Genomic DNA, 44,143 nt, shown 5'->3' on the forward strand with positions numbered 1-44,143 from the left:
GGAGGCGAAGCACGATGGGTACAGCCTGCGTATGGAACAGGGAATGTACGGCTATCGGCCGGGCACCATTGAAGAACTGGTAGACGCGTATTTGAACTCGACCTATCTGTTCAATGCAACGCCGTATTTCAGCCAGTGGGCATATCAATATCTGCGCACGCAGACTGCCTCGAAGAAGAAAAAGCCGAAAAACGAGGAGTAAGTCCGAGAGCCGCAGCGAATAACGAAGATGACAAGAACCCGATACGGTGTAAAGCACGGTATCGGGTTCTTGTTCTGTTTCACAAATAGGACATGGGGCTACGTCCAAGCAGGTATTTTCCTCGTTATTCTTCTTCATCCGCACGTTCCGGCAGGATGAGCACCACGCGGAATATGCTTTCCTGCGGCTCGAACTCCACCGTTCCGCCAAGACGGCGAGTCAGCTCGCGCACCGAGGCGGTTCCGATTCCGCTGCCCGTATGCTTGCGCGAAAGGAACGCACTGCCGCGCCGGTTCACCTCGCCGTCATAGCTGTTTTCGAGCACCACATACAGCCGCCGAAACTGCTGCTTCATGTGCAGGCAGATGGACTTTTCCGTGCTTTCGGGCAGTCTCCAGCACGCCTCCAGTGCATTTTCCAGCAGATTCCCCAGTATGGTGCAGAACTGCACGCTGAACGCAGCGGTATCCTCGGACAGCTCGGCGCGAATCGACACCCGAATTCCTGTGCGCCGCGCAGAGCTGACATAATAGTACAGCATCGCATCCACCGCCGGATCGTGGCAGTAGCTTTCCGGTCGGGTCGCTTCGGACAGCGCAGTAATGCGGCTGATATACGCGAGCTGCGCCTCCGGATCGCCCGCCATACCCGCAATCGTGCGCAGATGCTGTCGGAAATCGTGCCGCTGGCGGCGGCTTTCCTCCATCTTCTCCGAAATCTGCGCAAAATGCGCCTTCTGCATGGCAAGCTGCCGCGCCATCTGCCGCTGCTCCTCCGTAAAGGTCAGGCTGCGTCGGTAGCCCTGTGTGATATCCTGCCAGAACACCGCGCCCAGCACGCACACCAACAGCAGACAACCCCATTCATAAAACCATTTGCCGAGAATCGGCTCGTAGGCAGGCAGCAGGCAGTCCCACAAAAACAGCGTGCCGTAGAAAATATCCGCGCAGAACAGCGCTCCGGCGTGCCATTCCCGTCGGCGCGCCGCATAGAGGGCCGAGCCGAGCAGATAGACTGTCACCGCCAGCCGAAACAGCACCGTCAGATCGGAAAATGCGCGGATACTCCATTCGGACAGGTGCGCGGCACACGCACCGCACAGCAGCGCCGCACCACATATGCCGGCGCAGACCAGAACCGCCGCCTTGCGCACGGCATTCGGCAGCGCACAAATACGTCCATGCAGCAGAACGATCAGCAGCGTGGTCAGGTAGCCGCTGACCAGCTCGATGGTGTACCAAGGCTGCACCGGCAGCGCCTTCAGCGCATGAACGACCGGACCGGACAGCAGCACTGCCGCGCTCAGACTCAGCAGCAGAAACAGCCGTGAATTGGGCGGGCACCGCATGGAGCCGAGACACAGCCACAGCGCAAAGGACGCAAACAGCAGCATAAGTGTCAGCATAGCGGCGGAGATGCACACGCGCACCGCACGCTGGGTATTCACGCCCAGCGCTGTACCGAACGCCGGCGGATAGGTCATACCGCTGTATATCCAGCTTTCATCTCGCACCGCCAGCAGCAGGCGCACCGTGCCGCTGCCCTCAAAGCTGACCGCACGGTTTTGCAGCCGCGAGCGGTACTGCTCGTCGTTCGTCTCGCCCGCGGAGAGCACCAGTTCGTCATCAATATACAACCGGTAAGCGGAAAAGATCTCGGGCAGCTCGATCAAATACTGCCGCGGCGTTTCGGGCAGCAGCAGCGTCAGCATATAGGTGCCGCAGCCATGCGGCGCCCGTTCCGTGCTGCCGAAAGCAAAATTGCTGTATGCGCCAATCTGCACGGAACGAACAGTGCTTTTATCGCGGTTTTCGCAGGTTTTCGGGGAGAGCAGCACATCGGGATAGAAATTCCAGCCGTTCCACAGGCTGCGCACCGGATACGCCTCCAAATCGTCCTCAGAAACGAACAGCGTTCCGGCGATTGCCTGCGGCGCAGACTGCGTATATTTGTTGTCATAGTGGTACAACAGCAGGCAGAACGCAGATGCCGCCGTAAATACCAGCAAAGCCGTCAGCAAACGGCGAAAGAACCGGCTCACAGGTGTTTCCTCCACCACATCAGACCGAAAACTGCCGCCAGCACGGCCGCGCCTGCAGCTGCAAACGGCAGCTTCTGTTCCGGTTCGGCAGGTGCTTCTGCCTCATCGGTCGTCAGCGTCATACCGTCCGGCAGGTCGATCTTCTCTCCGTTCAGCCGCAGTTCCACCTGTGCTCTGCCCTCTGCCGATCGAGTGAGCGTAACCGCAAGAGTATCTGCATCGGTCAGCTCCAGCGCCCGCAGCGTATCGACCGGAAGCGAAAAGGCAATACCGTTTTTATTCAGCGTCAACGGCTCGTCCAGCTCGATCAGCGCCAGCAGGCGCGTACCGGAAAGCACCGCACCGTCTGCGGTGTCCTGCTCAAGGACAGGCGCAGACGGCTCCGCCGCAACCGGCTGCTTGACTTCGCCGGACGGCGCGCCAGCGGGCTGCCGCTGCACCGGCTGTCGGCTCTCAGTCTGACCGCGCAGCACCGGCGGCGTCGGTATCGTTGCCTCGTCCTCAAGCCTTGACGGCGCAGCAATGAAAGGAACGGTGGGGACTGCCGTTTCCGGCTTCTCCGGTGCTGCGGGCGTCTCCGATTCATCGTCTGCGGGCAGGTCAGGCTCGGGTGCTTGAGCGGCATCTTCGGACGGCGTTTCCGGCTCGCCTGCTGCCGGTTCGGAGGTACTCGGTCGATGGTGCGAGCCGCCCGAATGTGAGCCGCCGGGCGATGGCTGAATAATATCCGGCAGATAGGTATCCTCACCGCCGCCGTCGCGGCTGCCCGCACTGTAGCCGTGCTTGAGCGGAGCGACGTCGTATGTAAAGGTCAGAATGCCGGTCTGCCCTCCGGGATATTCCACCTGCAATGCACAGGTCGTTCCCGATGTCAGTCCGCAGGTCTGCGGATAGAGTTTCAGCGCGTCCGTCCCGACCAAAATCCCGCGCGTCAGCGCCTCCCATGCACCGTTTTCCTGCTTAAGCCATACCGTGAACCGGTCGCGCTGCGCCTTTTGCTCCTCGGTCAGCACCCACGGAAAAATCATCTGACCGCGTGCCGTGATGAACTCACCGATCTCCGGCTTTCCGGTCTGCTGTACGCTCACGCGACAGCGAATCATCGGCGCTTCCACGCCCTCGGCAAGCGAAAAGCACGCTCTGTCCTCCCCATCGACCAAAAGCAGCGGCGCCACAGCATCATACACGCCGGGCGTATTCCAATCGACCGCCGACAGCTCCCACGCTCCGGTGAAAAAGTCATAGGGTGTGCCATCCGCATCATAGCCGCACAAGCCGTCTCTCGCATCACGGAAAAAGGCGTGCAGCGCGTCCGCATCTCCGCAGGCAATCGCGGCTACGTCAACATTCACCTGTGTGTCGAAGCGCGTCAGCACGATGGTTTCCGGTTCCGGTTCGGGCGTGGATTCGGGCGGTTCGGGTTCCGGTTCGGGCTCGATCCAAAAGCCGCTGTCCATATCGGGTTCTGCCGGCTGAATCGCGCCGTTTTCCTCATTTTCATCCGATACTTCCGGCGTTTCCTCGATGGTTTCCGTATCGGCAGGCTGATTTTCCGCAATGGCAGGCGGCTGCTCCGCGCCGTGCTCCGGCAGATCCGGCAGTTCGCCCGCCAATGCCGCGCCGGTACACGCTGCCGCGCACAGCAGCGGCAAAATCAGCTTCGCATATGCTCTCATAATCCCCTCTCCATTTCCCGCAGGGCAAACGCCTGAAAGCTGCGCAGCACCTCGCTGCGGCAGCGCCGCGCAATCGGCAGACGAAGTCCGTTATCCATAATAAAATCACTGCCCTCCTGCGCGGCTACATGCCCGAGTTGGATTAAAATACCGCGCCCGATGCCGAGAAAACGGTTGTCCGTCTCCAGCGGCGCGGTCAGTTCGGCAAAGGTCGCTGCACTCTCAATACTGTACTCACACAGGCGCACCACGCCATGCCGTGCGATCGACTCGATGCACACAATCTCCCGCCGGGAAAGCATCTGCACGCCGCTTTTGGTGGGTACAGTCAAAAGATCAGACGGATCGGGCGCAGGAAAGCAGAAATCCAACGCCTGCCGCAGGCGCTCCTCGGCAAAGGGCTTAACCAAATAGTAGGTGGCGCGCACCGCATAGCTTTCCAACATAAATTCCTGGCTGGTGGTAAGGAAAATAATCCGGCAAGCCGGGTCGCGGTGATACAGCAGCCGCGCGACCTCCATGCCGCTGACCTCGCCCATGTAAATATCAATAAATGCGGCGTCATACCGTCTGGGCACGAACGCGGCGGTAAATTCCTCGCCGGAGGCAAACTCCTCGATGGTGAACGCAGCGCTGCGCGGTGCAAGCTCCCGCTCGAGCGCCTCCCGCAGAACCGCGCGGTCGGCGGACAGATCATCTATAATTGCGATACGCAGCATACAACGCCTCCTGAATAAACTATTCCAGTTTCATTATAGCACAAAAACAACGCGGTCGAGCAACCGTTTGGTCGCTAAAAGCAGCCGTTCGGTAAAATCGCTTGCCGCGGGCGGGACAGCGTAGTTTACTATAATCAGCCAGACTCGATACGGAGTCCGGCTTTTTATGGCAATCCCGCATAATTGAACAAGAGCGATTTGTGAGTAAATTTTGCGTACTGATGAGGAGGAGAACACATGCATCTGGCACTGCTGGCACGATATCTGGACGGTGACTTGTGGGAGGCGCGGCTGTGCGCTGCTATTCCCGAAGAGCCTTTGCCGGTTGATGAATTCAACGCGCTTTCCGCGCTCTCCGGCTGCACCGCCGCCTACGATGCGGCAGTTGTGGCACTGGATGGTCCGGACGGTCTGACAGCGGTACGCGAGCTGCGGCAGCGGGCGCCGCTGCTGCCTATCCTCTGGATTGCAGATGAGATGGAATACGCGGTGTTCGCATTCCGATATCGCGTGACGGCATTCCTGCTGCGCGATGCTTCAACCGCGGCACTGCGCAGCGCGATCAACACCATGAGGAGGGAATCTGCATGAATATTGCCTGCTGCGGCATCGACCGCGAGCAGTTCCACGCAGCAGAACAGGCGTGTGGCTGTCCGGTGCTGTATTTTGCCGATGCACCCGACCGGCGCGGCGACGTTCGGCTTGCCTATGCCCTGCGGGACGGCGTACCAATCCGGCTGGCGGTAGTCGGTTATCAAGGCGCGGCGGGACTGACCGCGTGCGATTTTCTGTGCAGCCATCTGCCCGGAGAGCGCATACTGTGGCTGTGCCGCCGACCCGAGTTTTCCACAGAAGCGCGGCGACTCGGCGTACACTTCTATCCCGTGGGACCGCCCGATACCGTCCCACCCAATCAAATTACACAGGAACTCATCCGCCTGCTGCGGCAGCAGCCGGAATACAATAAAGGAGGCATAACAGAATGAAATACAAAAGAGGGATCAGCTTGACATTGACAGCGGCGCTGCTGCTGTCAATGCTGCCGCAGATCGTACTGCCAAAGGCAGCGGCAGCCAATATACCGGAGCGCGAGATCGACAGCAGCACCTATGCGGCGCTCGGTCTGTCGCTCAATGCCGAGGACAAGGGCGCGTCTCTGACAGCGCCGTACAGCAAGGAGCACGTTTCGCAGGCGTTCACCGCCAGCGAGGTCTATGTTGCGGCGAGCGGTTCGCAGGCGAACCGCTACCTCATCCGGGACGGCTTCGACCGCATGGAGACCAACAACCGCGATTCCGCTGTATGGGACGGCGACAACAAGAGCAATGTGCAGGGCAATCTGGACGGCGCATATATCCGCTATGCCGTCAACGGCTACGGGCTCGGCTTGGGCAAATACGGCAACACCTACGCCAGCAAGCTCAGCTCGAACAGCCGCAACCTGACCGATTACAACAATAACGACTTTTCCGGCATTTATGCCACCAGCACCGCGTTCAACAAGGACGACGGCAAGGATAACTACATTGCCGAGCTTCGTGCTTACGGTCGTGATAAGAAAACACCGACCGAAATCGGTGACAAGGAGGGCGGCTTTGCGCTTGCGCTATTTAAGGTAAACGATAACGGCAAGCGTTCCTCTGCCGGTACGCTCTCCCCGACCGTCACCAAGAACATGATCTACGGCGGCGGCATGGCGTACTTCACCCGCCGTTATGTGCAGGAAATGGACGCCATCATGGACGTTGCCGCAGCAGATGTGAACGGCGACGGCAAGGACGAGCTGTTCGTCTACGCCGGACGCTGGAAAGACGAAAACGGCATGCGCTACGCCTATGTGGACGTATTCGACACCGCTTCCATGGAACGCACCGGTCAGCTGAAGATCGACGCCGGCAAAGCCTCCGCGTACCAGCAGGCAACGCAGTGGCAGTGGCAGATCGAGAAAATCCCGGTCGTGACGCTTGCCGGCGGCGACCTCGACCGCGACGGCAAGGAGGAAATTGCCGTTACCGCATCCGCACCGACCGACAACAGCAATGTGGCCTCGGCGGCGCACCTGACCGTATTCACCGAGGAATCCGGCACGCTCACGCCGGTCAGCGGTCTGGATACCGTATCGCTTGCCGACGGCAAGCAGGCGATGGTATCCGCAAACTGCGCGTTCGGCACGTTCTCCCTGCCGGATACCGGCATCACCGGTACGGTGCTCATCGCAGCGGGTTATCAGAGCAATAACGCCTCTTCCGCGCACGATTCCGGCGCGTATACGACCGCTGCGTACCGCTTTGCCTACTACGATCCGCAGTCGAAAAAGTTTAAGCTGTCCGAGTACCGCACACAGGCACTCGGTGACAGCGGCAAGAAAATCGCGCAAAGCTACATTGATGACCCGGATGAGGACTATTACCGTCCGGTCCATGCGCCTATCGCGCTCGGCTGCGCGGATATGGAGGGCATCGGTGCAAACAACAGCAACGATGAGGTACTGCTCGGCGGAGAAATCTACGATTTTGACACCACCGGCGGTATCACGACCCAGCTTTCGTCCGTCAGCGTGTGCACCTCGCAGGTCAACATCAACGGCAAGAACAAGGCCAAGGAACAGGTCTGGATCAGCGATGTGCAGGCGGGCGTAGTGGATAGCAACCCATCCGACAAAAGTGCGGTAGATCAGTACAACAAATGGCGCGAATCCTTCGTTTATGTTGCCGGCGTACACCGCAAGGAGCTAGTCAACGGCAGCGATGATTACTACTGGATGGACCTCGGTGCGGCATATCTGACCGGCGCAAAGAGCGGCGCATCAGACAGCACCAAAAACCACATATTCTACAGCACGCAGGAGGGCGTTATCGCGGAATCCAGCCGCCGCAACGACAATACGGGCACGTTCGTCAGCCTGGCGCTGCCGGATTTCGGCAACGACTCGATCACCATGCGCTACGTTGCCGACTATACGGTATACACCAACCCGGAGGTATACGCCGTGCTTCAGGCCTCCCCGTACTTTGCCGACCTCAACGAAACGTATGACTACATCGGCAACGGCGGCACCGCCTACGGCACAAGCAAATCCACCGGCGACACCAAAACCGCAAGCGTTTCGCAGGCACTCGGCGTATATCACTCGCTCGAGATACAGGCGCTCGCCGGCGGCGAATACGAGGTTGAGCTGTCCGCCAGCTACAGCTATGACTACGCAGAATCGACCGAAATCGAGCACTCCGTCACCTACAACGCACAGGCAGGCGGCGGCGATATGGCCGTTGTGTACACCATACCGTATCAGTACTATATTTATGAGATGTACGACCCGGACAGTAAGCAGTGGAGCACTACCATCCTGCCCGCAGCGCTCGATCCGACCGTTGCGGTGCTCGATGTGGAAAGCTATGACGAGATCGCCGCGGAAACCAAGGGGCTGGAGCCGATTTCCGGCAACCTGCTTTACTCCACGCCCGGCGAACCGGAAACCTACGCCAATCAACCCGCCGGTACGCGCGAGTTTATCTTTGGCGGTGCCTATGCGCACACGGGCGCAAGCAGCACCACTGCCGATACCACGCAGGAGATCACCAAGACGACCGGCAAAGAACACAGCCACGCCTTTAATCTGGAGCTGAACTACAAGGTCGGCGGCGGCGGCGCACTGCTCGGCAATAAGGGCTATGTCGGCGTGACCGGCAGCACCGGCGCAGGCGGCGGCTGGAGCAAGTCCAGCGCGGAAGGAACGGCGTTCTCCGGCACGGTCGATTCCCTGCCTGCTGAGGCAACGCAGTACGGCTTCGAATGGAAGCTGATCGTCAACAATGCACAGCTTGACGGAACACCGGTCTGGATCGTCGGCTACGAGGTCAAAAACGTCACGCAGCCACCCAGAATGCCCCAGAATCTGACCGTTACCGAGGTCAGCACCAGCACGGTGGATTTGGAATGGGAATCCAGCGGCGGCGCGGCATATTACGAGATCAGCATGATCGACCAGCATGGCGAATACAACAAGATCGCAACAGTCCCCTATACGGTAACACAGTATCAGGTGACCGACCTCGATGCCAACACCGATTACCGGTTCAGCGTACGCGCGGTCAGTCCAACCAAGGGCAGCAGTATCGACAGCCCAATCGCCTACGCTACTACGATGAACGGTACGGCGAATTTTGAGATCACCACCCACCCGGAGGACGCCTCGACCGCCGCAGGTAAAACTGCGACCTTCACCGCCGCCGCGACCTACACCGATGACAGCGGCGCCAAGCCGGTCAGCTATCAGTGGCAGGTGAAAACGACCGACAGCAAGGCGCAGTGGCGCGAACTGAAAAACAGCACCGGTGTTTCCGGCGCGGACGGTCCGAAGCTCACCATCACCGCTGCGGAGGAGATGAACGGCTATGCATACCGCTGCCGCGTGTATGTGAAAAACCGTTCGCTGTACACCAAATCCGCAGCACTGGACGTTTCTCGCGTGCCGACCAGCATTCAAATCACACCGAAGGACGACACCGTTTGGCTGTCCGGCGGCACGCTGACGACCAGTGCGGGAACCACTGTCACCGGTCAGAAGGCGGTAACGCTGACGAGCGGTGATAAGACCTATTCCCTGCTCTCTGGCGGCAACCAATTTTTCTGGTTTGACGGTGCGGCGTATTACGCCTATAAAGGTCCCGCGCCGACGCTGACCGGCGGTCTGGTCGGCACGACGCAGACGTTTGACACAAGCAATATCGACAGCACCGCTCTGGACGTTGCGCAGACCTCGCCGCAGGCGGTCATCACCGTAACCGATAACGACGGCAAGACCGATACCCGAACGATTGCGCTCAGCGATTCGACAGATGATGATACGACGCAGATTACCTACAACGGCAAGTCGTACACTGTTCAGCACAAATGGAGCGGCACCATAGGCAGTGATTCCTATTCGTTCTACGAAGCGAAAAACACCAAGGATACCGTTTATCTGTGCACAAAGAGCGGCAAAGCGACCTATTCCGCGTTTACATTGCAGTATGCGGCAACCCTTGTCAACGGAATCAACGCCAACAACCTGACGCCGGTCTATCAGGCGACTGAAACCGCCGGAACGACCACCGGCACCGAAACGGTAAAGAGCGATAAAACGTATAACCTCTCCGCTTTGGTATCGGACAACGACAGCAAGCAGCCGACCGACATGACTGGAACCGTCACCTTTACGATTTCCGGCGCGGGCATTGAGGGTCAGAGCTTTACCGTACCTGTCAGCGAAAGCAAAGCCGCTCTGAGCAGCTTTGCCCCCAAGGGTGAAGGCGCGGCAACCATCACCGCCATGTACTCCGGCGATGACGTCTACGCGCCGAGCACCGCGTCCGTGAATGTCTATTTCGTGCTGAACAAGCAAAACCGCTCGGTGCTGTCGCTGACCGCACCCGCGAACGTCACCTACGGTGAGAGCGCAAATCTCGCCGCAACGCTGACCAGTCAAAATGGCACTTCGCAGAATGCCACAGCGACCTATAAGGTGGAAAAGCTGGTAAGCGGCAAGTACGTTTCGGCAGGATCCGACACAGACTATACCCTCGAAAACGGCGTATTTACGCCCAAACTGGTGACGAACTACCGCATTACCGCAACCTGTCAGAATCTTACCGATTCCAAGGTTATTATCGTAAGCAAGGGCACGCTCACGCTGTCCGCTGCCGATACGAGCAAGGCGCTGAACGACACTAACCGCACGCCTGCCGCCGCAAAGGTTTCCGGTCTGGCGGCATGGGATACGGTATCGCTTGCGGCAGGCACGGACTACACGCTGACCTCCGAAGGCACCACCGCAGCCCTTCCGGGTAAATACCCCATCTATATCGCACTGAAGGATTCCGTTGCCGTAAAGTCGCTGCAGCAGAAGTACAATATCCTGCTGAAAAACGCGGTTTACACGCTTTCCGGCGAAAGCTACACCGTAAACGCCAAGGGCGATACCAACGGCACGGTTTCCATCACCTATCAGGCGGATGCCGCGAGCGCAGTGCTTCCGGTTTCCAGCGGCAGCAGCCTGCCCAAAGGCAGCAAGGTGACGTTCACCGCACAGCCCAAGGCAGGCTACACCGTCAGCCGTTGGAAGGTTGGAGATTCCTACCTTGCAGGTCAGGGCGACTCCTACTACAATGCCATCAGCTACACGATTGACAGTTTGAGCGAAAACGTAGATGTTTCCGTGAATTTCACCGCCGGTACGAGCACGCTGACGTACAAAGCCGACAGCACCGCCATCGGCAGCGTGACCGCGAATTACCTGACGGACGGTGCACTCGGCAGTGCGTTTATCTCGGGCGGAAACGTCAATTACAGTCAGACCATCCGCGTGTCGGCGCAGCCCAAGGACGGCTATGCGGTCGATCGCTGGGAGGTCAACGGCAACACGCTCAAAACCGCAGACGGCACGCACAATTACACCGGCAGCACTTATACATTCGATAAATTCACCGAGAATGTGACAGTAATCGTATATTTTGTCGAAAACAGCCATCCGGTTGTGACCATTAAGCCGGTGGACAATGACGGCAATCCGCTGACCGGCGCAAAAGTCTCGGTCGGCGGTACCGAGCTGACCGGCATGAACGGTGTATTCACCTATACGGCGCACACCGGAGAAAATCCGGTCATCACCGTGACGCCGCCGGACGGTCTGCTGGTGGATTCGTGGACGGCAACACCTGACACAGCAGGCACGCTCAGCACCGATAACCGCGTCATGGCGCTGCATGATCTGCGCGAAAACACCGCCTTTACCGTAAAATGCACCGCACTCAACCGCTATACCGTAGCCTTTCAGGGCAAGATGGCGGACGGCTCCGCAATCACCGATGCGGCAGGTACGGTATCGGCGGTCAAGCTGGGCGCAGGTGCGCTGACGAGCGACGAAAGCCAGCTTCAAGGCTCGACCATTCAGTTCACCGCCAAGGCGAACACCGGCTATGAGATTGCCGGCTGGAAGCTGAACGGCAACGCCGTTACGCCGACCGCAAGCGGTACCTATCAAATCCCCTCGCTGAACGGCAACGCTGCTCTGGTCGTAACCTTCCGTCAGCAGCCGAAAATCACGCTTTCGGCAGGTAAAAACGGCACGCTGACCTGCGACTCTCATACCGGCAGCAGCTTCTATCTGCCCTGCGGCAGCAAGGACGCGCTGACCTTCACCGCGCAGCCGGAGAGCGGCTATCGCGTTGCAGGCTGGACGGTAAACGACAATGATGTTTCCGGTTCGGCGGTTATAAACTCGGATAACCAGACGTACACCTATACACCGAACGCCGACGGAATCACCGAGGATGTGACTGTTTCCGTTGCGTTTGAGAAAATCCCGACCGCGAAAATCACCTTCTCGGTTGTGGATACCACACCGGAGGACGACAATTCCGGCGAAAACGGCACACTTTCCGCTGTAGCGACCCGCAACGGCACGAATACCGCGCTCCGGAGCGGCAATGAAGTTCTCAGCGGCTCGGAGGTTACGTTCACCGCACAGCCCAATCAGGGCTACAAGGTGCAGAGATGGTATCTGGACGGCAAGGAGCAGGCAGGCGCGCCGACGCTCAACATCACGGATAGCGATACCGCGCACGAGGTCAAGGTACAGTTCACCGAGATCAGCAGTGCTGTTACCTTCGGCATTGCCGAAGACAGCGACACCGGTCATGGTGCAAGCCTGTCCGCCGCCTTCCTGCGTGCCGGCATGAGTCAACCCGATGCCATTGCCAACGGCAACAACGTCACCGCCGAGGGCAAGCTGACCGTAACGGTCGAAAATCTGGATGACGGCTACAAAATCGCAGGCTGGACGCTGAACGGCGCCGTTTACGAGCAAAACGGCAAGCCGTATACCGGCAACAGCCTCGCTTGTGACGTTTCGGCAACACAAGGCGCGGATATCCGCGTAAAGCTTGAGCGCAAATCCTACGAAGTGACCTTCTCGGCGCAGACCGGCGGCGGCATTACGAATGATAAATCGCTGACGAGCGGCGATACGGTCAAGGGCGATACCGAAATCACGTTCACCGCGTCCGCACCGGCAAGCGGCTACACCTTCATCGGCTGGAAGGTAAACGGCACGATGCACAAAACCGATGCAACGACCTACACCCTGACCGTCACCGAGGACACCGAAATCATTGCGTGCTACGAAATCGCGGACGCGGAATACACCGTAACCTACGGCGTGATCCCGACCAGCGGCGCGGATAACGGCACGCTGACGGTTTCCGGTCCGGACGCAGACGGCAAGGCAAAATCCGGCACGCGCGTTGCGTTTACGGCAGTGCCCGATACGGGCTATATGGTCGAAAACTGGTACGCAGACGCGGCAGGCATTACTGCCATCGGTACGGTGGAAAGCACAACCTATGTCATTGACCCGCTGACCGGCAACACCTCGGTTTACGTCCGCTTTGTGCCGATTCCGACACACACCGTCACCGTCAATATCAGCGGCAGTGGCGCGGTTTCTGCCAAGGTAAACGGTGCAGACGTTGCTATTACTGGCGGCAAGCTGACCGTTCCGCACCATGCGGCGGTTGTTCTCACCGCACAGCCGAGCAGCGGCGCATATCTGACCGGCTGGATGCTGGACGGCGAGGCAGAGGGCAACGCGCTGACACTCAACCTGAACAACGTGACGAAGGACCACACCATTGATGCAGCATTCGGCATCAGTCAGATGGTAACGCTTACGACCGTCTGCGGTGACGGCGGCAAGCTGACCGTTAAACGCGCGGATGGCACGACCATTGACACCTCCGGCGGCATTCAGGTACCCAAGGGCGCTCCGCTGACGCTGACCGCCGCACCGGATTCCGGTAAGATGGTTCACGCGTGGACGGTAAACGGCACGGCAGCAGACGAGCTCTCCAACACTTTCACGCTCACTCCGACCGAAAACAGCAAGGTGCAAGTGGATTTTGAGAATGTAACGCTGTTTGATCTGCCTGCCGACAACGCAAAGTATACCTTCCGCACGAGTTCCAGAACACCCAATGATTACGGCACGGAACGTCAGATTCGCAAAGGCGGCACGATCGAATTTGCAATGCGCCCCGCAGAGGGATACCTGATCCGCAATCTGGATTTCCAAGGCGCTACGGTAACGCGCTGCGCATTGCAGACAGACGGCAGTTGGAGCATCCGCATGGAAAAGGTTGTCAGCACTATCACATTTAAGGCCGACATCTATTCGATGGTTCCTCTGACCATTACCGCACCGCAAAACGGCACACTGACGGTCAAGCTGGGCGACACCGTTCTGACAGACGGCGCAAAGCTGGCGACAGGCGATATACTCACCATTGCCGCAGATCCGGCAACCGGCTACACGCTCGATAAGCTGACCGTTTCCGGCGCGACCAAGCAGCCGGGCGGCACTTACAAGGTCGATGCGGCGGCGGTTTCCGTCAGCGCAAGCTTTAAGCACACCGGCGGTACCTCCGGCGGCGGCGGTGCAGGTGGCGGCGGCGGAGCCGTTGCACCGACCACCTACGACATCGTTATTCCGTCCGCGCTGGCGAACATCGTCAAGGCAGATAAGACTAAGGCGGCGGCAGATGACACCGTAACGCTTACCGTGTCCGGCGAGGGCACGCTGACCGTTACGGACGCAAACGGCAAGTCCGTTGCGCTGACCGACCTCGGCAGCGGCAAATACACCTTCAAGATGCCGTCCTCCAAGGTCAATGTGGCGTTTGCCGCGTCCGGCGAAACCAAGCCGTGTGACGGTGGCAAGGATTGCCCGTCGGCACCGTTTAAGGACGTTGACACCGGTAAGTGGTATCATGTATCCATCGACTATGTGCTGACGCACAGCATAATGAACGGCGTTTCCGGCACTTCCTTTGCACCGAACAGCAATCTGACACGCGGTATGCTTGTGCAGATTCTGTTCAATCTGGAGGACAAGCCGCAGAGCGCTTCGGCAAGCTTCTCCGACGTTAAGGCGGACGCATGGTACGCCAAGGCGGTCGGCTGGGCAGCGGCAAACAAGGTCGTAACCGGCTACGCAGACGGCACGTTCCGACCGAATGCAGCCGTCACCCGTGAACAAGCAGCAGCAATCCTGTACCGCTACGCACAGAGCAAGGGCATTGACGTAAGCGTAGGCGAGGACACCAACCTTCTCAGCTACGCGGATGCCCTGCAGGCAAGCGAGTACGCAATTCCCGCATTGCAGTGGGCTGTCGGCGCAGGCGTGCTGAATGGCAAGAGCGGCAACCTTCTTGCCCCGACCGGCACCGCAACTCGTGCCGAGATCGCCGCAATCATGCAGCGCTGGTGCGAGAAAATCGTTCAAAAGTAAAACCAAATACGCCGGATGGCATGAAAAAGGAGCAGTCTATGACTGCTCCTTTTCGCATATAAAATCACCCCATCTGTTAGATAGTATATCTTACGGTACATATCCCTTTTGTCAGCAACCCTTGTCCGGCAATTGCCATAGTATTTATTTCTCAAAACCCGCTTTATAGACAGCTACCTCATGGGCAGCTTTTTTATAATAGACTTGTGCCGTCTCTATGCTCCGCGCGAGGCCGCACTTGTACTTTTCCGAAGCCGTATGCTACAATAAAACCACTACATTCGACAGAAAGCAGGAACAGCCATGCGCACCAAACGGGAACAGATTATCTTTCAGGCATTTCATGACCAGATCTGCCGATCAGAGTTCAGCAGCGGTTTGACGCTGTTTTTCGGACTGCACGGAAACAGCTCAATCCGATACCAGTCCGCCGAGTACTCCATGCCCGCAGGCGCGCTGCTGGTTGTCAACCCGTTTGAATTATATCAGGTGAACTGCTCGGAAAATGCCGAGATGATCGCCATGCAGATCCCCGAAAATCTGCTGCAGCTTGCCAGCTGGAGCAGACAGAATGTCTGCTTCTGCTACGCCTCCAGCCAGAATGAAAAGCAGGAGTACCAGACCATCCGCGTATTATTTGCAACAATTTTTCAAGACTTCTTTCAGAATCCGGAGCAGAACGCCTCCGGTATTGTCACCAATGTACTCAAGCTCGTTGATCTGCTGACAGCGCATTTTCTCATTTCCGATGTGCCAAAAAGCAATACCAAGCGAGAGGAAACCATGCGCCGCATGAAGCGCATCATGGATCATATTCATTCCGACTGGAATGAGGATATTTCCCTGCGCGAGCTTGCTGCACGCGAGTTTCTGTCCGAAGGCTATCTGTCCCGATTCCTCAAGCAGAATCTGGATATGACCTACTCCCAGTATGTCATGGGGCTGCGTCTGGAACACGCCGAAAAGCAGCTGCGCAGCACGGATCATTCCATTACTCAGATCGCCTACGACTGCGGATTTCACAACGCCAGTGCTTTCATCGAACATTTTCGTCAGAAACACGGCCAGACACCGCGGCAATACCGCCAGCATGCCACCCAGAAAGCCGCTGCTGACCCATCCGGCGAGGAAACTTTACTGCAGGACGGCGTTGCCTATCTGCTGCAGTTTGCCGTTCCGCCCGATCCGCAGCGCGAGCTGCCGCACGAAACGCGGTACATCACGGTTGATGAGAATGTACAGCCGCGCAGGCTTCGTCATACGTGGAAAACCCTGCTCAACGCCGGATACGCCAAGCATCTGCTGACCGCCGCTGTTCAACAGCAGATTATCAAAATCCAGCAGGAGATCGGCTTCCGCTATCTGCGGTTCCACGGCATGCTCGATCAGGAGCTTCACATCTATCAGGGTATGGAAAACGGGCAAGTGAAGTGCTGCTTCACCTACTTCGATATGGTCATCGACTTCCTGCTCGAGCAGGGGCTGCGCCCGTTCCTGGAATTCAGCTTTATTCCCCGGGAACTGGCGAAAGCACAGACCAGCATCTTCGAGACCGGCTCGATCACCGCTGCATGTGCGGACTGCACAGCATTCGGCGCACTGGTTGAAGCTATTCTGCGGCATGCAATCTGCCGATACGGCTGGGACGAGGTATCCCAGTGGAAGTTCTCTACCTTTCAGATTAACTATGTGTTCTTCGACTGCATGACCATGGATGAATATCTCGAACTGTATGACTGCGTGTACCATGCGGTCAAAGCTGTCGATACACGGCTGCAATTCGGCGGCCCGGGCGCCATGTCCAGTGTGGTATGGGACCCGCGCGGTATGCGTGTCTTTCTGCAGTATGCCACAGCCCACGACTGTTTGCCGGATTTCCTGACCGTGCAAAGCTATCCGCATGAATCTTCGTCCGCCGATGCAAATTTTATGAGCTATACGCTCAGTCAGCAGTCTATCCCATCCGTATTATCCAAGGATACAAATTTCGTTAAAACCTTCCTCTATGACCTGAACGGTATATGCCGCGAATTTGAATTGCCCGACATGGGCATTTTCATCGAGGAATGGAACTCCACGCTATGGCAGCGCGACCTTTCGAGCGACACCTGCTACAAATCCGTCTGGCTGACCAAAAACATCTGCGAAAATATGGATGCCGTATCCGCCTTCGGCTACTGGACAATCTCCGATCTGATGGACGAGCGTGCGAACTTCGATTCCATGTACCACGGCGGCTACGGTCTGTTCACCTATAACGGCGTGCCGAAGAGTGGCTATGAGGCACTGCGCCTGCTCGGACAGCTCGGCAACTGCTGCATTGCTTCCGGTGACGGCTGGTATTTCACCCAAAGTGAACGGGAATGGCAGCTGATTCTATATAATTACACCCATTACGACAACATTTACCGCTATCGCTACCGCCGTCTGGAGCATCCGGAAGACGCCTATTCGGTATTCGAGAGCGGCAAGGTCGTGCGGTTTCAGGTCACATTTCCCGCTCTCAGACGCGGTCTGTACCAGATTGAGCAGCAGGACATCACCCGCACCTCGGGTTCCTCGTTCGACCTGTGGCTTGCCGCTGGTGCACCGCCGTCCCCTGACCGAGCCTTCCTGCAATATCTGGCCGATCACGCTTCCGCACACCGCACACTGACCACCGAACAGGTGGATACCGCTCTGCGGCTCGAGACAACACTGCAGCCGCTTGAGGTACGGCTTTTCCGCATCAGAAAGATGAATTTTACATAAACGTTTTCTAAAATATCTGTTTTTTGATCTTTTTTTATCTGTCATTTCATATTATGCGACAAAAACACGGTTTCTCCTCCGAGTAAATACAAAATATATTGCTATGTCCAAAATGAATATCCCGTATTTTCTTTGTTCTTTTCGTGCTATACTATAGTCAAATCCCAAACAGAAACGCTGCGCAGCCGATTCTGAACGAAACGGTGGTAAGGAAAATGACGAAAAAACAGCTTTCAATGAATGACACCTCATTCAAAACCAGTCTGATGGAAAAAATCGCATACGGCATGGGCGACACCGCCTGCAACGTCGTATTTGCAATCACTTCCAGTCTGATCGTATACTTCTACACGAACGTAATCGGCATGTCTGCGGCACTTGTCGGAACGATTCTGTTAGCATCTCGTGTATTTGACGGTATCAGCGACCTGCTGATCGCCCAGATTGTAGACAAGGTAAATTCCCCGAAGGGCAAGGCTCGTGCGTGGATACTCTGGATGGCAGCACCTTACGGTATTGCCTCCGTGCTGATGTTCTGCGTGCCGCCACATTCAAGCACGATGGTGCAGGCGATCTATGTATTCATCACCTATAACCTGTGCACCACCGGCGTATATACCGCACTCAACCTGCCGTATTCCAACCTGGCGCCGATGATGACCCGCAATGACGATGACCTTGCAAAGCTCAATCTGTTCCGCATGGCCATGTCCCCGATCGGTAACCTGATCGTTACCGCACTTACCCTGCCGTTCATCAACATGCTCGGCGGCGGCCAGAAGGCATGGATCACCGTTTGCGCGATTTACTCCATCGTTGCTTTCTTCATGCTGCTGTTCTGCTATAAGGGCTGTCAGGAGCGTTTCCACACTGATGCAGCCAAGGAAGCCGAGGCGATGCCGTTCGCACAGCGCCTGAAGGCTACCCTGAAGAACAAGTATTTCATCGTTCTTACTCTCACGATGATAGCCGTTGCTCTGTACCAGAACGTAAACGGCACCGTTGCTACTTACTACGCACAGTATATGCTGGGTAACGTCGAAGTCATGGGCGTTATGCAGAGTTTCGAGAACATTCCGAAGATTATTGCTATCATCTGTCTTGCCCCGTTCATCAAGAAGTTCGGCAAGCGCAATCTGGTTCTGTTCGGCGCAGTGCTCTGCGTGCTCGGTCAGGTCGTTGTCCTGTTTGCACCGCAGAATATGACCATGGTTATGGCCGCTGCCGTTATGCGCGGTATCGGCGAAGCCCCGTTCTACGGCTGCATCTTCACCATGCTGGCTGATGTTATCGAGTACGGTCACTGGAAGACCGGTATCCGTGTGCAGGCCCTCATCTTCTCCGCATTCACTGTCGGCCAGAAGTTCGGCGGCGGCGTTGCAGGCTGGCTTGTTGGTCAGCTGATGGAGGTTTCCGGCTTTACCGGTCTGGAAGTGGAGATTCCCTCCGCAATAAGCATGGTCAAGAACCTTTACATTTACGGCAACATGATCGCATGGGCCTTGGTTATCATCCTTATGCTGGTTTACCATCTGGATAAGGAATACGACGGCATTATGAAGGATCTCACCGGCCGTACGGCGTAACAGAAAGCGTGAACAACATGTATACCCATAAAATTTTAGACATATGCGACCCGAAAAATCCCTACGCCCCCAAGTTCTCCGGCACGTTTGAGCTGCCGGTAGAATACGCGGGCAAAAAACGCCGCATGCTGGCCTATGTACCGCATGATATCCGCGAATCCACCGCCGGTATTCTTGTGCTGGGAGAAAACGGCCAGACCGCCGATGATCTGCTCGAGCACAGCGGCTGGTGTGAGATCGCGGACACCGAGGAGTGCAAGGAACGTCTGATCGTGTTCTTCCTTGAGCCGGAAAACGGCGCATGGAACACGAACGAAGCCTACGGCACACCGGATGGCGATGTTGCGTATATCAACGCAGCAGCCCTTGCCGCCGCAGACCGCAAGCTGTTCTGTGTCCACGAATCCAAGTTCTATCTGGTTGGCTGTAAGGAAGGCGGCGTGCTCGCCAATATGGCGGCGGCTTACGATCCGGCGTTCTTCGCAGGTGTGGCTTCGGTCGGCGGCTCGGCAGTTTCCGAGCAGTATCTGACCGACTGCGGACAGGCGTATGCCCTCAATCTGGACGGCTTTGAGGATCCGGAACATCGCAAGGACATTCACAAGCAGGATATCCCGATGCCCGCGTGGATTATCGACGATCCGACCGTATCTACCGGTACCGGCGACGCTATCCTCACCTACTGGCGCAATGCATGTGAAGCCGAAGAAGGCCGTCAGCTGTCTCCCGATCAGTACGAGTATTACCGCGTGAAGGAAACACCTTACGCGCCTAATCAGGAGAAGGAAGCGTACCGTGTCTGCCACAGCAGTATTCCCAGTGCATCCGAGCAGTATGCCAAACGCCTGCAGCGCCGTATCTGGAAGGACTTTCTCTATCGTCAGCGCCGCTGGATGAGCAGTCCCGGCGGTGAACTGCGCGTGACAAAGGATCCGGTCCGCGACCTCGGCATGGAGTACCACTACGAGGAATTTGACGGCTGGATGCGAGAATGGTATGTTTACATTCCGCAGTCGGTACGGCAAAATCCCGAAAAGAAGGTGCCGCTCGTGCTGGCCATGCATGGCTACACCTGTACCGGTGAAATCTACGCCGGCAACAGCGGTTGGTATGATGTGGCGGACAAGCATGGTTTCATCGTTGTGTTCCCGACCGCACTGCACGCCAAGGTTGACATGCCTGAGCAGGGTCTTATGCCAGACTGGGCGCCGCTCAACGCATGGAACGTGTTCCTTGAGGACGACCGCCCGGATGAACTGAAATTCTTCTCGTTCCTGCTGGACAAGATGATTGCCGAGTATCCGGTGGACGAGCACCGCGTGTTCGCAACCGGTCACTCGTGGGGCTCGCTGATGACCGAAATGCTGGCGTTGGGACTGACCGAGCGCTTTGCCGCTGTCGCCCCCTGCTCGGGTGCATTCTTCGGCGATGCGTATGAGAAAATGACTTCCCTGCCGTATGCCGCCGAAAACGGCGTACAGCTTCCAATCTGGATGTTCTGGGGCATGAATGAGGAATGGCTCATTCCGTGTGAACCAACCCACGAGAACGAAACCGGTCTGACCGTCGAGCTGTGGCTCAAACGCAACGGCAAGGCTGATATGATTCCCGCCGATTGGGCACAGTGCGCTAACACGGTCAATGGTCGCTTCAAAGATCATTACTTCGACCGTGAGAGCACGGCTCCCGTGCAGTTCACGCAGGTGGACTACATGCCGCATGCTACTATGCCGGAAATGTCGTTCCGCATTTGGGAAGAATTCTTCAGTAAGTTCTCCCGCAGCTGATAGCTAATCTACTACTTCCTTTACATATGATTGGATAATCCATAGCGAGGGCCTTTTATTTGACTAAATGCGCAACTTCATTTTACAACGCGCGCTTATTTATATCTTCTTTCCGCAATTCTCTAACCATAACGGCGACACTCCCGCAAATCCCGATTTACGCATCCCTCGTCAAATCCACATCCGGACGGTTATTCGTGCCGTACACAATGCGCGGCACGCCGCTGTAATCCTCGGTGATAGTGACATCCTTGTAGCCGTGCCGCTGCATGATGCCGGCCACGTCGTCGGCCTGCTGCCAGCCGCACTCGAACAGCAGCCTGCCGTTCGGCACCAGCAGTTCACCCCAGCTGTCGCAGATGGCGTGATAGAAATCCAGACCGTCCTCGCCGCCGTAAAGCGCCTCATGCGGCTCAAAATCGGCTACACTGCGGTCGAGCATCTGCATTTCGTCCTCGGTAACGTACGGCGGATTGGAAACGATAATATCAAACTGCCCAAGTCCGCGCGGAGGCGCGTGCATAACATCGGCTTTCATGGTCAGCAGACGGCTGCTCACGCCCAGATCACGGGCATTCTCGCGGGTAATGTGCAGCGCACCGTCCGACAGGTCGATCGCGGTCACGCGGGCATCCTCGACCGTGTGCGCCGCCGCAATGCCGATGCAGCCCGAGCCGCAGCACAAATCGAGAATACGAGGTGAAACCCGCTCTTTGGCCTGCTCAATGACCAGCTCGCACAGGCGCTCGGTGTCCGAGCGCGGAATGAGCACCGAACGGTCCACCTTGAAGGTCAGGCCGTAAAAATCCCATTCGCCGATAATGTACGCCAGCGGCTCGCCGTCCAGACAGCGGTCGCACAGCAGACCGGCGTAGTCCACGGTCGTATCCTCAACGTAGAAATGGGACCAGCCGGCCGTCTGCTTTTTGTCCGCTTTGCAGGCGTAGGCGGTAATCTCCCGCGCGGTCAGCTGCGGCATCGGGTCGCCGCCCTCTTTCAAACGGCGGAAAAGCTGCATGTAAACATCGTTGATAGTCTTGGTCACACAGGGTCAACTCCTAAAATTTACGCGGGTTTGAACCACAGCGGCACGGCGTTCGCCCGCACCCTGCAATTACGGAACACGGCTGCGGCCGCCGACTGAAATTCTGCGGCATTTTTGGCTTTTTTAATCGCTTTTCCCGGTTTTTCGCTGTTTTCAAACAGATTCAGATGGTAAAACCAGATTTCCTTCATGCGCAGCATGGCAATCCGGCTGTCGCCGAAGGCTTCGCAGTAGCGCATGAACAATGTATCGTGGAAGGTCTCGAGCGTTTTTGCGTCTGCGGCCTTGCCGCCGGTCAGGCGCGCCACGAGAGACGGATCGGCAATCAGCGCACGGCCGATCATCACCGCCGGTAAATCGGGATAGCGTTCGCTGACGGTGCCCACATCCCGCTCGGTGATGAGATCGCCGTTGTAGCATACGGGCATGCTGCAGCGCGGCAGCGCCGCCGCAAAGTCTGCCTCCCGGACCCTTCCCTTGTAGAAATCCTGCCGTACGCGCGGATGGATGGTCAGCTCGGTGATGGGATAGCGGTTGTAAATCTCGAGCAGCTTGTCAAACTCGCTTGCCTCATGCACGCCGAGACGGGTTTTTACCGAAATCCCCTCGCATTTTGCGAAAACTTCGTCAAAAAACCGGTCCAGCTCGTCCGGATGTGCGAGAAATCCGGCTCCCTTTCCCTTGGCCGTCACCGTGCCGGACGGACAGCCAAGGTTGAGATTGACCTCGGGATACCCGAGGTCATGCAGTGCATTCACCGCCCAGATGCAGTCCGCGGCAGACTTGGTAAGCAACTGCGGAACCGCAGGCACGCCCTCGTTATACTCCGGCAGGACATCGCGCTTTTGCCGCGGCGTCAGCTTTTCATTCGTGGTCGGTGTGATAAACGGCATGAAATACTTGTCCACACCTGAGAAAAATTCGTGGTGCGTCCGGCGATAGACCGCACCGGTCACGCCTTCCATCGGCGCAAAATAATAGTGCATGGCGCTTACCACTCGTCCGAGCCGTCATCCGGAATAACCGCCTTCATCGCGGTGATCGCAACCTCGATCATGGAATCGTCCGGCTCGAATACGGTCAGGTGCTGCACCATCAGTCCCGGCCAGCGCAGCGCACGCGAGAGCAAGCTCTCCGAGCGGCCGGCGTAGCGGTTAAACTCGTAGCTTATGCCGACAACAAGCGGCAGCAGGATCAAATGCGCGAGCATGCGCACGAACGGATTGGTAATGTCGATGATGGAAAAGACGATCGACGAAACGATAGTCGCAATGATAATCAGCACAAACATGAAGCTGGTGCCGCATCTCGGGTGGTATTTGCCCTGTTTGCGAACATTTTCAACGGTCAGTTCTTCGCCTGCTTCGTAGCAGAAAATGGTCTTGTGCTCTGCGCCGTGGTACTCGAACGTGCGGCGGATGTCCTTCATATGCGACACCGACCACATGAACAGCAGGAACAGAATGACGCGCACGCAGCCCTCGAGTACATTACGCGCGAGCACACCCCAGGTTTTCGGCACAAAACCGCCGAGAAAGCTCGGCAGCAGGATGAACAGGCCGATCGGCAGGGCAATGCCGATGACAGTCGAAATGCTCAGGATGATCTTGTTCAGACCCTCCGAGCCGAATTTCTTTTCCAGCCAGAGTTCAAACTTGGACGGCGGCACATCGGCTTCCTCGTCCTCAAAGAAGGACGCGGAGTAGTTGATGGCCTGCATGCCCTCCTTCATAGCGGTGAACAGCGTATACGCGCCGCGGAAAATCGGCTTTTCCCAAATCGGGGCACGGCTCGGCGTCGGTTCGGTCTTGCTGACAAGCTCGCCGTTCGCCTTACGCACGACCGTGCAGGACTTCTTAGGTCCCTTCATTACAATACCCTCGATGATTGCCTGACCACCGATGGTGGTTTTCTTTTGCGTTGTCATGAATGCTCTCCTTCGGTAAACGGGGTTTCAGATGCCTTCGGAATGGCACCGGTAATGCCGAGCGCCTCCTCGGACTTGGCAGACGGCATGGTGACGGTAACCGTCGTTCCCTTGCCGACCTCGGACGCGATATCCAGCGTGCCGCCGTGCATGGAAACGATTTCCTCTGTCACGGCAAGGCCGATGCCGCTGCCGCGCTGCTTGGATGACCCCTTGTAGAATTTCTCCTTGACGAACGGCAGCTCAGCTTCGGGAATACCCTGACCGTAGTCGCGCACAGACGCAACGATGTTGCCGCCGTCACGTTTAAGGTCAATATCAATCTGCTTGCCGTCGCCGCCGTATTTCGCGGCGTTGTCCAGAATATTCAAAAACACCTGCTTCATGCGGTGGCGATCGCCGTTGATGTAGTAGTTTGCATCCACATCTTCGTCGTACAGCAGGCGGATTCCGCTCTTTTTGAGCAGGTTTTCATACATATAAACCGCTTCATACAGCTCGATGGACATATCAAACGTCTCGATCTCCAGCTTCATGCGGCCGGATTCGATGCGCGCAAAGTCCAGCAGCTCCTCGACCATGCGGGTCAGACGGCCCGCCTCCTTCTGGATGATCGTCAGGCCCTGCATAACCTCCTCCGGGTCCTCGCCGCCGCCGGCCAGCAGTGTCTCACTCCAGCCGCCGATGGCAGTCAGCGGTGTACGCAGCTCGTGTGAAACCGAAGAAATGAAATCGTTTTTCATGCGTTCGGCGCGGCTGATCTCGTCCGACATATAATTGATGGTATCGCACAGCTCACCAATCTCGTCATCGTAGGTCTTCTGCAGGCGCACGCCGTAGCGTCCGGCCGCGATCTCCTTGGCGATGGTGTTGATTTTGAGCACCGGATCGACGATCGACCGGATAAAATAACTGTTCGATGCCACAACCAGCATGAGGAACAGCAGGCATGCCAGCAGAGAGCAGCCGACGATTATCCAGATCTGCCGTTCGACGATACGCAGTGAGGTGATATACCGCACGCCGCCGACCAGATCGCCGCGCGCACTCAGCAGCGGCGCTGTGACACTCATCACGCGCTCGCCGGAAAGCGGGTCTCTGCCCGTGAAAACTGCGGTTTTCTGACCGGAAAGCGCCTGCGAGGCATCCTCGGTCGAAGCAACGCCGCCACCGGATAAGCCCGAGGTGGACAGCAGAATACGGCCGTTTGCGTCCAAAAACTGCTGTTCAAACTTGTCCTGATCCTGAAATGTGGTGACGGTTGCCTCCGCCTGCGTGTAAAACTGATCGTAGGTGTCGGTGAAGTATTTGCGGAATGTGTCCGACGTGGTCGCCGCGCGTGACGCGAGGTTGTCGCGCACGGTGGCATAGTAATATCCCGAAACACCGACAGAGATCAAAATGACCACAACAGCCAGAATGACGAGCACGAAGGACAAAGAGTTCACCAGCCAGCGGCCCTTGATGCCGCCCGGCGAGTGCTGTACCTTTGGTACCTCCGGCTTCGGAGGCGGTTCCGGTTTGCGTTTTTGCTTGCGATTTGTCATAGAAAATGACCTTTCTAATGCCGCTTACCAAGCGGCAGAATGTGCGCTGACGCCGCGCGGGAATTCGCCTACCCGGCGGGGCACAAGAAGGAAGCAACCTGCGGTTTCCTCCTTCTTGTGAATCTTCCTCTTTCCCTTAGAGGGCACGGCGATAATTCATAACTGAGACTATAGGGGAACGGGCGTACCGTTCATCTTCCGTAGAGGCATTTCTCTACCTCAGATGCTCAAGCTGTTTTCTAACTGCTATACATACGGTTTACTCCACGCAATTCACCTTGTGTCGCGCCTGCGAAGATAAAACCGCCTGTGTAGCAGTATGCTGTCTGACACTGTGCATCGGTTAGGGCATGGGAGCACACTGTGCTTCCCTACGGTAGAAAAAATCCTCTGCCGTTCCCCTATTTCGGAGCGGTCGCCGGTCTCTGGTCTGCGCCAGACCATGAAACAAAGGGAAACGGGAGTCCCAAGAGGGTAGAAACCGCAGGTGTCTACCCTTTTGGTTTCTGCGGCGAAACCGCCGCCGTTTCTCCCGCCGCGGGTGCGGCGATTGGCTATATCAGCCCTCCCACATATAACCGTAGCCGCGGACCGTTACAATATGGGTCGGATCCGCCGGCGAATCCTCAATTTTAATCCGCAGACGGCGGATATTCACATCCACAATCTTCAGCTCGCCCACATAGTGGTGTCCCCAGACCATTTCGAGCAGCTCATCGCGCGAAAGCGCCTTGCCGATGTTCTGCATAAACGCCTTGAGCAGACCGTATTCGATCTGCGTCAGCTCGATCTTCACACCGTTCTTGAGCACCTCGCGGGCGCGCAGATTCAGCTTGAACGGACCGGATTTGATCACATCGTCCTCAGAGAACGGCGAACCGGACACCCGGCGGTACAGCGCGTCCACACGCGCCGCCAGCTCGATAACCGAAAACGGCTTGGTGACATAATCGTCCGCACCGTTCATCAGGCCGGTTACCTTGTCCGCTTCCTGCGTGCGGGCGGTCAGCATGATAACGCCCGCCTGATAGCCCGCGCCGCGCATGGCGCGGCAGACCTCGTAGCCGTCGATGCCGGGCAGCATAACATCCAACACCGCAACCGCGATATCCTGATTTTCATGGTACTTTTCCAGTGCTATTTCGCCGGTTTCGGCCTCTATTACCTCGTAACCGCTGCGTTTCAGGTTGAGAACCAGAAAGGAGCGGATATTCTCTTCATCTTCCAGAACCAGAATTTTGCGCTTCATTGTAATATCCTCCTGTACTTTTAGCGCTTATTGGTAACTGCCGCGTTTCTGCGGCGTTTGATGATTCTTAATTGTTCCACGCCTGGTTGACCAGCGAGAATCGGGCTTTGATCTCGTCTCCGGTCAGCGCCAGCTCGCTCTGCTCGCCTTCATTTGTCAGCTTGGCGAAGTAGATGGCCTGCGTGGTCTGTCCCAGCTGGATCAGATCGGTGCGCTCGGCGTAGTATTCACGGTTGGAGCCGGTCGCGCAGTAAATGTTAAACAGCGGGATGGACATTTTATTCTTACGGTACTCAAAAAATTCCACATAGCTGAGTCCGCCGTCGTTTGCCTTGATTGCGGTGATGCGGTTATGCCATTTCTGGTCGATCAGCAGGCTCCACGCATCCGAAATGTTCTGATAAGTGGTTGCAACCTTGGTCGGAACTTTGCCGATGCCGTAGGCATACCAGTCGAGCATATACACCGCATCGGACGAGGATGTGTCCTTATAGCCCGCCATCAGCACTGCACGCGGCAGCTCGGTGATGCCGTCGCCGTTGACATCGCTCGCGTAGACCGCCACCGGACGGTAGGTGCTGTGGCTGGCGGTATCCTCGCCGTCCAGTGCCAGATTGCGCAGCGTGTCGTTCGAGTAGACGAAAATATCCGTCGTCAGACCGGCGCCATTCGCCACCTTTTCCTCAGCAAACACAGCGGTCTTGCTGTCCTGCACACGGCCGGACTGCATGTGCTCAACCGCAGCCGCCCCCTGACTGGTCGCCGTCTCACCGGCCGGCAGCATGGAGCCGCTGTCATATTGGTACAGGCGTGCCACGCGCTTGCCGGAGGTGTCACTCGTGATCAGCAGCAGATCCTTTGCACCGTTGTCGGTCAGATCGGTCAACTCCATAGCGGTATATTCGGTTTCGAGAATGATACCCGGCGTGCAGTTTTCGTCAAAATCGCACATGGTAAGCGCACCTGTTCCGTCGCCCGGCAGGCGCCAGGTGAGGACCATGCCGCGCTTGCCGCTCGGCTCAAGTACCGGAAATTCGACCGAACGCAATGCCGTTCCGCGGCCGTCGATCGTGCCGGTGCAGACGTAGCTGTCATCCTGCTTGCGGTAAACAGCTACCGTAAATTTGTTGCTCGTCGCCGAGGTGGCGCCGCGGAAAAACGTGATGGCCTCCTCCACGCCGTCGTTGTCCAAATCGGCAAGCTGAATAGACGAACGGTTTTCACCCTCGCTTGGCGAGGCGTAGGATACGCCCTGCGCAAGCTGCTTTTCCAGCTCAGTCTGCAGACTTTGGTAATTGCTGGATGGTTTGGGCGCGGCCAACAGCTCATCGCCCGATGGAAACACACAGCCGCCCAGCAGCAAAAGGAACAGCAGCGCCGGTAAAATTCGCAGTGATCTCATGGAGCTCTCCTACCTAAAATGATACAAATATTGGTTGACAGGTGCAGGCACCTATACATATTAAGTATAGCACATTCAGGCAGCGTGTGGTACTGAAATTTACGCAAATTTTGCAGGATTTCAAGCAGAAAGGGATAGAAAAAGGACGGACCAAAGGTCCGCCCTCAGGCTGTCGCGAAACTACAGCTTTGCCGCCAAGAGGAACGGACCGTAGACCGTTCCTCTTGGCGGCCGAAATTTTCTCGCTCTATAGGTCAAAAATCCGAACGCTATCCTTGCGCGGCTTCTCGGTCGCGCTGCGTGGCACATATCCCCGGATTTTTAGAATTTGCACAGCAAATCCTATTTGATGTGCGCTATCGCGCGAATTAACTTTAAAAGGACGCACTATGTGCGTCCTTTGAGGCTGTCGAAAAACTATCGTTTTTCGAGCAGCCTCTCGATCGAAACCACGCTTTCGATCGAATGCTGAAGAAAAACCGCGTCCTCCGGACACATTTTTTCTTCCCTTGTATAAAACCCGAGGTACACGCCCCCGGTTTTTATGAATTTGCTGCGCAAATTCTATTTTATGCGTGCTGTCGCACGAAGCACAAAATAGAAATCTGACTTTTTCGACAAGCTGAAAAGGACGCACTATGTGCGTCCTTTTACGGGATTTCATCAGTATCTCAGCGGAATACCGTGCGGTTCAGCCTCACCGGCAGGCAGCAGCGCCGCCGTGATGTCCGGCCGGCGTGTTTCGATAAAGTTTACGCCTTTGCGGATGAGTTCCGCAAGCGTATTGGGATCGTCCGTGCATCGGCTCATGGTGAACAGCCCCGCCTGTCGGCACGCCGAAACCAGCCGCTCGGACAAATCCTTCGGCTCGGCCCGCAGACCGAACAGGCCGGTTGTCTGCGCGGCATTGACCAGCGCGTCAATCTCGCTCGGCAGATTGGGCATCTCACCCATGATATGTAAATCCGGATTGGCAGACGCTACACGAGCCGCTTCCACCAGCCCCAGACCGATGATGATCGTATCATCCAGACAATCCGCATACCGCAGCGTCATACGCAGCTGCCGCAGCATGGTCTGATCGTGCACGGTGATGGCAATCTTGCCCTGACAGGTGCGTGCCAGCTCGATCGCCTGACTAACCGGCGTCAGCTGCGGCGCCGCCTGATGCAGCTCCGCGTAGCTATAATCGCGGACGGGCAGCCTCGTGCCGTCGGGCGCGGCAACACAGCCGTCCGACGAAAGCACAGCAATACCGTCCGATGACATGGCAACCGAAAAACAGCAGCCTTTTGCGCCCTCGTCGTTGCCGGCCAGAATGGATTCCAGTCCGCCGCGTTCGGTATCCATGCAGCCGTCCGCAGACAGGACAAAAGTCTCCTTATTGGTATAGTACAATACCGATCCTCTCCCTCTGTTACAGGGTCTCCGGAGCCTCGTACTCTACGCCCTGCGTATCCACGGTAACGGACTTCATCTTCTGCTCCTCGCGCGGACGGTCGTGCCAGTCGCGCTTGGTGTTGACGATGGCATCAACAATGTCCATGCCGTCGATAACCATGCCGAAGGAAGCATACTGACCGTCCAGATGCGGTGCGTCCTCGGTCATAATAAAGAACTGGCTGCCTGCGGAGTCCGGTGCAGCGGTACGCGCCATAGACAGAACACCGCGGGTGTGGTTCAGGTCATTCTGGAAGCCGTTTGCGGTAAACTCGCCGCGGATCTCATAACCGGGGCCGCCCATGCCGGTGCCTTCCGGGTCACCGCCCTGAATCATAAAGCCCGGGATGACACGATGGAAGATCGTGCCGTCATAAAAGCCCTTCTGCACCAGAGAAACAAAGTTGCGAACCGTGTTCGGTGCAACTTCCGGGTACAGCTCTGCGCGGATTACGCCGCCATTTTCCATTTCAATCGTAACGATAGGATTGCTCATTGATATCAACTCCATAATTTTTGTCATTTTGCAGCATATGCACAGCCGAGCTGTACATATATGTACTTCTATTGTAGCAAATTTGGAGTAGAACGGCAAGTGGTGTTTGTCGAACAGCGGCAGCTGTCCATTATTTTGCGCTGATCAACTGGGGCACTTGAACCGTGCAGGCGGTTCACCCTGTCCGGGCATGGTGTTTTTCGCTGAAATTCAGCAGGGAATTGCCGTGTCCGCGGCGGGGACAAAAAGGAAGAGACATCTGCGGTTTGCCCGTAGGCTGCTAAACCTTGTTTCCGCGCCGTGCTCGGATTAAATGAGTGCCCTTCCTTTTTGAACGCCTACCTTTTCCTTGTTAGATAGTCTGGCGCAAATCAGAGAGCGGCGACCGCTCCGCAGGATACCGCTGTAAAAACCTGTCACAAAAACTGGTAATCCACTTTATCCACAGGACTTTCCACAGGGTATCTGGGGATAACCTTGTGCATAAAGTGGATAACTTTTTGTATACACCCTCGCAAGCCGCCGTATATCTCGGTTTTTCGACTACGCATTGTAATATCGGCTGTGGAAAAACCACCGCTGCATAATCCACCGCACCTTGTGGAAAACTTGTGATTAGGGCAAATTCACCACTTCAGGAGGGATCATCTATGTCCGAAGAAACCCCGTCCATTGCCGCACCGGAACAGAATGCCATCGCGGAAACCGGCTCGATTACGGCAAAAACAGCGCGCGGAACGATACACTGCATCACCATTGTCGGCCAGATCGAGGGCCACATGGAACTGCCCGCACAGAACAAAACCACCAAGTACGAGCACCTCATCCCGCAGATTGCGGCAGTTGAGCAGGCCGACGAAATCGACGGTCTGCTCGTGCTGCTCAACACGGTCGGCGGCGATGTAGAAGCCGGACTTGCCATCGCTGAGCTGATCGCGGGCATGAAAAAGCCGACCGTGTCGCTCGTGCTCGGCGGCGGGCATTCGATCGGCGTACCGCTGGCCGTTGCCGCCAAAAAGAGCTTTATCGCCGTTTCCGCCGCCATGACCATTCATCCGGTGCGGATGAACGGCACGATCATTGCTGTGCCGCAGGCATTCGAGTATCTGGCGAAAATTCAGGAGCGCATCGTGGATTTCATCACCTCGCACTCACATATCACCGCCGAGCGTCTGCAGCAGCTTATGCGCGAAACCGGTCAGCTGACCGCCGATGTCGGCACCGTGATCTCCGGCAATCAGGCCGCCGCACTCGGACTGATTGATGAGGTCGGCACGCTTTCGGATGCGCTGGAAGCGCTCTATACGATGATTGGCGAGCACAAAACGCAAAAAAGAGACGGTAAATAACCGTCTCTCAGTCTGTCAAAAAGTCAGATTGGCGTTTTGCGTTTCGTGCGGCAGCACGCATAAAATAGAATTTGCGAAGCAAATTCATAAATTCCGGGAGCATGGCCCAGGCCACCCTCTCTTGCCGCTATGCGGCAATTCACCTTGTGTATCTCGGAATTTATACAAGGGAAGAAAAAATGTGGCCGCAGGACGCGGTTTTTCTTCGAGATTCGCTCGAAAGCGTGGTTTCGAGCGAGAGGCTGCTCGGAAAACGTTAGTTTTTCGACAGCCTCAGAGACGGTAAATAACCGTCTCTCCGTCTGTCTTTTGCATTATACGCTCTGTTTTTTCCGTTCCGGCAGCTGTGCCAGCACGATAGCGCCAAACATCAGCACACAGCCGAAAATCTCTCGGCCGGACAGCGCCTGACCGAGAATAAGCCAGCCTGCGATAACCGAGATAACCGACTCCAGACTCATGATAAGCGATGCTACCGCCGGGTTCATGCCCTTCTGACCGACAATCTGCAGGGTATAGCCCACGCCGGACGACATCGCGCCTGCGTACAGAATCGGCTTCCACGCGGCAAGGATGTTCGCGAAGCTCGGCTGCTCGAAGATCAACATACCGATGCCCGATAAGATCGCACAGAAGAAAAACTGGATGCAGGACATCTTCACGCCGTCCACCATCGGTGAAAAATGGTCGATGACTGTGATATGGATGGAGAACAGCAGCGCACACGACAGACCGATGAGGTCGCCCATCGCGAAGCCGAAGCTGCCGCCCGTCATGCACAGGAAGTACAGCCCGGCCATTGCCAGCGCAACGCCGCACCAATGCTTCACACCGCATCTGCGGCCGAACAGCAGGCCGAGCAGCGGCACGATCAGGATGTAGCACGCGGTGAGGAATCCGGCCTTGCCGACTGGCGTATACAGCAGCGCGAACTGCTGGGTGATGCTGCCCGCGCACAGCGCCGTGCCGCAGCACATACCGCCGATAACGAGCGTTTTGCGGGCTTTGCGGTGCTCCTCGGGCGCTTGCTTCGGATGCGGGCCGCCGCTTTTGCCCAACACCGCGATGACCGGCAGCAGGACCAGTCCGCCGATGACGTTGCGCGCGAACACAAAGGTGAACGGGCCGACATACTGCATGCCGACGCTCTGCGCCACAAAGGCCACACCCCAAATCGTGGCCGTCAGCAGCAGAAACAAAGAGTTTCGCAGCTTCATACCTGTTTTCTCCCTTATTTGAAAAATTTCATAAAAAAAGAACCGCCTAAAAGCGGTTCTTCATGGAGCTGCTAACCAGATTTGAACTGGTGACCTCATCCTTACCAAGGATGCACTCTACCGACTGAGCTATAGCAGCATTGGCAGGGGCAGTAGGGATCGAACCCACGGCACTCGGTTTTGGAGACCGATGCTCTACCAGCTGAGCTATACCCCTATAAAGTGGCTCCTCAAGTTGGACTCGAACCAACGACCCTGCGGTTAACAGCCGCATGCTCTACCAACTGAGCTATTGAGGAATATAAAATGCTGGTACACGCTGTTTGGATGGTTTATCGCAATCAGCTTGTATATTATAGCGCGGATACAGCTTATTTGTCAATAGGTTTTGCAAAATTTTTTCGCAAGTTTTTTGCTTCCGCGCAGAATGTCAAAAAGGGACCCTCTCGGGTCCCTTTTAGGCTTTATTCGGTAACTTTCGTGCCGGTAACGATCGCCTTCGGCGAACCGGTGAGTTTTTTACCGGTATACGGCGTGTTGATTCCCTTGGATTTATACGTTTCGTATACCTTCTCAGTATCCCAATCCAGCAGCACCAGACGGGCAAAATTGCCTGCCTGCACAGCACGGTCGGTCAGACCGTAAATCTCGGCAGGAGTCTTGCTCATGCGGTCAACAAGCTGCATCGGCGTGAGCTTGCCGGTCTGAACGAGGTAAGTATTGCACACCGAGAACGCGGTTTCCAAGCCGGTGATGCCAGACGGCGCCTTTGCGAACTCACGGGCCTTCTCCTCCGCGGTGTGCGGTGCATGGTCGGTTGCCACCATGTCGATGGTGCCGTCCACCAGAGCCCCAATCAGCGCCTGACGGTCAGCCTCCTTGCGGAGCGGCGGATTCATGCGCGCATAAGTGCCATGTGCCGGCACATCATCCTCGGTCAGCGACAGATGATGCGGCGTGACCTCGGCGTAAATGTGTGCGCCCAGCGCCTTGCCCGCTCGAATGAGCGCGACCGACTGCGCGGACGAAACGTGCTGGAACAGCACGCGCGCACCGGTATCGAGCGCCAGCGCAATGTCACGGCCGATCATTGCAGATTCCGCGCTCGCCATCGCGCCCGGTACGCCGAAATGCTTGGCGGCCGCCGAGCCGTAGTTCACACCCGGGGACGGCACGAGCGACGGTTCCTCCTCGTGGAAGGAGAGCAGCGTGCCGCGCTTGGCGGCTTCCGCCATGGCGGTGCGGCACAGCGCCGCACTCGTCAGGTTGATGCCGTCGTCGGTCAGGCACGGCGCACCCGCTTCGAGCAGTGCGTCAAAGTCGGTCAGCTCCTGCCCTTTCAGGCCCTTAGTGACCGAGCCTGCCTGCAAAACCTGCACCGGACAGTCCTTCGCCTTGTCGGTAACGTAGCGGATGATCTCGGGTGTGTCGCAGGTCGGCACGGTGTTCGCCATGCAGATTACCGTGGCGTAGCCGCCTGCGGCTGCCGCCGCCGCACCGGTCAGCACGTCCTCCTTCTGTGTCTGACCGGGATCGCGGAAGTGAACGTGTCCGTCCACAAAGCCGGGAGAGACGGTCAGCCCGCTCGCGTCATACACCGTGCAGCCCGCGGGCGCGTCGATGTGCTCAGCCACCTGCGCGATAACGCCGTCGTCACCGATCAGCACATCACGTAGCGCATCCATCTGCGTATACGGGTCGAGAACCCGTCCGTTTTGAATCAACAGCATGGTAAAACCTCCGTTTTATCTCGTTTAATCGCGGTAGAACGCACCAAAGCCCTTGTATGCCATATACAGATCCAGCTTGGCAATGCACTCGAACGGTGCGTGCATGGAGAGCACCGGAACGCCTGCGTCTACGGTGTCAATGTTGCGGTTTGCGAGGTACATGGCAACCGTGCCGCCGCCGCCCTGGTCAACCTTGCCAAGCTGACCGGTCTGCCAGATAACACCCGCCTTGTCAAAGATGCAGCGGATACGCGCCATCAGCTCAGCGGTTGCATCCGAGGTGCCGGACTTGCCGCGTGCGCCCGTGTACTTGACGAGCGCGAAGCCGCAGTTTGCGCGCGCATCGTTGCGCTTCTCGGAGACCTCCGGATAGTTGGGGTCAAAGGCGTTGCAAACGTCGGCAGATAGGCAGACCGAGTTCTCGAAGCACTCGTCGAGCAGCACATCCTGTGCGCGGCAGAGGTCGGCCATAAAGGTGTCGAACGCGCGGGACTGCATGCCGGTCACGCCGTCCGAGCCGATCTCCTCCTTGTCCACCAGCAGGCAGACGCCGGTATGCGCCGGAGTCTCGGTCAGGTCGAACAGAGAGGTTGCTGCCGGATAGGAGCAAACGCGGTCGTCGTGGCCGTACGCGCCGACAAACGAGCGGTCAAAACCGATATCGCAGGCATTGAACGCCGGAACGCAGCACAGCTCTGCAGACAGGAAATCCGCCTCGGTCATGCCGTACTCGCGGTTAAGGTGCTCCATAATGGCGAGTTTGATCTTCTCGCTGCACTTTTCGTCCACGGTTTCGCTCGGAACTGAGCCGATGAGGATGTTCAGACCCTCGCCCTTGATCACCTCGGTCGCCTTGCGGGTCATCTGCTCGGTGGCAAGGTGCGGCAGCAGGTCGGTGATAACGAACTTCGGGTCGGTCGGCTTGTCGCCTACGCGCACCTGTACGCGCTTGACCTCGCCGTTCTCGCAGACGCAGACAACGCCGCGCAGCTCGAGCGGAATTGCGGTCCACTGATACTTCTTGATGCCGCCGTAGTAGTGGGTCTTGAAGAACGCCATGCCGTTGTCCTCGTACAGCGGCACGGTGCGGATGTCAACGCGCGGTGCATCGAGGTGAGCAGCAGTCAGACGTACGCCCTCGGCCAGACTCTGATTGCCGATAACAGCCAGCATAATGCCCTTGTGGCGGTTGATGCGGTAAATCTTGTCACCCGGACGAAGCGTGTCATCGCGCGTCCATGCACGGAAGCCCTTGCTCTCAGCCATGCGGGCGATTTCCAGCACGGCGTCACGCTCGGTTTTGCTCTCGTCGAGGAATTTTTTGTAACCCTCGGCGTAGGCCTGAATGCCCTGCTTGTCCTCGTCGGTCAGACGGTCAAAGCCGGTCTTTTTGTCGTAAAAAAGCTGTTCGGAAGTCATGTTGCATTCTCCTTTTTTAATCCGAATCACTTAATGAGTTGACTGTATAAAGCATCGGTGTCCCGATAGAGTGCATCGAGATCGCCGTTGTTTTCGATGATAAAATCGCATTTTTCGCGGTAAAACGCGTCGTTCGGCTGCGCGTCGATGCGGGCGCGTGCGGCTTCATCGGACAGACCGTCCCGCTCGATGATACGGGCAACGCGCGTGTCGTGCGGCGCGAGCACAGCGACGATTTTGTCGCAGAAGTCGTCCGCACCGGCTTCAAACAGAGTCGGTGCATCGTACAGCACGACCGGGCACTCGCTCTGTGCGTGAATCGCGTCGAGAGACGCCCTGCGGATATACGGAGTGGTGATTTCGTTGAGCGTTTGCAGCTTTGCGGGGTCGGAAAACACGATTTTCGCGAGTTTCGGACGGTCAAGTACGCCGTTCGCGTCGGTTACGCCGCCGAAGGCGGTATCGAGCGCGGACAGCATTTCGCGGTTCTCCGCGCAGAGCGTGCGGTACACCGCGTCCGCGTCCACCCAGCCCGCGCCGAGAGCGCGCATACGCGCGGCAACCGTGCCTTTGCCGGTGCCGCTGCCGCCGGTCAAGCCGATGATTTTCATTAGTTTCACTTCCTCATTGGGATTCTATGCGTGGGATCGAATCGGTTATTATTGTTAGCTTGCAATTGGGTTTTCTGCGCCCGCAGAACTGGGAATGGGAGCCGTCCGGACGGCCGGGAGGTCCAAAAGGATAGACACCAAGGTTTCTATCCTCTTGGGACTCCAGTTTCCTTTTATTTCTTAGTCTGGCGCAGACCAGAGAGCGGCGACCGCTCCGAAAAGGGGTACGGCAGTCGGGTTACCGTTGCGTTTATTTCGTAAAATATTCGCAGTTCACAGACAGCGTACTGCTACACATACGGTTTACTCTACGCAGGTGCGACACAAGGTGAATTGCCCGAAGGGCAAGAGAGGGTCCCCTGGGGGATAGCAGTGCCGCACAAATTTTTAGCACGTTGTAACAGACGGCACCTGCGAATTTAGACATTCGGTACAATTTATCTTCGCAGGTGCTGGATGTAATATCCAGACTTACGAGTTGTGCGGCACTGTTATGCCGCACTCTGCGGAGAGTAGCCGACCTGTGTAGCAGTAATTTATCTGACACTGCGAATAAGTCTCGACATGGGAGCACACTGTGCTCCCCTACGGTAGAAAAAATCCTCTGCCGTTCCCTTATAGTCTCAGCTCTGCAAATTTCACCGTGCCCTCTCAGGGAAAAGGGGGGATTCACAAGAGGGTGGAAAACCGCAGGTTGTCTACCCTCTTGTGCGCCCGCGCGGCGTCAGCGCAATGTCCGCGGCGAAACCGCCGCCGTTCCCTTCGCTTCGCAAGCGAAACTCCCTCCGGTCTGCACCGGAAAATCAAATCTCAATCACCGAGAATCCCGACGCTTTCTTGATGCGGTTCGCCACCGCAAGACCGAGTCCTTCATCCGATGGGCACTGCGCCCAAATCTGCGTTACGCTGGTATCATCGAACGCCCGCAGGCGGTCGAATACCTCGCGCGCCTGTGCACCGAGATCGTCCCTCGAGCCGAAGCACTCCACAATGCAGTTCGGGAACATATCCTTGTACTCATCAAAGCACAGCACACCGGTTGCGTCACCGATACGCTCCGCGATGTACTTCGCCGTGTCCTGCGGGTTGCCGCGCACGACCGTTACAGGCGCTTTCGGCGCGTAATGCCGGTATTTCATGCCGGGCGCCGACACCTTCACGTCATCCCCGATCTTCTCGTACAGCGCGCGGTCAACATCCACCTCACCGAGCACCGAGCGCAGCTGTTCGAGCGTGATGCCGCCCGGGCGCAGCAGACGCGGACGCTCGAGCGCGAGTGTGATTACCGTGCTCTCCACGCCGACGCCGCACGCGCCGCCGTCCAATACAGCCGCAATCTTGCCGTCCATATCATGCATGACGTGCGCCGCCGTGGTCGTGGACGGTCTGCCGGACGTATTCGCGGACGGAGCCGCCAGTGGTACGCCGCTCTCCCGAATCAGCGCACGCGCCATCGGGTGCGACGGCAGGCGGATGCCCACTGTGTCCAGTCCGCACGAAACCTCGTCCGGAATGCAGTCGCCCTTGGGCACGATCATGGTCAGCGGACCCGGCCAGAACGCCTCGGCAAGCTGCTTTGCCTGCGGCGGAACCGCCGGACACAGGTCGTAAATCCGGTCAAAGTCCGCGATGTGGACGATCAGCGGGTTATCCTGCGGACGGCCTTTCGCCAGAAAAATTTTCTTTACCGCCTCGCCGTTCAGCGCATTCGCCGCAAGGCCGTACACGGTTTCGGTCGGCATGCCGACGACCTCGCCCGCTCGAATGAGTTCTGCGGCGGTTTTTACCGCGTTTTCGTCGGTTTCCGATGTCAAAAGAGTTGTTTTCATCAGTTTACACTTCCATTTATGATATCAATGGTCTTTTTCTTCCACTTTGGTGACGATGCCGTTTTCCAGTGTCAGGTCGAGCGTTACCTCATCAAACGGCTGTGCAATGAGGTATGAAAGGCAGGTATCGGTGTCTGTATAGTCCGGCGTGCCGAGCAGCTCGCGCACCGCAGCCGCGCTCATGCCGACAAGTTCGGTGCTGTTCTGCAGGTCGCTGACCATGAAATGCCGCTGTGCCGGTGCGGTTTTCGCCCAGTTTTCCGCAGAAAACGTCTTTGGCACGCCGATACCGAGGTCAAAATAACGGTTTGCGTTCCAGATGCCGTTTCCCACAAGCAGCATCGCTAGCACGCACGATATGCACCAGTGTACCTTCTTCGTCCTGCCCCGAAACAGCTGTACGCTCGCCGCAAGAAACACGGCGATTCCCAGAACAAGTAAAATCACACCACTTCTTAACATGAAAATCCTCCTTTTATTATAAGGGTCTGTGACCCTTGTTTCCCACCAAAGAGAGGTTTATCGGACATTCACCATGCTATACTCCAATTATAAAAGAAAGGAGTGCTTCGCATGGCAAAGAACAAGAACATTTTCGTCACGATCACCGGTTTTCAGCACTATTACGGACGTGAGCCGTTCCAGATCGGCAATCTCATCCGCTGTGCCAAGGAGCCGAGCAATCCGTACGACAGCGATGCCATCCGCGCGTTTCTGCCGTACATCGGCAAGGTCGGCTACATTGCCAACAGCCCGCAGACCAAGGCCGGCGGCACGGAAAGCGCATCGCGCATTTATGAGCGCGTGCCCAAGCGGTTTTACGTCCGCGTGCTGTTCACCACCTGCACGAAAATTATATGCCGCGTAGAGTTCGGTGATATGTCCGATCTGAATGCTGAGTTGGAGAGCCAGACCGAGGACAAGTGGGACGATTGGGACGATGAGGATGACGAAATCCAGTTCTAAGGCAATACCGCATAATTGAACAAGAGTGATTTGCGAGTAAATTTTGCGTACTGGCGAGGCACAGTTTTGCGGTAATACTCGATGTATTACCGTGAAACTGCAACAAAGTCAGGACACAAAATTTCCGCAAAGCACCGCAGCTTTAATTGTGCGGTGTTGCCCCAAGGTTACATTTCGCTCTGCTCCTTCAGCTTTTCCGCTGTGTCAGCCGCGATGAGCGCGTCTAAAATCTCGTCCATATCGCCGTTCAGGAACTGATCCAGCTTGTAGATGGTCAGCTTAATGCGGTGATCGGACACGCGATTCTCCGGGAAATTGTAGGTGCGGATGCGCTCCGAGCGGTCGCCAGTGCCGACCTGGCTTTTTCGGTCGGCGGCGATGGCCGCACGCTGTTTTTCCACCTCGGCCTCGTACAGCCGCGAACGCAGAACAGACAGCGCCTTGTCCTTGTTTTTGTGCTGGCTGCGCTCGTCCTGACACTCGACGACCGTGTTGGTCGGGATATGCGTCACGCGGATGGCGGACGAGGTCTTGTTAATGTGCTGACCTCCCGCGCCGGAGGCGCGGAACGTGTCGATGCGTAAATCCTTCGGGTCGATATAGAAGTCGAGTTCCTCCGCTTCGGGAAGGACAGCCACGGTGGTTGTCGAGGTGTGCACACGGCCCTGACTTTCGGTCTCGGGCACACGCTGCACGCGGTGTACGCCGCTCTCGAACTTGAGCCGCGAGTACACCTTATCGCCTGCCACGCGGAACACGATCTCCTTGTAGCCGCCCAGCTCGGTCTCGGATTTGTTCATGACCTCGGTCTGCCAGCCGCGCTTGTCGGCGTACATCGTGTACATGCGGTAGAGGTCAGCGGCAAACAGCGCGCTTTCCTCGCCGCCTGCACCGCCGCGAATCTCAACGTAGATATTCTTCTCGTCGTTCGGGTCCTTGGGCAGCAGCAGGATTTTCAGTTCGTCCTCCAGGCGGGCAATGTCGCTTTTCGCCTGCTGCAGCTCCTCCTGCGCCAGCTCCTTCATGTCCGGGTCGGACAGCATTTCGGTCGCGTCCGCGAGTGTGCGCTGTGCCTGCTCGTATTCGCGGAACGCGGTGACGATCGGCTCGAGCTCGTTGCGCTCGCGCAGCAGCTTGGCCGCCCGGTCGGGGTCGTCGTATAAATCCGGCGCAGAAAGCCGCATTTCCAGCTCGTCCAGCCGCGCCGCTAAGACTTTCAGTTTTTCAAACATATTCTATCTCCAAATCGTGTGAAGCACGGAAAATTCATCAAAATTGCGTTTACCAGCGTCCGGTGAATATCAAGCCCATGATGGAGCAGTATTCGCGGCACCTTACCGCCATCCACTGCCCCGGATACGGCGTTTTCGCAGGAACGCCTGCGTCACCCAGACCGGCATGCGCCAGCAGGCGGCGTGCACGGGCAAGATGATAATCATTTGTAATTACGGCAACCGCTGCGCCCTCGGGCAGCAGCTTTTTTGCGTTGGCGATATTCTGGATGGTCGTGCTCGACTTGTCCTCCAGGATCAGCCGTTCTGCGTCTGCACCGTGCGCGATCATGTAATCCTGCATGGCTGCAGCTTCGGTGCACGGCTCATCGCCGCCCTGACCGCCGCACAGAATGGCCTGACTGCCCGGATTGACGTTCAGCACTGCAATTGCCGTATCGCATCGTGCCGCCAGAGCCGCCGACGGCTGCCCGTTCGGATTGACGAGCGCACCCAGCACCAGATAGTAATCCGCCTGCGGCGCAGCTGACGGGTCATCCTCGTCGAATGCTATGCCGATCACAAACACCTGCACCGCCGCAAACGACAGCACGAACAATGCAAACAGTACGCGTCCCACGCGCGACAAAATGCGGCACGCCTTATGCTTTTCGCGTCCGCAAAGCATCAGCCATTCCCCCATACAGCCGATGGCAAGCGCTAACAGGAAAATACCGCCGAACCGCGACGGCTTCCAGAACAGCTGCGGCGCGCCGATGATGGCAAACAGCACCGCAAGCCCTATCCATACCCTTTTTTCTTTCATTGCAGTTCCTCCAGCTCGGCCGCAACGGCTTCCCATTCGTCCATTTTTGCGGCGAGTTTTTCATCGCAGGCTTCCTTTTCGGTCATCAGCTCGAGCAGCTTGCCGGAATCCGATGCCGCGTCCACCATCTGCTGTTCGAGGTCGGACGACTGGGTTTCCAGCTGCGAAATCTCGCGCTCGAGCGTGTTCAGCAGCTTCTGCAGATTCTTGGTGCCGCCGGTGCGCTTTGGCTTCTCAGGCGGCTTGGGCACATCGTCCAGCGTCGGCACAGCGGCCTTTTTCTTCTTGGGCGCCGGTGCAGGAGCCGCTTCCGGCAGTGCGCCGCCGCCCTTGGCTCGCCAGTCAAGGAACGCGCTGTACGAGCCGATAAAATCGGTCAGGTGACCGTTTTCGAGATACAGCACGCGGGTTGCAAAGCGCTCGACGAAGTAGCGGTCATGCGAAACAAACAGCAGCGTGCCGTCGAACGCCTCAACCGCCTCCTCAATCCACTCGCGGGATGCAAGATCAAGGTGGTTGGTCGGCTCATCGAGGATGAGCAGATTGAGCGGATCGTACATCAGTTCACACAGGCGCAAACGGCTTTTCTCACCGCCGGACAGCATATCCACGGTTTTCAGTTGGGTTTCACCGGTAAACTGGAACGAACCGAGCCGGTTTCGCGCCACCTGCATGGACACGTTCTTGTCGTAGATGAGCGTGTCGATGAGGTTGCGGTGCGGATTGGCAAAATACACCTGCTGCGGCAGGTACGCCGGCTTGAGTCCAACGCCCTTGCGGATTACACCGCCATCCGGCACTTCCTCGCCAAGCAGGATTTTCAGCATGGTGGTCTTTCCGGCGCCGTTTGCACCAAGCAGCGCGACGCGCTCACGGTTGCGGATGTTGAACGATACGTTATGCAATATTTCTCGTCCGTCATAACTCTTTGTAATATCACGAACCTTGAGCACTTCCTCAGTCTCGTAGTTCGGGTCGCCAAACGTGACGGTCATTTTTTTGTCGGTCTTGGGCCGGTCAGTGACCTTCATACGCGCAATGCGCTTCTCGATGGACGCGGCACGCTTTGCCAGATGCTCGGTGCCGTGCTCGTGCATGGAACGCGCAGTCGCCTCCAGACGCTTTTTCTCTGCCAGCTCGTGCTCGTGGTGCTTGAGCTGCTCCTCACGGCGGCGCTCACGCTCAACTGCATAATACGAGTAGTTGCCGTTGTAGAAATCGCAGGTGCAATCGTGGATTTCAATCACGCGGTCGCAGCACTGGTCGATAAACCAGCGGTCATGCGAGATAATGAGCACGGTGCCGCGGTAATTCTCGAGGTAATTGCCCAGCCAGTCCACAGCGTCCATGTCGAGGTGGTTGGTCGGCTCATCGAGCAGCAGCACATCGGTCTGCTCGAGAATGATGCGGGCGAGGTTAATGCGCGTTTTTTCGCCGCCGGAGAGCAGGTCAAACTTCTGCGAACGCATTTCCTGCGCGATTTCGAGACCGTTGCACACGCGGTTGATCTCGTAATCGCGGTTGTAGCCGCCGAGGATTTCCAACCGCGTTTCCAGCTGCGCGTAGCGCTTGAGCAGCGATGCGTCATCCGGCTTGCGCGTCATTTCGTCGGTCAGCGCGTCCATTGCTGCCGCAACTTCGTCGGACTCCTTGAACGCCAGACGGAGAATGTCCTCCACGGTCGATTCCGGCGGAAAATCCGGCATCTGATCAATGACACCTGCGGTTCGTCCCTGTCCGAACGCAACGTGTCCGCCGTCATACGACAGTCTGCCGGTCAAAATATTGAGTAAAGTGGTCTTTCCGGCGCCGTTTGCGCCTAAAATAGCAACCTTTTCGCCCGGCTGAATGTCGAAGGAAATGTCCTTCAGGATCAGGCGGTCGCCATAATATTTGGTCAGGTTTTGTACGGTAATATCTGCCACGGAGAGAACTCCTTTCAATGCACTTTTATTCAGTTTATATTATAGCACAATGTGCCCCATAATAGGAGAGAAAACCTGCATAATTTGCAGATTTTTGCGCGGTTTTCTCTGCCCGAAAACGCAAAAAAGCTGTCTCAAAAGACAGCTTTTTATGGAAATTCAGAGCAGCAGCGGCAGCAGTTCCTCCGCGCGGTCGACTACATGCTTCGCGCCTGCATCCTCCAGCTCCTCTCGGCCGCCAAAGCCGAACGTCACGCCGATGCAGTCAATACCGCATTGCTTCGCACCTTCCACATCGTGCAGGCGGTCACCGACCAGTACAGCCTGTGACAGATCCTGCACCTGCAAACGGTCAAGCGCCTGCTGTGTGACCTGTGCCTTTGTGCCGATTGTGCCATCCAGCGTTGCACCGGAAACCACGGTGAAATACTGCGCAATATCAAAGTATTTGACGATTTTATCAATGAAAAACGCCGGTTTGGACGATGCGGTAGACAGAGTCTTTCCGGCGTCCGTCAGGGTCTTCAGCAACTCCGGAATTCCGTTGTAGAGCATGTTCTCCTTCCAACCGATCACGCCGAATCGCTCACGGTAGAACTCGATTGCCTGCTTTGCCTCGGCGTCATCGAAGCCGTAGCTGCGGCGGAATTCGTCGTACAGCGGCGGACCGATAAAGCGCTCCAGCGGCTTGAGCTCCGGCTCGTGGATGCCCATTTTATCCAGCGCATACTGCACCGATTTGGTGATGCCCTCGCGGGAATCGGTGAGCGTACCGTCTAAATCAAATAAAATATACTGATACATCGGCGTTTTCCTCTCAGTAGTATAGAAAAAGCAGCAACTTTCGTTGCTGCTTAGATGTAGGCGT

The 44,143-nt window shown here is 57.0% G+C and carries 30 protein-coding genes and 3 tRNA genes (1 of these 33 running past the window's edge); 9 read left to right on the forward strand and 24 right to left on the reverse strand.

Going from position 1 to position 44,143, the window contains the following annotated elements:
* A protein-coding gene (locus PGS25_RS11350) for a tetratricopeptide repeat protein (RefSeq protein WP_270418746.1) crosses the window boundary here: on the forward strand, positions 1-202 show its 3' end. Its footprint begins 320 nt before the window's first position; only the last 202 of its 522 coding nucleotides appear in the window; its start codon lies off the left edge, out of view; its stop codon occupies positions 200-202.
* A 124-nt stretch (positions 203-326) separates the two neighbouring features.
* Here PGS25_RS11350 and PGS25_RS11355 read toward each other — a convergent pair whose 3' ends face one another.
* The 3 genes from PGS25_RS11355 to PGS25_RS11365 are packed head-to-tail and all read right to left on the reverse strand — an operon-like array spanning position 327 to position 4,638.
* A complete protein-coding gene (locus PGS25_RS11355) occupies positions 327-2,243 on the reverse strand; it encodes a sensor histidine kinase (RefSeq protein WP_270418748.1) in 1,917 nt (638 codons plus the stop codon).
* Positions 2,240-3,919, reverse strand: coding sequence for a hypothetical protein (locus PGS25_RS11360; protein ID WP_270418750.1), 1,680 nt, complete (start codon positions 3,917-3,919; stop codon positions 2,240-2,242). Before PGS25_RS11360 ends, PGS25_RS11355 begins: the two co-directional genes overlap by 4 nt.
* Positions 3,916-4,638: a LytR/AlgR family response regulator transcription factor gene (locus PGS25_RS11365; protein WP_270418752.1), complete on the reverse strand. Its 723-nt coding sequence runs from the start codon at positions 4,636-4,638 to the stop codon at positions 3,916-3,918. Before PGS25_RS11365 ends, PGS25_RS11360 begins: the two co-directional genes overlap by 4 nt.
* Before the next feature lie 237 nt (positions 4,639-4,875).
* Here PGS25_RS11365 and PGS25_RS11370 point away from each other — a divergent pair, with 237 nt between their 5' ends.
* The 6 genes from PGS25_RS11370 to PGS25_RS11395 all read left to right on the forward strand — a co-directional run bounded on the left by PGS25_RS11370 (position 4,876) and on the right by PGS25_RS11395 (position 21,086).
* Positions 4,876-5,229 (forward strand): response regulator transcription factor, encoded by a 354-nt coding sequence (locus PGS25_RS11370; RefSeq protein WP_118761829.1) that lies wholly within the window; start codon positions 4,876-4,878, stop codon positions 5,227-5,229.
* Positions 5,226-5,624, forward strand: a complete 399-nt coding sequence (locus PGS25_RS11375; RefSeq protein WP_118761830.1) for a hypothetical protein — start codon at positions 5,226-5,228, stop codon at positions 5,622-5,624. Before PGS25_RS11370 ends, PGS25_RS11375 begins: the two co-directional genes overlap by 4 nt.
* A complete protein-coding gene (locus tag PGS25_RS11380) occupies positions 5,621-14,962 on the forward strand; it encodes an InlB B-repeat-containing protein (RefSeq protein ID WP_270418754.1) in 9,342 nt (3,113 codons plus the stop codon). Before PGS25_RS11375 ends, PGS25_RS11380 begins: the two co-directional genes overlap by 4 nt.
* Before the next feature lie 303 nt (positions 14,963-15,265).
* Positions 15,266-17,713, forward strand: a complete 2,448-nt coding sequence (locus PGS25_RS11385; protein WP_270418756.1) for a GH39 family glycosyl hydrolase — start codon at positions 15,266-15,268, stop codon at positions 17,711-17,713.
* A 215-nt stretch (positions 17,714-17,928) separates the two neighbouring features.
* Positions 17,929-19,299, forward strand: coding sequence for an MFS transporter (locus tag PGS25_RS11390; protein ID WP_270384550.1), 1,371 nt, complete (start codon positions 17,929-17,931; stop codon positions 19,297-19,299).
* A 17-nt stretch (positions 19,300-19,316) separates the two neighbouring features.
* On the forward strand, positions 19,317-21,086 hold the full coding sequence (locus PGS25_RS11395) for a prolyl oligopeptidase family serine peptidase (RefSeq protein ID WP_270418758.1): 1,770 nt from the start codon (positions 19,317-19,319) through the stop codon (positions 21,084-21,086).
* A gap of 157 nt (positions 21,087-21,243) precedes the next feature.
* On the opposite strand, the gene prmC is transcribed toward PGS25_RS11395, so the two are convergent.
* The 8 genes from prmC to PGS25_RS11435 form a co-directional block, all read right to left on the reverse strand.
* Complete coding sequence (gene prmC, locus PGS25_RS11400) at positions 21,244-22,131, reverse strand: peptide chain release factor N(5)-glutamine methyltransferase (protein WP_118729978.1); 888 nt, start codon at positions 22,129-22,131, stop codon at positions 21,244-21,246.
* A gap of 20 nt (positions 22,132-22,151) precedes the next feature.
* Positions 22,152-23,117 (reverse strand): tRNA dihydrouridine synthase, encoded by a 966-nt coding sequence (locus PGS25_RS11405; protein WP_270418760.1) that lies wholly within the window; start codon positions 23,115-23,117, stop codon positions 22,152-22,154.
* 5 nt (positions 23,118-23,122) lie between these two features.
* The gene (locus PGS25_RS11410; RefSeq protein ID WP_118729980.1) at positions 23,123-24,058 is read right to left on the reverse strand and encodes a DUF1385 domain-containing protein; all 936 of its coding nucleotides are present in this window, start codon (positions 24,056-24,058) and stop codon (positions 23,123-23,125) included.
* Positions 24,055-25,605 (reverse strand): ATP-binding protein, encoded by a 1,551-nt coding sequence (locus PGS25_RS11415; RefSeq protein ID WP_118481039.1) that lies wholly within the window; start codon positions 25,603-25,605, stop codon positions 24,055-24,057. The genes PGS25_RS11410 and PGS25_RS11415 overlap by 4 nt, the downstream gene beginning before the upstream one ends.
* Positions 25,606-26,164: 559 nt before the next feature.
* The gene (locus PGS25_RS11420) at positions 26,165-26,854 is read right to left on the reverse strand and encodes a response regulator transcription factor (protein WP_110435794.1); all 690 of its coding nucleotides are present in this window, start codon (positions 26,852-26,854) and stop codon (positions 26,165-26,167) included.
* Positions 26,855-26,921: 67 nt separating this feature from the next.
* Positions 26,922-28,256, reverse strand: coding sequence for a hypothetical protein (locus PGS25_RS11425; protein ID WP_270418762.1), 1,335 nt, complete (start codon positions 28,254-28,256; stop codon positions 26,922-26,924).
* Between the two features lie 663 nt (positions 28,257-28,919).
* A complete protein-coding gene (locus PGS25_RS11430; RefSeq protein WP_270418763.1) occupies positions 28,920-29,654 on the reverse strand; it encodes a hypothetical protein in 735 nt (244 codons plus the stop codon).
* Positions 29,655-29,673: 19 nt separating this feature from the next.
* Positions 29,674-30,192, reverse strand: coding sequence for a peptidylprolyl isomerase (locus PGS25_RS11435; protein ID WP_110435791.1), 519 nt, complete (start codon positions 30,190-30,192; stop codon positions 29,674-29,676).
* A 650-nt stretch (positions 30,193-30,842) separates the two neighbouring features.
* Here PGS25_RS11435 and PGS25_RS11440 point away from each other — a divergent pair.
* Positions 30,843-31,541, forward strand: a complete 699-nt coding sequence (locus PGS25_RS11440) for a ClpP family protease (protein ID WP_270418764.1) — start codon at positions 30,843-30,845, stop codon at positions 31,539-31,541.
* A 314-nt stretch (positions 31,542-31,855) separates the two neighbouring features.
* Here the strand turns inward: PGS25_RS11440 and PGS25_RS11445 are convergent, their stop codons facing one another.
* From PGS25_RS11445 to PGS25_RS11485, 9 genes are all read right to left on the reverse strand, one after another.
* Positions 31,856-32,758, reverse strand: a complete 903-nt coding sequence (locus tag PGS25_RS11445) for a DMT family transporter (RefSeq protein ID WP_270418765.1) — start codon at positions 32,756-32,758, stop codon at positions 31,856-31,858.
* Between the two features lie 63 nt (positions 32,759-32,821).
* A tRNA-Thr gene (locus PGS25_RS11450) sits at positions 32,822-32,897 on the reverse strand.
* 2 nt (positions 32,898-32,899) lie between these two features.
* Positions 32,900-32,975 (reverse strand) — tRNA-Trp (locus PGS25_RS11455).
* Positions 32,976-32,981: 6 nt separating this feature from the next.
* Positions 32,982-33,057, reverse strand: a tRNA-Asn gene (locus tag PGS25_RS11460).
* Between the two features lie 165 nt (positions 33,058-33,222).
* Positions 33,223-34,488: a dihydroorotase gene (locus PGS25_RS11465; protein ID WP_270418766.1), complete on the reverse strand. Its 1,266-nt coding sequence runs from the start codon at positions 34,486-34,488 to the stop codon at positions 33,223-33,225.
* Between the two features lie 24 nt (positions 34,489-34,512).
* Positions 34,513-35,907, reverse strand: a complete 1,395-nt coding sequence (locus tag PGS25_RS11470) for an aminopeptidase (RefSeq protein WP_270418767.1) — start codon at positions 35,905-35,907, stop codon at positions 34,513-34,515.
* A gap of 26 nt (positions 35,908-35,933) precedes the next feature.
* Entirely contained in the window at positions 35,934-36,518 is a 585-nt protein-coding gene (gene coaE, locus PGS25_RS11475) for a dephospho-CoA kinase (RefSeq protein ID WP_270418768.1), read from the reverse strand.
* Between the two features lie 803 nt (positions 36,519-37,321).
* Complete coding sequence (locus PGS25_RS11480) at positions 37,322-38,347, reverse strand: L-threonylcarbamoyladenylate synthase (protein WP_270418770.1); 1,026 nt, start codon at positions 38,345-38,347, stop codon at positions 37,322-37,324.
* 24 nt (positions 38,348-38,371) lie between these two features.
* Entirely contained in the window at positions 38,372-38,809 is a 438-nt protein-coding gene (locus PGS25_RS11485) for an outer membrane protein assembly factor BamE (RefSeq protein WP_147356935.1), read from the reverse strand.
* Between the two features lie 111 nt (positions 38,810-38,920).
* On the opposite strand from PGS25_RS11485, the gene PGS25_RS11490 reads away from it, so the two are divergent.
* Entirely contained in the window at positions 38,921-39,313 is a 393-nt protein-coding gene (locus tag PGS25_RS11490; protein WP_118481051.1) for an HIRAN domain-containing protein, read from the forward strand.
* A gap of 167 nt (positions 39,314-39,480) precedes the next feature.
* On the opposite strand, the gene prfA is transcribed toward PGS25_RS11490, so the two are convergent.
* The 4 genes from prfA to PGS25_RS11510 form a co-directional block, all read right to left on the reverse strand.
* Positions 39,481-40,545, reverse strand: a complete 1,065-nt coding sequence (gene prfA, locus PGS25_RS11495) for a peptide chain release factor 1 (RefSeq protein ID WP_118286051.1) — start codon at positions 40,543-40,545, stop codon at positions 39,481-39,483.
* 49 nt (positions 40,546-40,594) lie between these two features.
* Positions 40,595-41,350 carry a YdcF family protein gene (locus PGS25_RS11500; protein WP_270418773.1) on the reverse strand — a complete coding sequence of 252 codons (756 nt, stop codon included), beginning with the start codon at positions 41,348-41,350 and terminating at the stop codon, positions 40,595-40,597.
* Positions 41,347-43,275, reverse strand: a complete 1,929-nt coding sequence (gene abc-f / locus PGS25_RS11505) for a ribosomal protection-like ABC-F family protein (RefSeq protein ID WP_195386964.1) — start codon at positions 43,273-43,275, stop codon at positions 41,347-41,349. Before abc-f ends, PGS25_RS11500 begins: the two co-directional genes overlap by 4 nt.
* 159 nt (positions 43,276-43,434) lie before the next feature.
* On the reverse strand, positions 43,435-44,143 hold a 709-nt coding region (locus tag PGS25_RS11510), incomplete at its 5' end, for an HAD family hydrolase (protein WP_330426319.1).

Source organism: Butyricicoccus sp. AM78-15b2TA (assembly GCF_027665985.1).
Lineage (GTDB): Bacteria > Bacillota > Clostridia > Oscillospirales > Butyricicoccaceae > Agathobaculum > Agathobaculum butyriciproducens.

Bases quoted from the DNA above. Each gene is read 5' to 3' on its own strand.
- PGS25_RS11435 (WP_110435791.1), bottom strand. From the start codon at position 30,192: ATGAGCAATCCTATCGTTACGATTGAAATGGAAAATGGCGGCGTAATC.
- PGS25_RS11410 (WP_118729980.1), bottom strand. From the start codon at position 24,058: ATGACAACGCAAAAGAAAACCACCATCGGTGGTCAGGCAATCATCGAG.
- PGS25_RS11465 (WP_270418766.1), bottom strand. From the start codon at position 34,488: ATGCTGTTGATTCAAAACGGACGGGTTCTCGACCCGTATACGCAGATG.
- PGS25_RS11480 (WP_270418770.1), bottom strand. From the start codon at position 38,347: ATGAAAACAACTCTTTTGACATCGGAAACCGACGAAAACGCGGTAAAA.
- PGS25_RS11385 (WP_270418756.1), top strand. From the start codon at position 15,266: ATGCGCACCAAACGGGAACAGATTATCTTTCAGGCATTTCATGACCAG.
- PGS25_RS11470 (WP_270418767.1), bottom strand. From the start codon at position 35,907: ATGACTTCCGAACAGCTTTTTTACGACAAAAAGACCGGCTTTGACCGT.
- PGS25_RS11420 (WP_110435794.1), bottom strand. From the start codon at position 26,854: ATGAAGCGCAAAATTCTGGTTCTGGAAGATGAAGAGAATATCCGCTCC.
- prfA (WP_118286051.1), bottom strand. From the start codon at position 40,545: ATGTTTGAAAAACTGAAAGTCTTAGCGGCGCGGCTGGACGAGCTGGAA.
- PGS25_RS11395 (WP_270418758.1), top strand. From the start codon at position 19,317: ATGTATACCCATAAAATTTTAGACATATGCGACCCGAAAAATCCCTAC.
- PGS25_RS11425 (WP_270418762.1), bottom strand. From the start codon at position 28,256: ATGAGATCACTGCGAATTTTACCGGCGCTGCTGTTCCTTTTGCTGCTG.
- PGS25_RS11375 (WP_118761830.1), top strand. From the start codon at position 5,226: ATGAATATTGCCTGCTGCGGCATCGACCGCGAGCAGTTCCACGCAGCA.
- PGS25_RS11440 (WP_270418764.1), top strand. From the start codon at position 30,843: ATGTCCGAAGAAACCCCGTCCATTGCCGCACCGGAACAGAATGCCATC.
- PGS25_RS11360 (WP_270418750.1), bottom strand. From the start codon at position 3,919: ATGAGAGCATATGCGAAGCTGATTTTGCCGCTGCTGTGCGCGGCAGCG.
- PGS25_RS11370 (WP_118761829.1), top strand. From the start codon at position 4,876: ATGCATCTGGCACTGCTGGCACGATATCTGGACGGTGACTTGTGGGAG.
- PGS25_RS11405 (WP_270418760.1), bottom strand. From the start codon at position 23,117: ATGCACTATTATTTTGCGCCGATGGAAGGCGTGACCGGTGCGGTCTAT.
- PGS25_RS11490 (WP_118481051.1), top strand. From the start codon at position 38,921: ATGGCAAAGAACAAGAACATTTTCGTCACGATCACCGGTTTTCAGCAC.
- PGS25_RS11445 (WP_270418765.1), bottom strand. From the start codon at position 32,758: ATGAAGCTGCGAAACTCTTTGTTTCTGCTGCTGACGGCCACGATTTGG.
- PGS25_RS11485 (WP_147356935.1), bottom strand. From the start codon at position 38,809: ATGTTAAGAAGTGGTGTGATTTTACTTGTTCTGGGAATCGCCGTGTTT.
- PGS25_RS11500 (WP_270418773.1), bottom strand. From the start codon at position 41,350: ATGAAAGAAAAAAGGGTATGGATAGGGCTTGCGGTGCTGTTTGCCATC.
- PGS25_RS11415 (WP_118481039.1), bottom strand. From the start codon at position 25,605: ATGACAAATCGCAAGCAAAAACGCAAACCGGAACCGCCTCCGAAGCCG.
- PGS25_RS11365 (WP_270418752.1), bottom strand. From the start codon at position 4,638: ATGCTGCGTATCGCAATTATAGATGATCTGTCCGCCGACCGCGCGGTT.
- PGS25_RS11380 (WP_270418754.1), top strand. From the start codon at position 5,621: ATGAAATACAAAAGAGGGATCAGCTTGACATTGACAGCGGCGCTGCTG.
- coaE (WP_270418768.1), bottom strand. From the start codon at position 36,518: ATGAAAATCATCGGCTTGACCGGCGGCAGCGGCACCGGCAAAGGCACG.
- PGS25_RS11390 (WP_270384550.1), top strand. From the start codon at position 17,929: ATGACGAAAAAACAGCTTTCAATGAATGACACCTCATTCAAAACCAGT.